48 protein-coding genes and 1 pseudogene are annotated in these 47207 nt (G+C 66.7%); 24 read left to right on the forward strand and 25 right to left on the reverse strand.

Annotated features, from left to right (window positions below; genetic code table 11):
* The 8 genes and pseudogenes from AC1D2E_RS16990 to AC1D2E_RS17025 all read right to left on the reverse strand — a co-directional run.
* Positions 1-174, reverse strand: a pseudogene (locus AC1D2E_RS16990) (alkylphosphonate utilization protein); the annotation flags it as partial.
* A gap of 78 nt (positions 175-252) precedes the next feature.
* Positions 253-2526, reverse strand: a complete 2274-nt coding sequence (locus tag AC1D2E_RS16995) for a xanthine dehydrogenase family protein molybdopterin-binding subunit (protein WP_478198464.1) — start codon at positions 2524-2526, stop codon at positions 253-255.
* A gap of 17 nt (positions 2527-2543) precedes the next feature.
* A complete protein-coding gene (locus tag AC1D2E_RS17000; protein WP_478198465.1) occupies positions 2544-3020 on the reverse strand; it encodes a (2Fe-2S)-binding protein in 477 nt (158 codons plus the stop codon).
* 73 nt (positions 3021-3093) lie between these two features.
* The gene (locus AC1D2E_RS17005) at positions 3094-3666 is read right to left on the reverse strand and encodes a TetR/AcrR family transcriptional regulator (RefSeq protein ID WP_478198466.1); all 573 of its coding nucleotides are present in this window, start codon (positions 3664-3666) and stop codon (positions 3094-3096) included.
* 296 nt (positions 3667-3962) lie between these two features.
* Positions 3963-5498: a DUF1254 domain-containing protein gene (locus AC1D2E_RS17010; protein WP_478198467.1), complete on the reverse strand. Its 1536-nt coding sequence runs from the start codon at positions 5496-5498 to the stop codon at positions 3963-3965.
* A 181-nt stretch (positions 5499-5679) separates the two neighbouring features.
* Positions 5680-6093 carry a carboxymuconolactone decarboxylase family protein gene (locus tag AC1D2E_RS17015; protein WP_478198468.1) on the reverse strand — a complete coding sequence of 138 codons (414 nt, stop codon included), beginning with the start codon at positions 6091-6093 and terminating at the stop codon, positions 5680-5682.
* Positions 6094-6140: 47 nt separating this feature from the next.
* A complete protein-coding gene (locus tag AC1D2E_RS17020; RefSeq protein ID WP_478198469.1) occupies positions 6141-7433 on the reverse strand; it encodes an MFS transporter in 1293 nt (430 codons plus the stop codon).
* Positions 7434-7510: 77 nt separating this feature from the next.
* Entirely contained in the window at positions 7511-8566 is a 1056-nt protein-coding gene (locus tag AC1D2E_RS17025; RefSeq protein WP_478198470.1) for a beta-keto acid cleavage family enzyme, read from the reverse strand.
* 150 nt (positions 8567-8716) lie between these two features.
* Between AC1D2E_RS17025 and AC1D2E_RS17030 the strand changes: the two genes are divergently transcribed.
* Positions 8717-9736: an AraC family transcriptional regulator gene (locus tag AC1D2E_RS17030; RefSeq protein WP_478198471.1), complete on the forward strand. Its 1020-nt coding sequence runs from the start codon at positions 8717-8719 to the stop codon at positions 9734-9736.
* 98 nt (positions 9737-9834) lie between these two features.
* Here the strand turns inward: AC1D2E_RS17030 and radA are convergent, their stop codons facing one another.
* Positions 9835-11226 carry a DNA repair protein RadA gene (radA, locus tag AC1D2E_RS17035; protein WP_478198472.1) on the reverse strand — a complete coding sequence of 464 codons (1392 nt, stop codon included), beginning with the start codon at positions 11224-11226 and terminating at the stop codon, positions 9835-9837.
* A 215-nt stretch (positions 11227-11441) separates the two neighbouring features.
* Here radA and AC1D2E_RS17040 point away from each other — a divergent pair, with 215 nt between their 5' ends.
* The 4 genes from AC1D2E_RS17040 (at position 11442) to AC1D2E_RS17055 (ending at position 12942) form a co-directional block, all read left to right on the forward strand.
* A complete protein-coding gene (locus AC1D2E_RS17040; RefSeq protein ID WP_478198473.1) occupies positions 11442-11711 on the forward strand; it encodes a hypothetical protein in 270 nt (89 codons plus the stop codon).
* A 32-nt stretch (positions 11712-11743) separates the two neighbouring features.
* A complete protein-coding gene (locus AC1D2E_RS17045) occupies positions 11744-12139 on the forward strand; it encodes an MAPEG family protein (protein WP_478198474.1) in 396 nt (131 codons plus the stop codon).
* A gap of 82 nt (positions 12140-12221) precedes the next feature.
* Positions 12222-12389, forward strand: coding sequence for a hypothetical protein (locus tag AC1D2E_RS17050; protein ID WP_478198475.1), 168 nt, complete (start codon positions 12222-12224; stop codon positions 12387-12389).
* 139 nt (positions 12390-12528) lie between these two features.
* Complete coding sequence (locus tag AC1D2E_RS17055) at positions 12529-12942, forward strand: hypothetical protein (RefSeq protein ID WP_478198476.1); 414 nt, start codon at positions 12529-12531, stop codon at positions 12940-12942.
* A gap of 245 nt (positions 12943-13187) precedes the next feature.
* On the opposite strand, the gene AC1D2E_RS17060 is transcribed toward AC1D2E_RS17055, so the two are convergent.
* Both AC1D2E_RS17060 and AC1D2E_RS17065 read right to left on the reverse strand, forming a co-directional pair.
* Entirely contained in the window at positions 13188-14045 is an 858-nt protein-coding gene (locus AC1D2E_RS17060; protein ID WP_478198477.1) for an ABC transporter substrate-binding protein, read from the reverse strand.
* Between the two features lie 474 nt (positions 14046-14519).
* Complete coding sequence (locus AC1D2E_RS17065; RefSeq protein WP_478198478.1) at positions 14520-15179, reverse strand: LysE family translocator; 660 nt, start codon at positions 15177-15179, stop codon at positions 14520-14522.
* 382 nt (positions 15180-15561) lie between these two features.
* On the opposite strand from AC1D2E_RS17065, the gene AC1D2E_RS17070 reads away from it, so the two are divergent.
* Complete coding sequence (locus tag AC1D2E_RS17070; protein WP_478198479.1) at positions 15562-16077, forward strand: Rieske (2Fe-2S) protein; 516 nt, start codon at positions 15562-15564, stop codon at positions 16075-16077.
* Between the two features lie 249 nt (positions 16078-16326).
* Here the strand turns inward: AC1D2E_RS17070 and AC1D2E_RS17075 are convergent, their stop codons facing one another.
* From AC1D2E_RS17075 to AC1D2E_RS17090, 4 genes are all read right to left on the reverse strand, one after another.
* The gene (locus tag AC1D2E_RS17075) at positions 16327-17292 is read right to left on the reverse strand and encodes a Bug family tripartite tricarboxylate transporter substrate binding protein (RefSeq protein ID WP_478198480.1); all 966 of its coding nucleotides are present in this window, start codon (positions 17290-17292) and stop codon (positions 16327-16329) included.
* A 36-nt stretch (positions 17293-17328) separates the two neighbouring features.
* A complete protein-coding gene (locus tag AC1D2E_RS17080) occupies positions 17329-18225 on the reverse strand; it encodes an MBL fold metallo-hydrolase (RefSeq protein WP_478198481.1) in 897 nt (298 codons plus the stop codon).
* Between the two features lie 70 nt (positions 18226-18295).
* Positions 18296-19288 carry a Bug family tripartite tricarboxylate transporter substrate binding protein gene (locus AC1D2E_RS17085; protein WP_478198482.1) on the reverse strand — a complete coding sequence of 331 codons (993 nt, stop codon included), beginning with the start codon at positions 19286-19288 and terminating at the stop codon, positions 18296-18298.
* The gene (locus AC1D2E_RS17090) at positions 19285-19806 is read right to left on the reverse strand and encodes a 2,4'-dihydroxyacetophenone dioxygenase family protein (protein WP_478198483.1); all 522 of its coding nucleotides are present in this window, start codon (positions 19804-19806) and stop codon (positions 19285-19287) included. Before AC1D2E_RS17090 ends, AC1D2E_RS17085 begins: the two co-directional genes overlap by 4 nt.
* 146 nt (positions 19807-19952) lie before the next feature.
* Between AC1D2E_RS17090 and AC1D2E_RS17095 the strand changes: the two genes are divergently transcribed.
* On the forward strand, positions 19953-20960 hold the full coding sequence (locus AC1D2E_RS17095; protein WP_478198484.1) for a LacI family DNA-binding transcriptional regulator: 1008 nt from the start codon (positions 19953-19955) through the stop codon (positions 20958-20960).
* A gap of 21 nt (positions 20961-20981) precedes the next feature.
* On the opposite strand, the gene AC1D2E_RS17100 is transcribed toward AC1D2E_RS17095, so the two are convergent.
* On the reverse strand, positions 20982-21425 hold the full coding sequence (locus AC1D2E_RS17100; protein WP_478198485.1) for a nuclear transport factor 2 family protein: 444 nt from the start codon (positions 21423-21425) through the stop codon (positions 20982-20984).
* A 205-nt stretch (positions 21426-21630) separates the two neighbouring features.
* On the opposite strand from AC1D2E_RS17100, the gene AC1D2E_RS17105 reads away from it, so the two are divergent.
* From AC1D2E_RS17105 to AC1D2E_RS17170, 14 genes are all read left to right on the forward strand, one after another.
* Positions 21631-22425, forward strand: a complete 795-nt coding sequence (locus AC1D2E_RS17105; protein WP_478198486.1) for an SDR family NAD(P)-dependent oxidoreductase — start codon at positions 21631-21633, stop codon at positions 22423-22425.
* 222 nt (positions 22426-22647) lie between these two features.
* Positions 22648-23460 carry a class I SAM-dependent methyltransferase gene (locus AC1D2E_RS17110; protein ID WP_478198487.1) on the forward strand — a complete coding sequence of 271 codons (813 nt, stop codon included), beginning with the start codon at positions 22648-22650 and terminating at the stop codon, positions 23458-23460.
* A gap of 107 nt (positions 23461-23567) precedes the next feature.
* Positions 23568-24002 carry a homoprotocatechuate degradation operon regulator HpaR gene (gene hpaR, locus AC1D2E_RS17115; RefSeq protein ID WP_478198488.1) on the forward strand — a complete coding sequence of 145 codons (435 nt, stop codon included), beginning with the start codon at positions 23568-23570 and terminating at the stop codon, positions 24000-24002.
* A 46-nt stretch (positions 24003-24048) separates the two neighbouring features.
* Positions 24049-24672, forward strand: a complete 624-nt coding sequence (locus tag AC1D2E_RS17120) for a fumarylacetoacetate hydrolase family protein (RefSeq protein WP_478198489.1) — start codon at positions 24049-24051, stop codon at positions 24670-24672.
* Positions 24669-25421 carry a fumarylacetoacetate hydrolase family protein gene (locus AC1D2E_RS17125; protein WP_478198490.1) on the forward strand — a complete coding sequence of 251 codons (753 nt, stop codon included), beginning with the start codon at positions 24669-24671 and terminating at the stop codon, positions 25419-25421. Before AC1D2E_RS17120 ends, AC1D2E_RS17125 begins: the two co-directional genes overlap by 4 nt.
* A 24-nt stretch (positions 25422-25445) precedes the next feature.
* Positions 25446-26423, forward strand: a complete 978-nt coding sequence (locus AC1D2E_RS17130) for a Bug family tripartite tricarboxylate transporter substrate binding protein (RefSeq protein WP_478198491.1) — start codon at positions 25446-25448, stop codon at positions 26421-26423.
* 16 nt (positions 26424-26439) lie between these two features.
* Complete coding sequence (hpaE, locus tag AC1D2E_RS17135) at positions 26440-27897, forward strand: 5-carboxymethyl-2-hydroxymuconate semialdehyde dehydrogenase (protein WP_478198492.1); 1458 nt, start codon at positions 26440-26442, stop codon at positions 27895-27897.
* 2 nt (positions 27898-27899) lie between these two features.
* Positions 27900-28823: a 3,4-dihydroxyphenylacetate 2,3-dioxygenase gene (gene hpaD, locus AC1D2E_RS17140; RefSeq protein WP_478198493.1), complete on the forward strand. Its 924-nt coding sequence runs from the start codon at positions 27900-27902 to the stop codon at positions 28821-28823.
* Between the two features lie 30 nt (positions 28824-28853).
* Entirely contained in the window at positions 28854-29261 is a 408-nt protein-coding gene (locus tag AC1D2E_RS17145; protein ID WP_478198494.1) for a 5-carboxymethyl-2-hydroxymuconate isomerase, read from the forward strand.
* A gap of 3 nt (positions 29262-29264) precedes the next feature.
* Positions 29265-30068 (forward strand): 2-oxo-hept-4-ene-1,7-dioate hydratase, encoded by an 804-nt coding sequence (gene hpaH, locus AC1D2E_RS17150; protein ID WP_478198495.1) that lies wholly within the window; start codon positions 29265-29267, stop codon positions 30066-30068.
* Positions 30069-30165: 97 nt separating this feature from the next.
* Positions 30166-30975 (forward strand): aldolase/citrate lyase family protein, encoded by an 810-nt coding sequence (locus tag AC1D2E_RS17155; RefSeq protein ID WP_478198496.1) that lies wholly within the window; start codon positions 30166-30168, stop codon positions 30973-30975.
* Between the two features lie 199 nt (positions 30976-31174).
* A complete protein-coding gene (locus tag AC1D2E_RS17160) occupies positions 31175-32173 on the forward strand; it encodes a Bug family tripartite tricarboxylate transporter substrate binding protein (protein WP_478198497.1) in 999 nt (332 codons plus the stop codon).
* Positions 32174-32316: 143 nt separating this feature from the next.
* Entirely contained in the window at positions 32317-33108 is a 792-nt protein-coding gene (locus tag AC1D2E_RS17165; protein ID WP_478198498.1) for a class II aldolase/adducin family protein, read from the forward strand.
* Positions 33109-33246: 138 nt separating this feature from the next.
* The gene (locus AC1D2E_RS17170) at positions 33247-34224 is read left to right on the forward strand and encodes a 2-dehydropantoate 2-reductase (protein ID WP_478198499.1); all 978 of its coding nucleotides are present in this window, start codon (positions 33247-33249) and stop codon (positions 34222-34224) included.
* An 18-nt stretch (positions 34225-34242) separates the two neighbouring features.
* Here AC1D2E_RS17170 and AC1D2E_RS17175 read toward each other — a convergent pair whose 3' ends face one another.
* The gene (locus tag AC1D2E_RS17175) at positions 34243-34725 is read right to left on the reverse strand and encodes a hypothetical protein (protein WP_478198500.1); all 483 of its coding nucleotides are present in this window, start codon (positions 34723-34725) and stop codon (positions 34243-34245) included.
* 13 nt (positions 34726-34738) lie between these two features.
* Positions 34739-35827 (reverse strand): alanine racemase, encoded by a 1089-nt coding sequence (gene alr, locus AC1D2E_RS17180; protein ID WP_478198501.1) that lies wholly within the window; start codon positions 35825-35827, stop codon positions 34739-34741.
* 174 nt (positions 35828-36001) lie between these two features.
* On the opposite strand from alr, the gene lplT reads away from it, so the two are divergent.
* The 3 genes from lplT to AC1D2E_RS17195 are packed head-to-tail and all read left to right on the forward strand — an operon-like array spanning position 36002 to position 38715.
* Positions 36002-37306: a lysophospholipid transporter LplT gene (lplT, locus tag AC1D2E_RS17185; RefSeq protein ID WP_478198502.1), complete on the forward strand. Its 1305-nt coding sequence runs from the start codon at positions 36002-36004 to the stop codon at positions 37304-37306.
* Between the two features lie 24 nt (positions 37307-37330).
* A complete protein-coding gene (locus AC1D2E_RS17190; protein WP_478198503.1) occupies positions 37331-38233 on the forward strand; it encodes a DMT family transporter in 903 nt (300 codons plus the stop codon).
* Positions 38230-38715 carry a glutathione peroxidase gene (locus AC1D2E_RS17195; RefSeq protein WP_478198504.1) on the forward strand — a complete coding sequence of 162 codons (486 nt, stop codon included), beginning with the start codon at positions 38230-38232 and terminating at the stop codon, positions 38713-38715. The genes AC1D2E_RS17190 and AC1D2E_RS17195 overlap by 4 nt, the downstream gene beginning before the upstream one ends.
* On the opposite strand, the gene AC1D2E_RS17200 is transcribed toward AC1D2E_RS17195, so the two are convergent.
* The 7 genes from AC1D2E_RS17200 to amt all read right to left on the reverse strand — a co-directional run.
* Positions 38716-39132, reverse strand: a complete 417-nt coding sequence (locus AC1D2E_RS17200) for a carboxypeptidase regulatory-like domain-containing protein (protein ID WP_478198505.1) — start codon at positions 39130-39132, stop codon at positions 38716-38718.
* Between the two features lie 86 nt (positions 39133-39218).
* Positions 39219-40469 carry a glycolate oxidase subunit GlcF gene (gene glcF, locus AC1D2E_RS17205; protein WP_478198506.1) on the reverse strand — a complete coding sequence of 417 codons (1251 nt, stop codon included), beginning with the start codon at positions 40467-40469 and terminating at the stop codon, positions 39219-39221.
* An 8-nt stretch (positions 40470-40477) separates the two neighbouring features.
* Positions 40478-41710, reverse strand: coding sequence for a glycolate oxidase subunit GlcE (glcE, locus tag AC1D2E_RS17210; RefSeq protein ID WP_478198507.1), 1233 nt, complete (start codon positions 41708-41710; stop codon positions 40478-40480).
* Positions 41711-41766: 56 nt separating this feature from the next.
* Positions 41767-43272 carry an FAD-linked oxidase C-terminal domain-containing protein gene (locus AC1D2E_RS17215; RefSeq protein ID WP_478198508.1) on the reverse strand — a complete coding sequence of 502 codons (1506 nt, stop codon included), beginning with the start codon at positions 43270-43272 and terminating at the stop codon, positions 41767-41769.
* Between the two features lie 212 nt (positions 43273-43484).
* A complete protein-coding gene (locus AC1D2E_RS17220; RefSeq protein ID WP_478198509.1) occupies positions 43485-44366 on the reverse strand; it encodes a LysR substrate-binding domain-containing protein in 882 nt (293 codons plus the stop codon).
* Between the two features lie 101 nt (positions 44367-44467).
* Entirely contained in the window at positions 44468-45391 is a 924-nt protein-coding gene (locus AC1D2E_RS17225; protein ID WP_478198510.1) for an SMP-30/gluconolactonase/LRE family protein, read from the reverse strand.
* Positions 45392-45789: 398 nt separating this feature from the next.
* Positions 45790-47207, reverse strand: a 1418-nt coding sequence (gene amt, locus AC1D2E_RS17230) for an ammonium transporter (RefSeq protein ID WP_478198511.1), incomplete at its 5' end; no start/stop codon positions are given.

Raw genomic sequence — 47207 nt, forward strand, 5'->3', positions numbered from 1 at the left:
GTTCAGCACATTGCCGACCGAGTCCTTGATCACTTTTTTGCTGTCATCGGCCGCACCCTCGGCGGCGGCAGCCACCGCGGGCCATTCGTGGCCGCATTCGGGGCAGACCAGGTTCAGGCCGTCCTCGTAGGTGTATTCAGAATTGCATTGGGGACAGGGCGCTAGGGTGCTCACGGCAGAAGGTCTTTTTCGTATCGGGTTGGGGGGCGTGGATCATAGGTTCTTTGATCGCGCCGCCCCCCCGCTATCCCCTCAAGCCAGCTTGAAAGGCAGCTCCCGCACCGGCTTGCCCGTGATCGCCGCCACCGCATTCGCAAACGCCGGCGCGAGCGGCGGCAGCCCCGGCTCGCCCATGCCCGTAGGCGCATCCGCACTGGGCACCGTGTACACCGCAATCTGCGGCATGTCCGTGATGCGGGGCACCACGAAGTCCCCAAAATTGCTCTGCTGCACCACCCCGTCCTTCAGCGTGATCGCCGCGCCGGGCAGGCACATCGACAGGCCCATCACCGCCGCACCCTGCACCTGCGCTTCCACGCTTTTCGGGTTGACCACCAGGTTGCAGTGCACGCCCGCAGTCACGTTGTGCAGCGTGGGCGTGCCGTCCTTCACCGAGGCTTCGACCACATACGCCACCACCGAGTTGAAAGACTCGTGCACCGCCACGCCCCAGGCCCGGCCCGCTTCGAGCTTCTTCTTGCCGTAGCCGGACTTGTCCACGGCGAGCTGCAGCGCCGCCTTGTGCCGCGGGTGCTGGTCGCCAATGAGCTTCATGCGGTAGGCCACCGGGTCCTGCTTGGTCGTACGGGCGATCTCGTCGAGCAGCGTCTCCATGACGAAGGCGGTGTGGGTCGAGCCCACGCTGCGCCACCACAGCACCGGCACGTTGAGCTTGGGGTGGTGCACCGTGAGCCGCATCGGCAGCGCGTACGGCTCCTTCATGCCCTCGACGGCGGTGCCGTCGATGCCGTCCTTGACCATCATCGGCTCGAACATGCTGCCCATCAGCAGCGACTGGCCGACGATGACGTGGTCCCAGCCCGTGACCTTGCCTTGCGCATCGAAGCCGATTTTCGCGGTGTGCAGATGCATTGGACGGTAGTAGCCGCCCTTGATGTCGTCTTCGCGGCTCCACAGCGTGCGGATCGGCGCCTTGATGCCCGCCGCCTGCGCGGCCTTGACGACGGTGCAGGCCTCGACCACGAAGTCGCTGGTCAGCAAGCCGCGACGGCCGAAGCCGCCGCCCGCCATCTGCACGTTGACCTTGACGTTCTCGGGCGGCACGCCCAGCACCTTCGCGGCCGCCATGCCGTCGATGCCCGGCATCTGCGTGCCGGTCCACACTTCGGCCTTGCCGCCGGCCAGGCTCACGGTGCAGTTGAGCGGCTCCATCGGCGCGTGCGCGAGGTAGGGGAAGACGAACTCGGCGTTGATCTTGTGCGGCGCGTCGGCGAGCTTCGAGACATCGGCGTCGTACTTGCGCTTGCCCGGCTGGGTCGCGAGCTCGCGGTACTGCACCAACTGCTTCTCGCTGTCGACCTTCTCGACCGCGCTGGTGTCCCATTCGATCTTGAGCGCATCGCGGCCCTGCTTGGCGGCCCAGTAGCCATCGGCGACCACGGCCACGCCTTCGGCGCCGCGGTCGAGCGGCACGCGCAGCACGGCCTTGACGCCCTTGACCGCCTTCGCCGCGCTGTCGTCCACCGACTTGAGCTTGGCCCCGAACACCGGCGGATGCGACACCACGGCGGTCAGCATGCCGGGCAGCGCCATGTCGATGCCGTAGCTCTGGTGGCCGCTGGACTTGGCCTGCGCATCGAGCCGGCCGGTGGGCTTGCCGATGAGGCGGAAGTCCTTCGGGTCCTTGAGCTTGACCGCGTCGGGCACCGGCAGCTTCATCGCCGCTTCGGCCAGTTCGCCATAGCTGAGCTTCTTGCCGCCGGGGCCGATGACGACGCCGTCGCGCGTCTGCAGCGTCGCGGCATCGACCTTCCACTTGGCGGCCGCCGCGCCGACCAGCATGGCGCGCGTGCGGGCGCCGAGTTCGCGGTACTGCGTGTACGAGTTCTTGATCGAGCCCGAGCCGCCCGTGATGTGCATGCCGAACATGGGATCGACATACGCCGGGTCATTGCTGCCGTGCACGCTCTTGACCTTCGACCAGTCGGCGTCGAGTTCTTCGGCCAGGATCATCGGCAGGCCGGTCTGCACGCCCTGGCCGAAGTCGAGCCGGTTGATGGTGATGGTGGTGGTGCCGTCGCGGTCGATGCGCACGAAGGCCGACGGCTGCTGCAGCGGCTTCAGGCCTGCGGGCTTGGCCGGTGCTGCGCCGGGTGCGGCCGCCGCGCCCTTGTCCTGCGCCAGCACGGCCGCCGGGAAGACGCCGAGCGCGAAGCCGCCCGCCGCCGTGAGCTTGAGGAAGCTGCGGCGCGGGAGGCCTTGGGGTTCGGCGTCTTCATCGTCGCGCGTCGTCATCAGGGCGCGCAGGTTGGCGGGCARCTCGAAAGTGATCGGGTCGAACTTCATGGTGATCCCCTTGTTCTTCAAGCCAGGGCCTTGGCGGCGTCGGCGACGGCGGCGCGGATGCGCGCGTAGGTGCCGCAGCGGCAGATGTTGCCGGCCATGGCCGAATCGATGTCGGCAGCGCTGGGCTGCTTGCCGGGCGCGACCGTCTTGAGGAAAGCGGTGGCCGACATGATCTGCCCGCTCTGACAGTAGCCGCACTGCGCCACGTCATGCTTGACCCAGGCGTCGTGAACGGCCTTGCCGACCTTGTCGCCGCCGTCGGTGACCGCTTCGATGGTGGTGATCTTCTGGCCCGCCGCGGCCGAGATCGGCGTCACGCACGAGCGGATCGGCTGGCCATTGAGATGCACCGTGCAGGCGCCGCACAGCGCCGCGCCGCAGCCGAACTTGGTGCCGGTCATGCCGAGCGTGTCGCGCAGGGCCCAGAGGATCGGGGTGGAGGGATCGGCATCGACCTGCCGGTCCTTGCCGTTGATGTGGAGGGTGGTGGTCATGGTGGGGCTCTCTCTTGGATGAATATTAGTTCGGCCAAACAATAGACCTGTGGCCTTGGCAGGTCAAGCGGTTTCAGGCTTTGATGCCGTCCCAGCAGAGCCCGAAGGCCATCGCCAGGTTGGCGTCGGTGCGCTTGAGCGCACCGGAGCGCAGCAGGTTGGCGGTCTCGCGCACCGAGCCGCCGAAGCTGTTGATCAGCAGCACGGTGGGCACGTCTTTCAATATCTGCTGCGCCTTGGCGCTCTCGATCAGGTCGATCCAACCCTTGATGAGCCGGGCCGAGAGGTTGCGGCTCTCTTCACTGAACCAGGGGGAGTTGTAGTACTGCTCGATGAACACGACCTGCGCATAGTGCGTGAGGCGGTGCTCGAGCCAGTTCATCCACATGTGCTGGAAGCGGCTACGAAACGGCGCCTTCGGGTCGTCGCCCTGCAGGAGGCTGGCGGTGGTCGCCGTCTTGGCCTGCTCGTAGAGCGCGACCATCAGCTCTTCCTTCGACTTGAAGTAGACGTACAGCGTGCCCGTGGCCAGCCCCGCCTCGCGCGCGATGGCCGCCATGGTCAGCCCGCTCAGGCCGGTCTGCTCGACCAGCGTGAAGGTGGCCTCGGCGATGGCGCGGAGCTTTTCTTCGTCCTTGGGTTTCACGGGGCGATCTTAATGCTTCCCGGGATTTTCGTGAACAATTATTCACTCAAAGGTGCCAGGGAGAGGGCGCGCGGCAAGCAGATGTTGCAGTCTGCTGCTTTCCCCCTGCAGCAATTCAGCCGAGAAATTTGAAACTTCGCGGGCCTCCGGATCGCGTGGATCGCAGGCCTCGCCTGGTCCTGGTGGTGGTTGGCGCCCCGATGTGCCAGGGGTTGGCCTGAAGTGCCAATGCCGATCCCAAGCAAGAAGCCATCGACCCCCGAGTCACTTTCGACCGGGGGTGGTTATTCTTGGCGCTACGACACCTCTGCCACCCTCGGAACCTTCCAACTGCCGTCAATGATGGACGGTCGCTGCTCGTTCGGCCAGTACATGCGCAACATCAGGATGAAATTGTCCTTGGGTGCGGGCAGCCAGTTCGATTCTTTGTCGGTGCCCGGGGATTCGTTCTGGATGTAGAGATCGATGGACCCATCGGGGTTGGTCTTGAACTTGCTGCGCTGGCTCACTGTGTAGCGATTGAGCGGATTCACGACGAAAAAGTACTTGTCGTTGTACATCGTCAGCGACCAGAAGCCTTTGACGGGGGGCAACTCTCCCTTGTTGAAGCGCATGACGTACTTCTTGTCGCCGCTGAATTTCTTCAGGATGTCCGGGCCTTCGGAGAACGGATAGATCGCGTCCTGCGGACGGTTCGCACCCAGACCGATCCAGGTGACCAGCGCCCGTTGCCTGTACTGCGTGCCATACAAGCCCGTCTTGGTCGAAAAGAACCAGCCATCCTCGAGCTTGGCATCGCCGGCCAGCAGCCCCTCCTTCTGCCAGGCAATGATCTTGTCCTGCGCCGGCTTGGGCGAGGCCGCGATGCCCTTGACGGCAGCCGGATCGAGCTTGGAAGGGTCGAAGTCCTGGCCGGGGACGATTCCGATGGTGGCGAGCTTCGCGACCATGGGCGCGTCCTCGGCTGTGGGAGGGTTGGTCTTCAGGAGTTGCGCGAAGAGCTTGAAGAAGGCCATCGCGTCCATGGCATTGACCTGCTCGCGCACGGGCGTCTTGGTGTCGATGCTCGGATCGATGACACCCGCGGGCGGCGTGTACGGCTTGCCGTACGAGCTCAACGGCACAGCCGAGACCTTGTCCTGCGCCGCGTGGACCAGCCTGTAGTCCTCCGGCGTGCCGGTGCAGTAGATACGGCCGAGGATCCAGACCAAGCCTGTGGACGACTTGTACTCGGTCACGCCGGGCGGAAGCGTGCCCTTCCAGCCGGGGCCGGTGATCGCGTACTTCTGCGGACCCGTTCCCGTCGTGCGCTTGCCGGGATCCTGAAAGACATTGGTCCAGCCATCGAGCATCGGGAACAGGAAATAGCGGCCCTTCATGTCCGGGACGCTCACGATCCACGGTTCCCTGGAAACATCCAACCACGCAACCGTGTAGAGGGTGTCGGCATTGGGCGCCGTGACCGACGTGAACGACGGATCGGGATACGTGCGCAACCTCGCGAACTGCCCCATCGGCGCACCGCGATGTCCTTCGTCCTTGGTGACGTTGGTGCTCACGCGCCGCGTCAGTTCCATCGTGACCAGCGGATAGGCGTACATGTAGGCGTCGATCGCCGTCTCCCGCGCTTCCCTCTCCTTGAACGGCGCTTCCAGCGCACTCGCGCCTTTATCGGCCGTCTGGGCCAATTTTGCTTCCTGCTGACTCCCGCATGACGCGAGCATCGTTAGGGCAACTGCAGTCGCGGCAATGGACGCAAAAAGACTACGCTTCATTTTCCACCTCCAGATCCGCCGCACCGATAGTGGGCAGTGTTGAGTCAAAACCAGCACCTGCGCGAGTTCGCATCGGTCATGCGACCTACCAGCACGCGAGCAACCTTTATTCTTGATCCGTCAGCATGGCCGGCATATCCCGGGCGCCACGTATCTCCACGTACGTGGAGCCCGCGAAAGCAACCCATGCGAAGCCATCGCTCATGGCGGAAATTTTCTCGTGCGACGGGCACGGCGACTACTGCGCATGGGTTGCCTGAGCGCTGCTTGCCCTGGCCTGTTCGATGGCTGCCAGTTCCTCCAGCAGGATCGGCGCCCCCAGGCTGCTGGTATGGATGCCGAGCACGCTGACCGCCTGCAGCACGGCAGTGATCTCTTGCGGGGTGGCGCCCAGTTCGAGGGCCTTGCGGATGTGACGGCGCGTGCCCGGCGCGTACATATGGGTGCACGACGCATCGACCGCGATGGCGATGAATTCCAGCACCTTCGGCTCGAGCACGCCCGACATGATCGGGTGCATGCCCATTGCCATGAATTTCTCGGTCCACAGCGGATCGAGTTCCGCAAAGGAATCCCAGGCCGGATTCCACTTCCCGGTCGCGCGCAATTGGTCGCAGATCGGGGTGGTGCTGCGGTTTGTCTCGTTGCTCATTTCTTCGTTTCCTTGATGTTGTCGAATCGTCGAATGGGGCGGCGCATTCAGTGCGCCAGCGTCGGGCGCGCCGACAGGTCGAGCTGCGCACGGCCCAGGCGCACCTGGCGCGCGGCGAGCCAGAACAACAGCCCGGCGCCGATGGCCAGGATGTCGGTCCCGAGCAGCACCGAGGTCAATGCATGGGCGCTGCCGGCCTCGACCAGGTGGTCGCTCACCATGCCGACCGCCACCGTCCCGATCGCGAGGGCGAACACATTGATCAGCAGCATCGTGACGCCCGCGACGGTCGAGCGCATCTGCGCCGGCGTCAAGCCCTGGATCATGGTGTTGGCCGGGCCGTAGAGCGCCAGCGGCAGGAAGAAGCCTGCGCACATGCCCGCATAGAACAGCGCCGACCCGGCCGGCGCGAAGCGGTAGGCGATCATCAACGGTGCGCACAGCACGATCAGCAGGGCCATGAAGCTTGCATGACCGCCCGGGAGGCGCTTGGCGAAGCGGTCGCTCAGCACGCCGCCGACCACCGCGCCGAGCACGCCGAACACGATCTGCAACGCGCCGATGGTCTTCGCGATGCCGGCCGCATCGAAGCCGCGCTCGCGCACCATCCACAGTTGGGCGAATGAGAAACCCGCGAACACCATGTGCACCAGCACGAAGCCGACGATGGCGAATTGCAAGGCACGGTTGTGCCCGACAACGCCAAGCACTGCGCGGACCTGGGCAACAAAGGGCTGGCCGCGTTGCGGGACCGAATTCTTTTCGCGCCCTTGTCCACGCTCCTCGCGCAGGAGGGCCAGCGGAACGGCGATCGCCGCCCCGACGATGCCGAGCACCGTGAAGGTCGAGCGCCAGCCGAGGCTCGCCCCCACCGTGCCGGCCAGCAGGAAGCTCAATCCGATGCCCAGCGGGATGCCCACGAAGAAGACGCCCATCGCCGTGCCCCGCCGTTTCTCGGAGAACAGTTCGGCCAGCAGGGCCACCGCGGCCGGCACCAGTGCCGCTTCGCCGCTGGCGACGAAGAAGCGCGCAACGGCCATCTGTTCGAAGCTCTGGGCATGTCCGGAAGCCCAGGTGCAGACGCTCCAGATCAGCACGCCGGCAGCGATGACCCGCGTCCGGCTGAAACGATCGGCCAGCGTGCCCATGAACATGGCCATGAAACCGAAGCTGAGCACCCAGACGGAGCCGACCAGAAATCCGTACTGCGCGTTGTTGAGTGCCAGATCCTTGATGACCTGCGGCGAAAAGCCCAACAGCATGTTGCGGTCGATGTGGGCGAGCACGTGAATGACCAGCAGCGATGCAAGGACCGCGTTGGGGCTTTTCTTCCAGAACATCATGTGTCTCCTTGGGGGATTCCGACTGGTGCAGGGACGGCCGCGATACGCTGCCGCGGCGATCCCTGCGTGTTGACTCAGGCGACCCTGCGCAGCTGCGTGCTGCGCTGTGCCGGCGCCCGGCTGGGCGGCATGCCCAGACGCTCGAGGGTCTCGTCGGCGGAATCCCACTGGGTGCCGATCTGGTAGATGCGGTGTGCGTCTTCGCCCGTCGCGATGTCCCGGTTGAGCTCGCGGGCAATGCGCACCATCTTCTCGATTTGCTGCACCGAGGTTGCGCGTTCGCCGTCGGGTCCGAAGAGCGTGTCCTCGATACCGACGCGCACATGCAGGCCCAGCGCGATGGCCATGGTGTTCATCGGCACCACGTTGCGATTCAGGGTTTCCAGCGTGAGCACGGCACCGTCGGGCGTGCGGCGGGCGAATTCGATCATGTCGGCCGGATTCAGCCCGGCTGCGCCGCCGCCGATGGCCACGTAGTTGAGGATCAGCGGGCCGGTGTAGGCGCCGCGCCGGATCAGGCGTTCAACCGTTTCCAGTTGCGTGAGGTGGCCCAGCATGAAATGCGGCTGGATGCCGTTGGCGACCAGGCGCCTGATGTGTTCGACATGCCAGGACGGATTGGACGGCACGATCATGTCGCGGTAGGCGGCCTGCAATGCCGGGTTGGTGAGCGAGGTTCCGGCGATGTCGGCCTCGGTCATCAATTCCATCACGTTCATCTGGCTCGTGTTGATCGCAACGGTCACCTGGTCGGGCCGCGGATTCAGTTCGGCCAGCATGTGGCGCGTGTCGTCGTTCATCCACTTGGCCGCCTGGCCCTCACCCTCCGGTGCAAAGGAGATCGAGCCGCCGACCTGCAGCACCATCTTCGGCACCGCTTCGCGCAGGCGGGCGATCATCTCGTTGAACTTGGACAGCCGCTTGCTGCCCTTGCCGTCTTCTTCGCGCACATGCACGTGGAGCACCGTGGCGCCGGCGTTGTAGCAATCGACGGCCTTCTGGACCTGCTGGTCCATCGTGACCGGAATATCGTCCGAGTCGCCGGGCACCCATTGCGGACCGTAGGGCGCGACCTGGATCACGAGTTTTTCCTGGTTTTCAGGCAGCAGGGAGTCGTCTAGGAAATGCATGGTTTGTCGTCCTCGGGGGTTGTCGGTTCGGAATGAATTTGCTCGGTGCATGGTTGCTGTGCGGGCCAGGGAAGTATCGAGATCGCATGGATTTCGGTTTGACAAAACGCGACAATGGTTTTGCATATCGCGACATCGCAGGAGCTCAGGATGGCCTACTTGCTTCGCAGCGCGAGCCTGACCAATTACGTCGAAGTCGCGCGATCGGTTGGCCTCGACCCCTACCGACAGTTGAGTGCTGCCGGCATCAACCGGTCGGTGCTGCTGGATCCGGACATCAAGATTCCGGCCGGGGCGGTGGGGCGTCTGCTGGAAGCGTCGGCGCAGGCGGCGGGCATCGATGATTTCGGCCTGCGCATGGCCGAAACCCGCGAACTCTCCAACCTCGGACCCCTTGGCTTCGTGGCGCGCGAAGAGCCGACGCTGCGCAAGACGCTCGAATCGATCGCGCACTACCTTCGACTGCAGAACGAGGCGGTCTTCCTGAGGGTCGAGGAGACGGAGGGCCTGGCCATCATTCGCGAAGACATGCTGGGTGGCTTTCCGGGCTCGGTGCGCCAGGCGACGCAACTCATGCTCGGCGTTCTGCACCGGATGCTGAGGATCATTGTCGGTGCGGACTGGAGGCCGCGCAGGATCTGCTTCACGCACAATGCGCCGGCCAGCCTCGCCGTACACACGCGGGTCTTCGGCTCGGCGATTGCATTCAACCAGGACTTCGACGGCATCGTGTGCCTGGCCTCGGACCTGGACGCCGCGATCCCGTCCTATGACCCGGTCATGGCGCATCAGACGCGCCAATACCTCGACGCGATGCTGGCGCAGTCCAATGCCAGCATGTCCGAAAAGGTCAGTGAACTGATCCTGGCGCTGCTTCCATCAGGCGCGTGCTCGGTGGAGCGGGTGGCGCAGCACCTCGGCGTGGAGCCCAGGACCGTGCAACGCCATCTCGCGCAAGGCGGAGAGAGCTATTCGTCGATCCTCGATGCGGTGCGCTCGGAGCTCGTGACGCGCTATGTGGAAAGCCGCGATCGCCCGCTGTCCGAAGTCGCGACGCTGCTGGGTTTCTCGTCCTCGAGCGCGTTCTCCCGATGGTTCGGGAGCCGCTTCGGCTGTAGCGTTTCGAAGTGGCGTCGCAGACCACCCGAGGGCGACGCGGCCGTTGCATAGGCATCGTCCGCCCGTCGCTCAACGGCTTGGATTCCCCGTTCGGATTTCCCGCTGGATGAGAGAACCGACATGCCGCAGGACAGGGAAAGCCGGGGGGCTTAATGCATCTGCCGCACGATATCCAAGGCCTCCTCGATCCGCTCCACCGCATGGATCGTCAGCCCCTCGATCTCCTTCGTGCCCTTGCGCGGCGCGTTGGCCTTCGGCACCACCGCCACGCTGAAGCCCAGCTTGGCCGCCTCGCGCAGCCGCTCCTGCCCGCGCGGCGCAGGCCGCACCTCGCCGGCCAGCCCCACTTCACCGAAGGCGATGAAGCCCTTGGGCAGCGGCTTGCCGCGCAGGCTCGACGCGATCGCGAGCATCACCGCCAGGTCGGCCGCGGGCTCGCTGATGCGCACCCCGCCCACCGCGTTGACGAACACGTCCTGGTCCATGCAGGCCACGCCCGCATGCCGGTGCAGCACCGCCAGCAGCATCGCCAGGCGATCGCGGTCGAGGCCCACCGACAGCCGCCGCGGGCTGGGGCCGCCGTTGTCGACCAGCGCCTGGATCTCGACCAGCATCGGCCGCGTGCCTTCGAGCGTGACCAGCACCACGCTGCCGGGCACCGGTTCGGCGTGCTGGCTCAAGAAGATGGCGCTCGGGTTGGTCACGCCCTTCAGGCCGCGCTCGGTCATCGCGAAGACGCCGATCTCGTTGACCGCGCCGAAGCGGTTCTTGATGGCCCGGACCAGGCGGAAGCTCGAATGCGTGTCGCCCTCGAAGTACAGCACCGTGTCGACCATGTGCTCCAGCACGCGCGGGCCGGCCAGCGCGCCCTCCTTGGTGACGTGGCCGACCAGCACGATGGCGGTGCCGCTGGCCTTGGCGAAGCGCGTGAGGTGCGCGGCGCACTCGCGCACCTGGGCCACCGAGCCCGGGGCCGAGGTGAGCTGGTCGGAGTACACGGTCTGTATCGAGTCGATGACCGCGATCGCCGGGCGGTGCGCGTCCAGCGTGGCGATGATCTTCTCCAGCTGGATCTCGGCCAGCACCTGCACCTGCGAATGGTCGAGGCCGAGCCGGCGCGAGCGCAAGGCCACCTGGGCGCCGCTTTCCTCGCCCGTGACGTAGAGCGCGTTGCGGCCGGCGTGCTGCAGCGCATCGACCGCCTGCAGCAGCAAGGTCGACTTGCCGATGCCCGGGTCGCCGCCGATCAAGGTCACGCCGCCGTCGACGATGCCGCCGCCCAGCACGCGGTCGAGCTCGTCGATGCCGGTCGGCGCGCGCGCGAAGTCGGTGGCTTCGATTTCGGAAAGGGTCGCGAGCTCGGCCGAGCCGGCCAGCGACGAGAACTGGGTGCCGAAGCGGTTGTTGGCAGCGCCGCCCGCGGGGCCGGCGACCTGTTCGATCAATGTGTTCCAGGCGCCGCAACTCGGGCATTTGCCGAGCCACTTGGGGCTGGTGCCGCCGCATTCGCTGCAGACGTAGAGGGTTTTTTCCTTGGCCATGGGGGGTGAGTGTAGGGAGGCTGGGCGCGCCGGCCGGCAGGTGATAGGTACAAACCCCGACGAGACGCGGACGCCCACGGCGCCTATCGTTCGCCCACGCCGAATCGCCGAGGGAAAGAGGAAGGCCGCTGTGTCACAGCGACGGAACGCGGCTTGGTCAGCGCTGCCGCGACCGGTTGGTTTCCGCTGACACCACTCGATCGAGGAGCATCGTCATGAACGGTTTCATGCTGGTCAGGCACAAGGTCAAGGACTTCACCGTCTGGAAGGCGGGCTACGACGCCCATTCGCCCAAGCGCGACGAGGCCGGGCTCACCGAAAAATACCTGCTGCGCAGCGTCGATGACGCCAACGAGGTCGTGCTGCTGTTCGAGGCGCAGGACGTCGCCCGGGCCAAGGCCTTCGCCGAATCCGCGGAGCTGCGCGAGACGATGCAGAAGGTCGGGGTGATCGACAAGCCGGACATCTACTTTCTCAACCGCTGAGCCGATCCACCCAGCCCCACAAGGACCTCGACATGACCAGCACCCTGACGCTCGTGATCTACATGGCCATCCTGACGTGGCTCACGCTGCTTCTCGCGAGCCTGATCCGGGTCAAGGGCTGGACGCCGTCCGGCACCATGATCGCGCTGAGCAACCGCGACAAGCTGCCCGAGGCCACGCCCTTCGCAGGACGCGCCGAGCGCGCCGCCCGCAACACGTTCGAGAACTTCGTGCTGTTCGCCGCGATCGCGCTGGTGGCGCACGCGTCGGGCGCCACCAGCCCGAGGATCGCCATGGGCGCGCAGATCTTCTTCTGGGCTCGGGTGCTGTACGTCCCGGTCTACTGCGCCGGCATCACCTATCTGCGCACGACGATCTGGGTGGTGAGCATCGTGGGGCTGGGGATGATGATCTCCGGCATCTTGTAGCCGGATCGAATTCCGCCACGGGTTCCACGGCGCGGGCAGCGCCCGTTGCCCCGCCCTGCGCATCGTCATCAAGGCGGGGGAGTTGGACGGACTGAAGCTCGGCTTCACGCGCGGCTATACCCAGTCGCAGGCCTTCAGCAATCACTTCGGGCTGAAGGCACTGATCCGCCCGGCCGGCAAGGAGCTTCGGTTCGATTGTCATCAGGCGGCTGCGGTGGGTGAGACAGGCGATTTGCGGTCCCGAAGGTGATCCCGAATGCATCGGTCTCGTTGTCCTACGGCCCCTCGGCCTGCAGGAGGACGCTACCGGTCAGGCACGGGCCGTATAAGAGTTTGTGGCTCGATCGAGCTTCGTCCTCGTTGATCGTCAACTTCCCGAGGAAACCCATATGAACGCGTCCACCACTCATTCGTCGCACTCCGCACCTCACGACGAGGACCTTGCCGAGCAGGCCCGTCCCGGCCACGGTGTTCCGTCGCAGGACCCGAACCCGGCGGCACAGATGCCGATGGAGCCCGCGGAAGCCGAGCGCGAGGCCAAGTCGGTGTTGACGGGTGGCGGCGTGGTGGGCGGTGCGGCCATCGGCGCCACCATCGGCGTCGTGGTGGGCGGCCCGGTGGGTGTGGTGGTAGGTGGCGCGCTGGGTGCCGTTGCCGGCGCATTGAGTGGCGTCGCCGCTGGCACCATGATGAGCGCGGAAGATTCGAGCAGCGCCGACCCAGCGCTCGAGGACAGTGCGCCTGCCATGGAATCTTCAGGAGTGATCACTCCAGGTCCCCAGCCGCCAAATAGCCAAACCTAGGCCCGAGAGGTGGACGTCAGCTTCGCGGCGGCGTTATGGGGTTGCTCGACTTCTGCCGCACGCGCGCCGGCGTCAGTGGGCCCGAAGGCGCCGTTCAGCACGTGGAATTTAGAGGCGCAAAGCCACATTGCGGGAGGCAGCTCACCTGGTCAGCGGGCTGGGCTGGCCCGGCCGCGGTCTCGGGCTGCGCGTCGAGGGCCAGAGCGACGCTGCATCAGCACAGCGCAGGAACATTCGACGCCTTGTTAATCGATGAGTTCGTCGGCGMCCATCAGCACGTTTTGCGGGATCGTGAGTCCTAGAGCCTTTGCAGCCTTCCGGTTGACGACTAGATTGAGCTTGGTCGCCTGCTCGAAGGCGATGTCGCCCGGCTTCGTACCCTTAAGGATCTTGTCCACCAGCGTCGCCGAGCGCCTGAACATCGCTGCAAAGTCACCTTGGTACGAGACCAGCCCACCGACGTCGAGATAGCTCTTGTGCCCCCAGACCGACGGCAGACGGTGCTTCAAACACAGCTCAGCCAGCCTGGCACGGTGCGTCCAGAAGGTGGCATCCGCGAGGATCGCGACGGCATCGACCCGGTCCCTTGCGATCGATGCGAACGCAGCGTCGAAGTCGTCCGGGCCGCGGGCTTCGAGGAGCACGACCGGCACCCCGAGCGTGTGTTCGTAGCTCGCGATGTCGTTGGCGATGGTCGTTCGCTGCGCCGTGTGCGGGTTGTAGAGCACGGCGAACTGGCGCGCGGAGGGCACGAAGTCCTTCAGCAGCTGAAGGCGCTTGGCAAGGATGCCGGAGAATGCCGCCGACACCCCGGTGAAATTGCGACCAGGACGGGCGAAGCTGGCGGCAAGTCCCATCTGAACCGGATCGTCCACCGCCACGGCAACGACGGGGAGGGAACTCGTGGCGTCCTTGGCCACCAACGCGGGGCCCGGGCCGGACGTGACGAGGACGTCGGGATCGAGTCGGATCAGCTCGGCCAGCAGCGCCGGCAGGCGTACCGGTTGCCCCTCGGCCCAGCGGAACTCGATGGTGAGGTTCAGGCCCTCGACATAGCCCAACTCGCGCATGCCGAGGCGGAACGGGTCGACCAAGTTGGTCATGGTGCCGGAGTCGGGAGCGGTGCCGCCCAGGAAGGCCAACCGGACCTTACGCGTCACGGGTTGCGCCAGCACAGCCTGTGGCGCCGCCGCGAGCGCAGCTGCCGTGCCTATGAGAGTTCGCCGTACGGGGTCGAACCGAGTTGTTGTCCAATGATGGGTCCGCATCGTGCAACTCCATTGACCATGACCGTGCTGGCCGGACGGCGTCCGCGGGAAGCCACGGTCAGGCCGCCCGGGGGCCACTCCAGTGGATGACACTACACCGATTTCGTGCTCACGGGGAGCATGTCAGCGCGCTGTCGAAAGCAGAGCTTCTCTTGGGAATGATCGTCGGAGGAGACGCCGAATGCCACCTGTACGACATGACCGATGAAAAGACTCCGCCGTCACGGTCGGGTGAATGCGGATGCGGAAAGCGGACTGTCGCAACTGACAGCTTTTGGCCGACACACGTCGTCGAACTTCGGATTGACCCTAGCTGGCGCTTCGGCGGTAGAACGCCAGCGAGCCMGCCARSGCCARCARCGCGSCGCCGCAGGAGCGGTCCAGCCAAAGGACTGCTCGCTGATGCAGCAGCCTTACGGCGCGCGCTCCGACCACCGCGTAGCCCAGCATGACAGCGAAGTCCAGCCCTGCGAACACCAGGCCAATCACGACGTACTGCGGCCATTGTGGCGTAGCTGCGTCGATGAACTGCGGCAGCAATGCCGAACAGAACAGGTACCCTTTTGGGTTGGTGACTGCGACCAGAAAGGACTTCGCGAAGACGCGTCCCGCTGCAGCATCGCTGATTTCCGCTTCCGATTGCGAAAGGTCCAGAGCTCCGTTTGAGCGCAACAGCCTGAGGCCAATCCACGCGAGGTAAGCCGCGCCGAACCATTTCAYGACGGAAAACCAGAACTCCGATGCAGCAAGCAAGGCGCCGAGACCCAGTGCGACGGCGCCGACCAGCACGAAGTCAGACATGACTGCGCCGAACATTCCGGGAAGGGACCGGCGCACGCCATAGCGTGACCCATTGGCCAGCGCCAGCAACACGGTCGGCCCTGGTGTTGCGATGGCCACCAAGGCGACCAACGCAAAGACCGAGAGGGTCGTGAGCTTCGTTGCGTGTGCGAGCAGTGGAACTTCCATACATCACCAGATTGTTCTTCGACCGCGAGGACCGTCAGCGGCCGCGGTTCGGGGCGGGGGGCAGTCCCGTGGAACGCACCATAGCTGAATGAGGCGTAGTCGGGAAGGGCCGGTTCTGGCCGGCCGATTGCGCAAGCCCATGCCGGATCGCACGAAACGCCGAGCTCGCTGCGAGCCAGGCGCGTTTGATCGTCACAGTTGCGCACTATATTTGATGGTGCCTGAGCGCTCGCAAAGACGATCAGTGCCGATGGCGGGCGAACAGAAAGGCGAGTAGTGTGGGACCATTCCTTTCATGGACGCGGACCCAGATCCAGTCCGAAAGTCTTCGTCTTGTCGCTGACTTCCTCGATACGAAGTGACCCCACGTCGCGTTCTGCTTGTGATCGCCTTCCTGGTCGCCACGGGCGCCTGGGTTGCCTTCGTGTACTGGATGACTGGGCAGGAAAGCAAGGAGGCGGTCTACCTGGACATCGACCTTGCGGAGATTCCGAAGGGCAGCCCAAGGTTTTACACCTTCCAACGTACACCTCTGGCCGTCGTGCGAACCACCGATGCGATGCTCGATGACCTTCAGGCGCAAACCACCTACACCTGGAACCAGCGTCCAATTGCGGCCGAGCGTCCATCGTTCTTCGTCTACTCCCTGGTGGGCCCGGCCRACGGATGCGAGGTCGAACACGTGCCCAAGGGCGCGGACCGCTACGCGCCGGTGCGCCCGTGGCAAGGCGGCTATCGCGACCCTTGCCGCTTTGGTGAATGGGACTACGCTGGCCGCTCGATCAAGCAGTACGCGGACCAGGACGCGCAGCTGCTGCGGATGGCCGATCTGGATGTTCCGGACTTCGAATTCAGGGAACACCACATCCTGCGCATTACCCGTGCCCCGAAGCGATAGGCGAGACCAGGGCTAAACATGCCTTCATGTCCCGGTCCTTCTTATCCGCCGCGCTGCTTCTCGCAGGCAGCGCGGGCCATGCCGACGGCACAGCTGCGAATGAGGCGCGTCGAACGTGGGTGCCTTTCAATGGCGCCAGAAGTGGCGGCGCTCCTTCGCTGCTCGCAACGACTCGCCCGCGGACATGGCTGCAATGCATTCAGGCTCCAGCTTCCGCTGCTGGAGTCGCCGAGCCTGTTCGTGGAGCGTCTACTCCGGCTTCACGTTGGCCGTTTCCGCCACCTTTTTCCATATCGCGATGTCTTCGCGCATGAGCTTGCGCAGCTCGTCGGGCGGGAGGTAGGCCGGCTGGACACCCAGGTCCAACAGGCGGTCGGCAGTTGCCTTTTCTTCGAGGGTGTCGCGAAGTGCAGCGGTCAGCTTGTTCACGATGGTTGGCGAGACGCCAGCAGGGGCGAGCAGCGTCCAGCTGAGCTCACTGCGAAAGTCAATGCCTTGTTCCGGATAGGTGCCCACTTCCGGCATGCTCGGCGAGCGGCTGCCACAAATTCCCAAGGCGCGAATCTTCCCGGACTTGACCAACGGAGATGCGGTTCCCATGTCCAGCACACCCACTCGGATGTGCCCTCCGAGCAGACCCGTCACGAGGTCACCTGAGGACTTGAATGGGATATGGTCCAGTCGCGCGCCCGCCTTTTGGACAAGCACCTCACCACAGAGATGACCCGTTGAGCCGTGACCCCATGTGCCGTACTGCAGGGGCTTGTCCTGACCCTTGGAGTTGGCGATGAGGTCCTTGAGGTTCTTCGCTGGAAAGTCAATGCTGGAGACGACCACGACCCCAGCTGTCCCGATTCTGCCAATTTGGCTGAAGTCGGTGACGGGGTCGTACGGAAGTTTTGCGTACACCGCCGGCGCAATGATGTGGGACGTCATTCCTCCCATGGTGATGGTGTACCCGTCGTTCGGCGACCTTGCCGCTTGAGCTGCGCCAATGGTGCCGCCTGCTCCGACGCGGTTGTCGACAAAGATTGAGCCGTTCAACTTCTTTGCCATGGACTCGGCAAGCATGCGGCCGATAGTGTCGCCGCCGCTACCGGCCGACAACGGCAGCAACAGTTTGATGGGCCTTGTTGGATAGTCGCTGGATTGCGCGCACGCGTGCCCGGCGTACGCCAGACCCAGCCCGAGAACGAGTGTGTACAGAGCCTTCAAGATATGTCTCCCGATGATTGGAACAGCACCAGGCGCCTAGCGCAGGTACTTGAACGTGAACCCGTGGTTGCACGAGTGGATGCGGCCGGCCGTAGGGGCCGGGAAGTGCATGGTGAGCAGCAGCGTGTCCGTGTCGGCAAACTGCTCTGCCAGCGTCTGGCGCGTGGCTCTCGCCAGCTCCGGATTCCAGTCTCCGGTGTTGATGAGCCCAGGCTCCAGGAAGATGATGGGGTGATGAAAGATGTCGCCAGTCATTACCCCGTGCTGGCCACCCTCCTTGACATTCACGGTGACATGCCCCGGCGTGTGTCCCTTCGCATCCTCAAGCCAGACGCCCTTTGCCAAGTCGCCTTCAACCAGGTGATTTGAGTCGACGAGCAACGCTTGGCCGGCCTCGACGACCGGCAAGACGCTGTCGACGAAGGAGCCTTGGTTGACGGGGAATTCGGGCTTCTTCTCGTGAAGGCGCAAGTAGTGTTCGAACTCCTGCTTCGCGAAGATGTACTTCGCATTGGGGAAGGTTGGCACCCATCTCCCATTGCTGAGCATCGTGTTCCATCCGACGTGGTCCGTATGAAGATGCGTGCATAGCACCATGTCGATGTCACCGGGGGTCAGACCCAGCCTGGCCAGATTGCTCAGGTACTCGTTCGACTTGAACATGTGCTGCCATTTGGCACGTGGTCGGTCCTTGTGATTGCCGTTGCACGCGTCCACCAGAATGTTCGCGGTTCCGGTGCGAATGAGGTAGCTGTGGAAGCTCAAGTTGAGCTTGAAGTCGCCCGAACTGATCAGGTTGGCCCCGAGCTCGGCCTGATGTCGCGCCGCGACTCCCGGCTCGATGTTGGGGTAGAGCCATGCTGGGTCGACCCAGAAGTTGTCGATTTCTACGACCCTGTCGACGCGGGTGTTTCCAAACTTGAGTTGCTTCATATCCGGCCTCTCACTGCAGCGCCATGGCTCGGTCAGCAACCTTGTCGGAGCTGACCGAGCCTGCGCTCTTCTAGACGTCCTGCTGCTTGACGCCAGCGTCACGCGTGATTTGGGCCCACTGTGCGGATTCCTTCTTGATGACCTGCCTGAAATCGTTGGGGCCGACGAACTGTGGAATGGCACCAAGCTCTTCGATGCGAGTCTTCACTGCGGGTGTTGCCATCGCTTTCTGAATCTCGGCAGAGATTGCGTTGACTGTGTCATCCGGGGTGCCCGGCGGCGCAACGATGCCCACCCAGAACTCCTTGGTCTCGTTGATGACCAGCCCCGACTCTTCGAATGTCGGGATGTCCTTCAGTGCGGGCGAACGGCTTCTCGACATCACGGCCAGCGGCTTGAGTTGGCCTCGCGCCGAGGAAATCAATGGAATCGCGCCCATCATGGCGTCGACCTGCCCGGCCATAAGCGCCTGAATGGCTGGCGCACTGCCGGTGTACGGGACGTGCAGCATTTCTTGGACACCGGACGCTCGCATGAACAGCATCGTTGCCGCGTGCCCGGTTGTTCCCACGCCCCACGTGGAGTACGACATCTGCTTGTCTTTTGCTAGCGCGATGAACTCCTTGAGATTCTTGACCTCGAGGTCCTTGCGCACTGCAAGGGCGAACGGCACGAAGGAGATGACCGCCACCGGCACGTGACCTTCCGGGTGGAAGTTCTTGTTGTTGAAGAAGTGCGGATAGACCGTGTGGGTGTCGCTGCTGGCGGCGAGCAGCGTCTGGCCGTCGCCCGGCGATTTGGTAAGAAGGGCCGAGGCGAGCGTCCCAGAAGCGCCCGGCTTGTTGTCGACGACGATGGGTTGGCCAAGGGAGGTGCCCATGGCGGTAGAAACCAAGCGAGCCAAGATGTCCGAGTTACCCCCCGCTTGGCCGGGTACAAGCAAGGTAATCGGCTTCTTCGCAGTCCACTTGGCTTGAGACCACGCCGAGGATGCGAAGGTCCCGAGGGTGATGGCGGCGCTTTGTGCGAGGAAATGTCTCCGAGTATTCATGGTGTCGCTCACTTGTTTGCGTGTGTTTGACGGTTCTTGAAGTCGGCGCCCTTGGGCGTGATGTAACCCGGAACCGGCAGTCCCTTGCTCTTCACGTAGCTGAGAATCCCGTCTTCGATGGCACCTGCGTCGCGGATGTCGAGAAAGGCCTCCCCATCGAAATTGATGTTGGCGCCGTACACCACCATGAAGCCCTCGGCAGCCTCCTTTGCGTCGTCGGGCACCGAGAAGGTGTGGATTGAACCTCCTGGTTCGTAGAGGTAGCTACCGGCGGCCTGGGGGTTTTGCGGGTACTCCACGTAGTTCCATTGCCCCTTCGTAGTGAAGAAGTGGACGGTGCCCGTGTGGAAGTGCTTGGGCAGCTTCGTGCCAGGCGCGAACTTCCCATACAAGACCCAAATGCCGTTCTCGCGGTCAAGGAACAGCGGAATGATTTCCGAACCGGGCGCAGCGCCGGGTACGTAGGTCGTGTCGTGGATGTTGACCGTCAACAGTTCTTCCTGCTTCGTGATGGATGTGGGGGTTGTCATTTGTGCTCCTGTTACTTAAGCTTCGCCTGGTGCAGAAACGTTTCCGCATCGTAGGTAGTAGGGGGTGTTGGATTCATTGGGGCTAACCCGAGGAGTCGAGCAGGCCGCTGGTTCTTGTAGAGTTTTGGGGTTGCAGAAAGGTTGAGATGTCAGCAGTCGGTATCCATGACGTCGCTCGATTGGCAGGCGTGTCTATCAGCACGGCGTCGCGAGCCCTCAATAAGACGGGTCGCGTCAGCGAGGAGACCATCAAGAAGGTCGGGGACGTGGCGGCGAAGCTGGGCTATCAACCCAATGCCATCGCGCGCACCATGCGGTCCAAGCAGAGTCATGCGGTCGGCATCATCGTTAGCGACATTTCGAATCCGTTCTATGGACGCCTGGTCAAGTCGCTCGAGCGGCGACTTTCCGAGCAGGGCTACGCACTGTTCGTTGCCAGTTCGAACAACGACATTGCCACCGAGGTCCAGCTGATTCGCTTTTTCAAGAGTCGCAAGGTCGACGGCATCATCCTTGGCCCTTGTCAAACGGATTCGGTGGCGCACGTCATCAATGAGGTCCGAGACATCTCGACAGTGCTCTTCGACCGTGATGGCGGGCGGCAACTGGGCGCAGTCAAGGTCGACCACTATCGAGGCACCACCGAAGCACTCGAGTACCTGATCGGGCTCGGGCACAAGCGCATCGCTTTGATGACCCCTGGTAGCCAGATTCAGCCCATCAGGGACCGGGTGCAGGCTTACCAGGACTGCTTGACTGCAGCTGGCCTGGCCTATGACCCAACCCTGATTTGCTTTGCCGATTCGTCGATGAACTTTCCGCCCGACCAAGCGGCTCGCATGATGACGCGCAAGGACCGGCCAACTGCGTTTCTGTGCCTCGGTACCCGAATCCTCGCCGGCGTGCTCGCCGCCATCAGGTCGGCCAAGTTGAGCATCCCCGGGAATGTGAGCATTGTCTCCATCGGCGACACAGAGTTCTCCGAGCTCCACAGTCCATCGATCACTGCGCTTGCATGGGACATCCGTTTGCTCTCGGATGAGATTTCGTCGATGCTGCTGAAAAGGATGCACAACGAGGCTCCAGAGGTTCACTCGGCGGTGGTCGACATGCGGCTGATCGAACGAGAATCGTGTGCGGCGCCCGCGGCTTGAAGAACCGGCCCGTCGCCGGAACTACAGCAACCCCAGGGCGATGAGCTTCAGGTCGGGCGACGTGTAGGGGCGCTCGCAAATAATCTTCGCGGAGCCGGTCCCGAACAGGAACGTTGCCGCCATTCGCACCTTGAACGACCTGCCGGTCGGCGGATAGGTCTTGTCGCGAACCTTGAACTCGCCCAAATGCGTGCCGATGAGGAAGAACTCCACGAGAACAGTGTTGCGCTCGTCGTCGGCGGCAATCGAAATGATTTCGTTGGCCTGGTCCGGAAAGGCCTGCCGCGAAGACTGGAAGTAGGCGCGAACCTGCGCCTCTCCGTCGTAGACATTGCCGTTCCCGTACATCTCGTAGCGCGGATGCTCGAACGTGTTGATGACGCCGTCCCAATCTTGGGTGCACTCGAGCGCCATGTGGTCACGCACCGTTTTCAGGCGCGCTTGTCGAAGTTCGTCTTTCGTCATGGGTATTTTTTCAGCGTTTGCGGAAACGTTTTCGCAATTCTGCGCTTCACACAAATTCTCGAAACTGGGGTTTACCCTTGATGCCGAGGTGCGTTCGTTTCTACTCGAAGCCATCGTCGCAGCGGATTGACGCTAGGGGTTAACCCGTTCTTCCGCGTTGCCCCAAGAGCGTACGATTGCGGAATCGTTTGCGCAATAGAAAGCCATGAAGCTCAAGGACAAGGTGGCCATCGTGACCGGGGCCGGGACATTCAAGAAGGAATTCACAGGCGTCGACCAGGTCGGAAACGGCACTGCATGTGCTTTGACCTTCGCCCGCGAAGGCGCGCTGGTTGTTTGCACTGACCGCTCTTTGGAAGCAGCTGAGCTCGCGGCGCGGCTCATCGAGGACGAGGGCGGAAAAGCCATCGCGATGGAGATGGACGTCACGGACTCCAAGCAGGTCGACGCAGTGGTCGCCGAAGTGGTGTCAATGCATCGGCGCGTCGACGTGCTGCACAACAACGTCGGCATCGAGATTCTGGGCGAGCTCGTGGACGTAAAGGACGAGGACTGGGACAAGGTGATGGACATCAACTTGCGCGGTGCGATGGCCACTGCAAGAGCCGTCATGCCGATCATGCGTGTTCAAAGGTCCGGCTCCATCATCAACGTATCGTCGACCGCCAGCCTGAAGTGGAGCCCGATGCAGTTCCTGTCATACAGCACTTCGAAAGCTGGACTGAACCACATGACCCGTGTCATCGCCAGGCAGTATGCATCCGACCAAGTCCGATGCAACTGCATCGTGCCAGGGATGATTCGGACTCCGCACGCGGATGCGCTCTACAAGACGGTGGATGAGGCAGCGGCAGGACACAAGTTCCGCGACTCGCGCTGTCCTATGGGTAGGCAGGGCACGCCATGGGAAATTGCAAAGGCAGCCCTGTTCTTGGCATCTGATGACTCGTCATACATCACAGGCATCCAACTCGTGGTAGACGGAGGCTCTAGCCTCTAGCCGAACGTGTACCGGCAACGGGTGACCTGCGCTCGACCGTCACGCAGGCGCCGATGGTCGCCCAGTATCAGGAACACGTGCCGGTGATCTCGCAGCGTCGAAACGATGGTCGGCGGGGCAGGACACGGCCATTCGGCCACGTTGACTTCGCGGTCCACGGCGCCCTAGCATCCGCCACGCACCGTCCATCGATGCGCACTGCCGCGCCAAAGGGGACTGCCGATGAACACCGCTTCTTCAACCTTCGTCGCCAGCGACGGCGATGCCTACGAAAAGCTCATGGGCCGCTGGAGCCGCCAGCTCGCCCTGCCCTTCCTGGACTTCGTCGACACCGCGGACGGCGACCGCGTGCTCGATGTCGGMTGCGGCACCGGCCACCTGGCCTTTGCGGTGACCCACCGCACCGGCGCCGGCGAAGTGCGCGGCGTCGACCTCGCCGAGCCCTACATCGCGCATGCCAGGCGCCACAACCAGGATCCGCGCATCGTCTTCGAAGTGGCCGACGCCTGTGCGCTGCCCTTCCCCGACCGGAGCTTCGACCGCGTGCTCTCGCTGCTGCTGCTGCACTTCGTTCCCGACGCGGACAAGGCGATTGCCGAGATGCGGCGGGTCGCGAAGCCCGGGAGCGTGGTCGGCGCAGCCGTGTGGGACGTGCGTGGCGGCTTCGTCTCCAACCGCATGTTCTTCGACACGGCTGCCGCGCTCGACCCGGCAGCGAGGGAGCGCCGCGCCCGCAACTTCACGCGGCCGATGACGCGGCCCGGCGAACTGGCCAAGGCGTGGCGCGCCGCCGGCTTCAAGGGCGTCGACGAGACGACGCTCGCCATCCGGATGGAGTTCGCTTCGTTCGCGGACTACTGGACGCCCTTCGAAGGCAAGGACGGGCCCGGTGCGGAATACATCGCCACGCTGAGCGAGGAAGCGCACGCCCGGCTGCGTGAAGCCGTCGAGTCCGCTTACCTCGACGGCGAGGCGGACGGCCCGCGCTCCTATGCCGCGCTGGCCTGGGCGGTCAAGGGCAAGGCGCCTGCGTAGCGTCTCTGGATCGCGCCCCGACATTCACCGCCCGCAAGGGTTTACCCGCAGCATTGCCTGCTTGACCCGACTATTTAATATATTAAATAATCCGGGCCAACATGGACATGCGCAGCACCGCCTTTTCCCACCGCAACCTGCCGCGCCTGCTGCTGCAGGCGCGCGAGGCCGTCATGGGCCACACGCGGCCGAGCCTGCGCGAGCATGCGCTGTCCGACCAGCAGTGGCGCGTGCTGCGCGTGCTCGGCGAGCACGGCGCGGTCGAGACCGGCCGCGTGGCGCGCGAGGCTTTCATCCTTGGCCCGAGCCTGACCGGCGTGCTGGCGCGCATGGAGCGCGACGGCCTCATCGCGCGCAGCCGCGACCCCGAAGACCAGCGCCGCACCGTGGTCGAGGCCACGGCGCGCGGGCGCAAGCTGGTGAAGCAGCTCTCGACCAGCATCGAGGCGCACTACGCGTGGATGGAAGAGGCGATGGGCAAGGAGAAGCTGGCCCAGCTCTACCAACTGCTCGACGAACTCATCGCACTGGAACAACCATGACCCCCACGCTACGCACTTCGTGTCTCCGCTGCCCGGCGGCGAAACCATGAGCTACCTCCCCACAGGCACCGTCTACGGCGTGCTGCTGAACTTCCGCGCGGAGTTCGACGCCCTGGCGCCGCAGATGAACCAGCCGCCCTACAAGGCACCGCCGAAAGCCCCCGTGCTGTACGTCAAGACCGCCAACACCTGGAGCCCGCACGGCAGCGCGATCACCGTGCCGGCGCAGGTCGATGCGGTCGAGGTCGGGGCCACCATCGCGATGGTGATCGGCGTCGACAACGACGTCGAGGGCTTCGTGCTGATGAACGACCTGTCGATCCCGCACGCCAGCTTCTTCCGCCCGCCGGTCAAGTTCAAGTGCGTCGACGGCTTCCTGGGCATCGGCGCGGCGATGCGCGATGCGCAGGAGGTGGCCGACCCGGCGCAGTTCACGCTCGAGGTCCGCATCAACGGCGAGCTGAAGCAGTCGGTCGATTTCTCGCAGACGGTGCGCAGCGCCTCGCAACTGCTGGCCGATGTCGGCGAATTCATGACGCTCTCGCACGGCGAGGTGCTGATGCTCGGCTGCGACGCCGGCCGCCCGCTGGCACGCCCCGGCGACCGCATCGAGATCAGCGCGCCAGGCTTCGAGACCCTGGTCAACACGCTGGTGAAGGAGCAAGCATGAAGCACGCGCGCATCCTGTTCGAAGGCGCGGTGCACGACGCCGTCGAGGCCGATGGCCAACTGCGCCTGGCCGACGGCCGCCTGCTGAAGGCCGATGCGGCGTCGTGGCTGCCGCCGCTGAAGCCGGTGCCGCGCCCGCGCACCATCCTCGCGCTGGGGCTCAACTACGCCGACCACGCGAAGGAGCTGGCGTTCAAGGCGCCCGAGGAGCCGCTGGTCTTCGTCAAGGGCGAGAGCACGCTGACCGGCCATCGCCAGCGCACCTACCGGCCGGCCGACGTGCAGTTCATGCACTACGAATGCGAGCTGGTGATCGTGGTCGGCAAGACCGCGAAGAAGGTCAGGCGCGACGACGCCTACGACTTCATCGGGGGCTACACGGTGGCCAACGACTACGCGATCCGCGACTACCTCGAGAACTGGTACCGCCCCAACCTGCGCGTGAAGAACCGCGACACCTGCACGCCGATCGGCCCCTGGCGGGTGGACGCGAAAGACGTGGCCGACCCGATGGCGCTGGCGCTCAGCACCACCGTGAACGGCAAGCTCACGCAGTCGGGCAACACGAAGGACATGATCTTCGACGCGCCCTTCCTGATCGAGTACTTCAGCAGCTTCATGACCTTGTCGCCCGGCGACCTGATCCTGACCGGCACGCCCGACGGCGTGGTCGACTGCCGCCCCGGCGACGTCGTCGTGACCGAGATCGCGCAGATCGGCGCGCTGGTCAACACCATTGCCGCGGCCTGAGCAAACAAGCAAGAGGAGACAAAGATGAAGAAGATGATCAAGCTCGCGACCGCCATGGTCGCTCTGGCCGCATCGGTGGTGGCGTTCGACGCACCCGCGCAAGGCTATCCGGCCAAGCCGGTGCGCTGGGTGGTCGGCTATCCGGCCGGCGGCGGCACCGACTTCCTGGCGCGCACCGCGGGGGCGCAGCTGTCGCAGCAGATCGGCCAGCCGGTGCTGGTCGACAACCGGCCCGGGGCCAGCGCCATCATCGCCTCCGAGAACGTGGCGCGTTCGCCGGGCGACGGCTACACGGTGTTCTCGGCCGACAACGGCGTGCTGGTCTACAACCCGGTGCTCTACCGCAAGCTGCCCTACGACGCCGAGAAGGACTTCGTCGCGCTCGGCATGATGGGCCGCTCGCCGCTGATCCTCACGGCGGCGCCGGGCGCGGGCTTTGCCGATGCCAAGGCGCTGATCGCCGCGCTCAAGGCGGCGCCGGGCAAGTACAGCATCGCGACGCCGGGTGCCGGCAGCCCGCACCACCTGGCGCTCGAACTGTTCCAGCGCGAGGCCGGCGTGCAGCTGCTGCACGTGCCCTACAAGGGCGGCGCCCCGGCGCTGCAAGACCTCATGGGCGGCCAGGTGCCGCTGATGATGCTCGATCTGCCAAGCGGCATCAGCGCGGTCAAGGCCGGCAAGGTGGTGCCGCTGCTCGCGATGTCGGGCGAGCGCGTGCCGCAGCTGCCCCAGGTGCCGACCGCGAAGGAACTCGGCTTCGCCGGGGTCGAGGCCTATACCTGGCAAGGCCTGGTGGCGCCCGCCGCCACGCCCAAGGACATCCAGCTGAAGCTCGGCGCCGATCTGCTGAAGGCCATGAACGATGCCGGCGTGCGCCAGAAGCTGTTCGACGCCGGTTGGGAAGCCCGCCCCACCGACGCCGCCGAAATGAACCGCTATGTGCAGTCGGAGCGCAAGAAGTGGCAGGCGCTGATCGCCTCGCGCGACATCCGAATCGACTGAAGCCCGAAAGACACCCATGCAGATCGACCACCTCATCAACGGCAAGGCCGTCGCCGGCCGCGACTGCTTCCAGACCGTCAACCCCGCCACGCAGGAAGTGCTGGCCGAGGTCGCCTCGGGCGGCGAGGCCGAAGTGAACGCGGCCGTGGCCGCCGCCAAGGAAGCCTTCCCGAAGTGGGCCGGCCTGCCCGCGCCCGAGCGCGCCAGGCTGATCCGCAAGCTCGGCGACCTGATCGCGAAGAATGTGCCCGAGATCGCGCAGACCGAGACCAACGACTGCGGCCAGGTCATCTCGCAAACGGGCAAGCAGCTGGTGCCGCGCGCGGCCGACAACTTCTACTACTTCGCCGAGATGTGCACGCGGGTCGACGGCCACACCTACCCGACGCCGACGCACCTGAACTACACGCTGTTCCACCCGGTGGGCGTGTGCGCGCTGATCTCGCCGTGGAACGTGCCCTTCATGACCGCCACCTGGAAGGTCGCGCCCTGCCTGGCCTTCGGCAACACCGCGGTGCTGAAGATGAGCGAGCTGTCGCCGCTGACCGCCGCGCGGCTGGGCGAACTGGCGCTCGAGGCCGGCATTCCGGCCGGCGTGCTGAACCTGGTGCACGGCTACGGCAAGGAAGCCGGCGAGCCCCTGGTGGCGCACCCCGACGTGCGCGCGATCTCGTTCACCGGATCGACCGCCACGGGCAACCGCATCGTGAAGAGCGCGGGGCTCAAGAAGTTCAGCATGGAGCTCGGCGGCAAGAGCCCGTTCGTGATCTTCGAGGACGCCGACCTCGACCGCGCGCTCGACGCCGCGGTCTTCATGATCTTCAGCAACAACGGCGAGCGCTGCACCGCGGGCTCGCGCATCCTGGTGCAGCAGTCGATCTATGCCGACTTCGCGGCCAGGTTCGCCGAGCGCGCGAAGCGCATCACGGTGGGTGACCCGCTCGACGAGAAGACCATCGTCGGGCCGATGATCTCGCAGGCCCACCTGGCCAAGGTGCGCAGCTACATCGAGCTGGGCCCGAAGGAAGGCGCAACCCTGTTGTGCGGCGGGCTCGGCGCGCCCGAGTTGCCGGACCGCGTGAAGAAGGGCAACTACGTGCTGCCGACCGTGTTCGCCGACGTCGACAACCGCATGAAGATCGCGCAGGAAGAGATCTTCGGGCCGGTGGCCTGCCTGATTCCGTTCAAGGACGAAGCCGATGCGATCCGCCTGGCCAACGACATCGCCTACGGCCTGTCGAGCTATGTGTGGACCGAGAACATCGGCCGCGCGCACCGCGTCGCGGCAGCGGTCGAGGCCGGCATGTGCTTCGTCAACAGCCAGAACGTGCGCGACCTGCGCCAACCCTTCGGCGGCACCAAGGCCTCGGGCACGGGACGCGAAGGCGGCACCTGGAGCTATGAAGTTTTTTGCGAGCCGAAGAATGTCGCGGTGAGCCTGGGCAGCCATCACATTCCTCATTGGGGGGTCTGACCATGGGAAAACTCGCCCTCGCCGCCAAGATCACGCACGTGCCCTCGCTCTACCTGAGCGAACTCGACGGCCCGCGCAAGGGCAGTCGGCAGGCTGCCATCGACGGCCTGAAGGAAATCGGCCGCCGCTGCCGCGCACTGGGCGTCGACACCATCGTGGTGTTCGACACCCACTGGCTGGTCAACGCCAGCTACCACCTGAACTGCGCGCCGCATTTCAAGGGCGTGTACACCAGCAACGAGCTGCCGCACTTCATCAGCAACATGCCCTACGAGGTTCCGGGCAACCCGGAACTCGGCAAGCTGCTGGCGGCAACGTGCAATGAATGGGGCGTGGAGACGCTGGCGCACGACGCCACCACGCTCGGGCCCGAATACGGCACGCTGGTCCCGATGCGCTACATGAACGACGACCTGCACTTCAAGGCGATCTGTGTCTCGGCCCTGTGCACCAGCCACTACCTGAACGACAGCGCCCGCCTGGGCTGGGCCATGCGCCGTGCAGTGGAGGACCACTACGACGGCACCGTGGCCTTCTTCGCCAGCGGATCGCTGTCGCATCGCTTCGCGCAGAACGGCCTGGCGCCGCAGTTCGCCGACCGCGTCTGGAGCCCGCTGCTGGAGCGCATGGACCATGAGGTGGTGCGGATGTGGCAGAACGGCGAGTGGACCGACTTCTGCGCGATGCTGCCGGAGTACGCGGCCAAGGGCCACGGCGAAGGCTTCATGCACGACACGGCCATGGTGCTCGGCGCCCTGGGCTGGTCGGCCTACGACGGCCAGGCGGAGGTGATCACGCCCTACTTCGGATCTTCCGCCACCGGCCAGATCAATGCCGTCTTCCCCGTCACGCCGCAGGACGGCCACGCGATCCCGAAGGCGCAGGCCTCCAGTGCCGAGGGATTCCAGAGCGTTTCACGCCTCTGAGCCGTTGAACGCATCGCCTCGGAGAACCGCATGCCGCATCTCGTGATCCTCTACACGCCCAACATCGAGCGCGAGACCGACATGTCGGCGCTCTGCCGCGCGCTGGCCGACTGCATGCTCGCGCAGCGCGACGACGAGGGCAGGCAGGTCTACCCGACCGGCGGCACGCGCGTGCTGGCCTACCCGGCCGCGCACTACGCGGTGGCCGACGGCCGCGCCGACTACGCCTTCGTGTACCTCAACGTGCGCATGGCCTCGGGGCGTTCGGCCTCTGTGCAGAAGCGCATCGGCGATGCGCTGCTGGCAGCGACCAAGGCGCACTTCGCGCCGATCTTCGATGCGCGCCACATCGGCATCACGCTGCAGATCGACGAGAGCCCGGGCCAGGTCTACGACGGCAAGCACAGCAACCTGCATCCTCTCTTCAACAAGGCCTGAACCATGCTCGATCCGAAACTCATCCGGCAGCTGGCCGCCGAACTCCACGAGAGCGAACGGTCGCGCGTGCAGGTGGAGCACTTCTCCAAGCGCCATCCCGAGATGACCATCGAGGACGGCTATGCGATCTCGCGCGAATGGGTCAAGACCAAGATCGCCGAGGGGCGCATCGTCAAGGGCCACAAGATCGGCCTGACCTCGCGCGCGATGCAGCAGGCCAGCCAGATCGCCGAGCCCGACTACGGCACGCTGCTCGACGACATGTTCTTCGACCAGGGCGGCGACATCCCGTTCACGCGATTCATCGCGCCGCGGGTCGAGGTCGAGCTGGCCTTCGTGCTCGGCAAGAAGCTGCAGGGCCCGAACGTGACGATCTTCGACGTGCTCGCGGCCACCGACTACGTGGTGCCGGCGATCGAGATCATCGATTCGCGCATCGAGCAGTTCGACCGCCACACCCAGCAGATCCGCAAGGTGTTCGACACCATCTCCGACAACGCGGCCAACGCCGGCATCGTGACCGGCGGCCGGCCCGTGAAGCCCGATGCGGTCGACCTGCGCTGGGTCAGCGCCCTGCTGTACAAGAACGGCGTGATCGAAGAGTCCGGCGTCGCGGCCGCGGTGCTCAACCATCCCGCCACCGGCGTGGCCTGGCTCGCCAACAAGCTGGCGCCGTGGGACGAGTGCCTGGAAGCCGGCGAGGTGGTGCTCGGCGGCTCTTTCACGCGGCCCACCGCCGCCCTGCCGGGCGACACCTTCCACGCCGACTACGGCCCGCTCGGCGCGATCTCCTTCCGCTTCGTTTGACCATGGCCCCCACGCTTGCCACTTCGTGTGCTGCGCTGCCCCCCGAGGGGGCCGCAGTCGCCTTGGGCGGCCCGGCGCCGACTGAAAGACTCCTGACATGACCACACCCACGAACCCCTTCAAGCAGGCCCTGATCGACAAGCGCGCACAGATCGGCCTCTGGCTCGGCCTGGCCGATGCCAACAGCGCCGAGATCTGTGCCGGCGCCGGCTTCGACTGGCTGCTGATCGACGGCGAGCATTCGCCCAACGGCCTGCAGAGCATCCTGCAGCAGGCGCAGGCGATCGCCGCCTATCCGGGCGTGAACGCGATCGCGCGCGTGCCGCTGGGCCACGGCGACGCCGGCGCGGCGCTGATCAAGCAGTACCTCGACCTCGGCCTGCAGACGCTGCTGGTGCCGATGGTCGACACACCCGAGCAGGCCCGCGCGATCGTGCGCGCGATGCGCTATCCGCCCGAGGGCATCCGCGGCATGGGCGGGGCGCGCGCCTCGCGCTGGGGCCGCTACCCGAGCTATGCCAAGGACGCCAACGACCGCGTCTGCCTGCTGGTGCAGGCCGAGTCGCGCGAGGCGCTGGCCAACCTGGAAACGATCGCGGCGATCGACGGCGTCGACGGCGTCTTCATCGGGCCGGCCGACCTGTCGGCCTCGATGGGGCACGTGGGCAACTCCGACCACCCCGAGGTGCAGGCCGCGATCGAGGACGCCATCGCGCGCATCCAGCGCGCCGGCAAGGCCGCGGGCATCCTGACGCCGAACGAGACGCTGGCGCGCAAGTACCTGGCGCTGGGCGCGAGCTTCGTCGCCGTCGGGCTGGACACCAACCTGCTGGTGCGCAGCACCAGCGCGCTGGCGGCGAGCTTCAAGGGCGTCGCCAAGCCCGCGGCGGCCGGGGGCACCTACTGAGCGACGGACGATCGATGCGAGGACCTTCGGTTGAAGACGTGAGGTAAACGCGGGTGTCGGGCGGCGCGGCTTGCAGGAAGAATATGCCCTCAGCGCGCGGCCTGGCCACCAGGGCGCCGTGACCCTCTGCGGCGGCACCCTTCGGCTGCGCGACGAGTTCCAACCAAGCATCCATCCATCCATCCCGAGGAGACATCGAATGACCATCACCCGCCGCCATCTGCTGCAGACCACCAGCGCCTCCGCGCTGCTGGCCAGCCTGGGCCAGCAAGTCTTTGCGCAGTCGCAAGCCTTTCCGTTCGAGACCGCGCGGCTGATCACCGGCTTCGCGGCCGGCGGCACCTCCGACACCACCTGCCGTCGCGTCGCGACCCGGCTGCAGCCCGACTACGGCCGCGCCGTGGTGGTCGAGAACCGCACCGGCGCGGGCGGCCAGATCGCCGTGACCTACGTCAAGAGCCAGCCGGCCGACGGCGCGACGATCCTGCAGACGCCGACCTCGATCCTCACGATCTATCCGCACATCTACAAGAAGCTGCCCTACGACCCGCTGGTCGACCTGTCGCCGGTGACCATCGCCTGCGTGTTCGACTTCGGCTTCGCGGTCGGGCCGGCGGTGCCGATGTCGGTCAAGACGGTGCCCGAGTTCCTGGCCTGGGCCAAGACCCATCCCGAGGGCGCCAACTTCGGCTCGCCGGCGGCCGGCTCGACGCCGCACTTCATCGGCGCGCTGCTCGGCAAGAGCGCCGGCGTGGAACTGAAGCATGCGGCCTACCGCGGCACGCAGCCGGCGATGCTCGACCTGCTGGGCGGCAACATCGCCGCGGTGTCGGGCCCGATCGGCGACATCACGCAGCACCTGCCCACGGGCAAGGTGCGCATCCTCGGCGTCTCTGGCGCCAAGCGCAGCCGCTTCGCGCCCGACGTGCCGACCTTCGAGGAACAGGGCATCAAGGACATGACGCACAGCGAGTGGTTCGCCTTCCTGCTGCCGGCCAAGGCTTCGCCCGAAGTGGTGAATCGCGCCAACGCCGCCTTCAAGGTGGCACTGGCGCAAAAGGACGTGATCGACGGCCTGGCGAACTTCGGCCTGGAGGCGATGTCCTCCACGCCGGCCGAGCTGACGGAACTGCTCAAGAAAGACACGGCCAAGTGGGCGCCGATCGTCAAGCAAGTCGGCTTCACCGCCGAAGGCTAGAACATTGACTCACCCCCAGGTTGGCTCACTTCGTGTAGCCGCCCACCCCCTCGCCGGGGGCAATACCAGCGGCCCGGCAAAGCCGGTTCCGCGGTATTCCTGGAAGGGGACTGGGGCGTACTGAATGACTTGAAGGACATGCCATGAACACACTCTCCACCCCATCGCCCTCGGCGCTGGTGCATCCCGCCCTCCACCCCGACGAGCGCGCCGCCCGGCTGCAGCTCGCCGCCTGCTACCGCGTGTTCGCGATGCTGGGCTGGACCGAGATGATCTACAACCACATCACGGTGCGGCTGCCCGACAGCGTGAGCGGTGGCGAGAAGCAGTTCCTGATCAATCCCTTCGGCCTGCACTACAGCGAGGTCACGGCCGGCAACCTGGTCAAGATCGACCTGCAGGGCCGGGTGCTCGACGGCTCGACCTACCCGGTGAACCCGGCCGGCTTCACGGTGCATGCCGCGATCCACGACGGCTTGCCCGGCGCGCACTGCGTGATGCACACCCATACCACCGCCGGCGTGGCGGTGGCCTGCGTGCAGGGCGGCCTGCAGCAGACCAATTTCTATACCGCGCAGCTGCACGGCATGGTCGCGTACCACGACTTCGAGGGCATCACGATCCATGCCGAAGAGGGCCCGCGCCYGCTGAAGAGCATCGGCGACCGGCAGGCGGTGATCCTGCGCAACCACGGCCTCTTGGCCTGGGGCCAGACGCTGCCGCAGACCTTTGCCATCCTGTGGACCTTGCAGCGCGCCTGCGAGATCCAGATGGCGACCTTCTCGATGGGGCCGGCGATTCCGGTCAGCGAGGAGATCGCGCAACGCTGCACGCGCGACGCGCTGCAGTTCAATCCGGCGCACGGCGCCGGGCAGGATGTGTTCGACGCGCTGGTGCGCCAGGTCGACCGCATCGATTCAACGTACAAGCAATAACCCCCAGGTTGGCCCACTTCGTGTGGCCGCCCACCCCCTTGCAGGGGGCAATACCAGCGGCCCGGCGAAGCCGGTTCCGCGGTATTCCTGGAATGGGGCAAGGTGTGTCCCGACCGAAGATCAAAGGAGCATCCCTCAATGAAAGTGTGCATCTACGGCGCCGGCGCGATCGGCKGCTGGATCGGCTCGAAGCTCGCGCAGGCGGGCTCGGCCATCGACGTGGTGGCGCGCGGCGCCACGCTCGAAGCGCTGAAGCGCGACGGCCTCATCCTGGCGAGCGGCGACACGCGCGTGGCGGTGCCGGTCAACGCCAGCGCAGACCCGAAGGCACTCGGCGTGCAAGACCTGGTGATCGTCGCCGTGAAGGCGCCGGCGCTGCCCGCGGTGGCGCAGCGGATCGCGCCGCTGCTGGGCCCCGACACGATCGTGATGACGGCCATGAACGGCGTGCCCTGGTGGTTCCTGCAGGGCGGCTTCGGCGGCCCGCTGGCCGGTGCGCAGCTGGACGCGATCGACCCGGGCGGCCGCATCGACGCCGCGATTCCCGCCAAGCATGTCGTCGGCTGCGTGGTGCACGCCAGCTGCGCGCTCGACGCGCCCGGCGTGGTGCGCCACGTCTTCGGCAACGGCCTGATCATCGGCGAGCCCTCGGGCGAGGCGACACCGCGCGCCAAGGCGCTGCGCGACCTGCTGACCGGCGCCGGCATCGACACCCAGCTCTCGCCGCAGATCCAGAAGGACGTCTGGTACAAGCTCTGGGGCAACATGACGGTCAACCCGATCAGCGCGCTGACCGGTGCCACCACCGATGTCATCCTCAACGACGACCTGGTGCGCGGCTTCATCTCGACGATCATGCTGGAGGCCAAGGAGATCGGCGCGCGCATCGGCGTGCCGATCGCCGACAGCCCCGAAGACCGGCATGCCGTCACCCGCAAGCTGGGCGCCTTCAAAACCTCAATGCTGCAGGACGTGGAAGCCGGCCGCGCCGTGGAGCTCGACGCGCTGGTCACGGCGGTGCGCGAGCTGGGGCAGCGCGCCGGCGTCGCGACGCCGTTCACCGATGCGCTGCTGGGGCTGGCGCGATTGCGGACGCGACAGCTCGGGTTGTATTGAAGCGGCCGGAGGCCGAACTCAGCGCCCCAGCAGCACCCGCACCGCCGCCGGCAGCGCGTTCGCCTGCGGCATGAAGCGGTCGATCACCACGACCACCGCGCCCTCGTCGGCGCCGCCCACCAGGTCGAGCGCGCCGCCGCCCACGTCCGGCAGGCCGCCGGCGTCGAGCTTGGCCGCCGATCCGTGCGCCGACGGCCAGTCGACCATGCCGGGGTCGGCCAGGTCGGGATCGAAGCCCGTGTTGCGCTGCACCAATCGCGCCGCCCACCAGCGCAGCAGCAACAGGTAGGCGCCGTAGCCGGCGCCCAGCGTCAGCGCATAGCGCAGGGCCAGGGTGTCGACGCCCAGGCGCATCTGCAGGTGCGACACCCCCCACATCAAGACCAGGATCACGGTGCCGATCACAAAGCCGTGCAGCCGCAGGTCGTGGCTGCGGTGCAGCGCCTGCCCGACGCGCGATTCCCAGAGCCGGACCGAGCGCCAGTCGGAGAGGATCTTCAAACTGCGGCGGCCTTCAGTCCGCCGTGATGGGGACACGAGGCGCCACGGCGCACATCAGCTCGTAGCCGATGGTGCCGCCGGCCTTCGCCACCTCGTCGATCGGCAGCAGGGCGCCCTTCGGCGACCGGCCCCACAGCGTGACCTCGGAGCCGAAGCCGGCGTCGGGCACCGGCGTCAGGTCGACCGTGATCATGTCCATGCTGACGCGCCCGACCATGCGCGTGCGCACGCCGTCGACCAGCACCGGCGTGCCGGTGCTGCAATGGCGCGGGTAGCCGTCGGCATAGCCGACCGCGGCGACGCCGATGCGCAGCGGCTCTTCGGCCCGGAAGCTGGAGCCGTAGCCGATGGTGTCGCCGGCCTTCAGCGTCTGCACCCCGATCAGCCGGGTGGCGAGCGTCATGGCCGGCTGCAACTGCCAGTGCTCGGCGTCGTGCTCGGGGAAGTCGGGGGCGCTGCCGTACAGCAAGATGCCCGGGCGCACCCAGTCGGCCCGGGTCAGGGCCGCGTGGCGCAAGGTGGCGGCGCTGTTGGCGATCGAGCGCTCGCCCGGCAGGTCTTGCGTGGCGTGGTCGAAGACCTCGACCTGGTGCCCGATGCCGCGCGCGCCGTCGGCGTCGCTGAGGTGCGTCATCAGCGAGATCTCGTCGACCTGGGGCAGCGCGTTGAGTCGCGTCCAGGCCGAGCGGAAGCGCTCGGGCGCGAAGCCCAGGCGGTTCATGCCGGAGTTCATCTTGAGGAAGACGCGCTGCGGCACCTGGGTCTTGTGGGCCGCCAGCATGTCGATCTGGGCGTCGCAGTGCACCGTGTGCCAGAGGTCGAGGCGGGAGCACAGCTCGAGGTCGCGCGGCTCGAACACCCCCTCGAGCAGCAGGATCGGGCCGCGCCAGCCCAGCGCGCGCACCCGCTCGGCCTCGGCCAGGTCGAGCAGCGCGAAGCCGTCGGCGGCGCGGAAGGCGTCGAAAACCCGCTCGATCCCATGGCCGTAGGCGTTGGCCTTGACCACCGCCCAGACACGGGAATCGAGCGCCGCGCGGCGCGCCCGGTCGAGGTTGTGGCGCAAGGCGGCGGCATGAACAGTGGCAAGGATCGGACGCGGCACTTCAAATTCCTGGTGAAAAGCTGAAATCACTCACACAACAAGGCCCGGCGTAGGGGCCGGAAAGCGCCATTCTGACATCGCGTACCCCATGCTATAACCGCGCACCCGCCTCTTGAAGCGGAACCTTTTTCCACTACCGCCAGCTCTCCCACCCCCTGGCCAGCCAGCTCATCGATGAAGCGCGGTTTCTACACCATCATGTCGGCCCAGTTCTTTTCGTCACTGGCCGACAACGCGCTTTTCGTGGCCGCGGTGGAGCTGATGCGAACCAGCGGCGCACCGGAATGGCAGCGCGCCGCGCTGGTGCCGATCTTCACCGTCTTCTATGTGGCGCTGGCGCCGCTGGTGGGCGCCTTCGCCGACGCCCTGCCCAAAGGCCAGGTGATGTTCATCAGCAACGCGATCAAGGTGGTCGGCTGCGTGATGATGCTGTTCGGCTCGCATCCGCTGATGGCCTACGCGGTCGTCGGGCTCGGCGCTGCGGCCTATTCGCCGGCCAAGTACGGCATCCTCACCGAGCTGCTGCCGGCCTCCCAGCTGGTCAAGGCCAACGGCTGGATCGAGGGACTGACCATCGCCTCGATCATCCTGGGCATCGTGCTCGGCGGGCAGCTGGTCGGCCATGCGCTGTCGAGCCACCTGCTGGCGATCGACTTCCCGCTGATCGACACCGGCGTCAACACGCCGCCCGAGGCCGCGATCTCGGCGCTGATCCTGGTCTACATCGTGGCCGCCTGGTTCAACACCCGCATCCCCCACACCGGCGTCGAGATGCGGCCGCTGCGCGCCAATCGGCAGCACGGCATCGTGCGCAACGTGTTCGCCCTGCTGCCCGACTTCTGGCAGTGCAATTCGCGCCTGTGGCGCGACAAGCTGGGCCAGATCTCGCTCGCCACGACCACCCTGTTCTGGGGTGCCGGCGGCAACCTCAAGTACATCGTGCTGGCCTGGGCCTCGCTGGCGCTGGGCTACAACACGGCGCAGGCGTCCTCGCTGACCGGCGTGGTGGCGATCGGCACGGCGGTCGGCGCCATCGTGGCGTCGATGCGGATGCGGCTGGACATGGCCACGCGCGTGATCCCGATGGGCATCGGCATGGGCCTGCTGGTGATCGGCATGAACTTCATCGGCAGCATCTGGCTGGCGGTGCCCTTCCTGATCCTGCTCGGCGGCTTGGGCGGTTTCCTGGTGGTGCCGATGAACGCGCTGCTGCAGCACCGCGGCCACAACCTGATGGGCGCCGGGCGCTCGATCGCGGTGCAGAACTTCAACGAGCAGTCGTGCATCCTGGTCCTGGGCGCGTTCTACAGCGCCTGCACCGGCATCGGCCTGTCGGCCTACTCGGCGATCACCGCCTTCGGCGTCGTGGTGGCCGGCTTCATGTGGCTCATCAAGCGCTGGCACGGGAACAACCTGAAGCGCTATCCCGAAGAGGTCGAGCACCTGCTGGCCATCGCGCGCAGCGACAAGCACCACTAGGACCTGCCCACAGGCCCGAATCCGTTGCCCGCTCTCGCGCTGATCCTCAACGCCTTCGTCTGGGGCGTCTCCTGGTTTCCCTTCCGTCAGATCGAAGCCCACGGCCTGCATCCGGTGTGGGCCACCTGCGTGGTCTACGTCGCCATCACGCTCGCGATGACGCTGCGGCGGTGGCGCGTCTGGCCCCTGTTCGCGCGGCAGCCGGCGCTGGTGCTGCTGGGTCTGGCGGCGGGCTTCACCAACGTCGGCTTCAACTGGGCCGTGACGCAGGGCGACGTGGTACGCGTGGTGCTGCTGTTCTACCTGATGCCGCTGTGGAGCGTGCTGCTGGCCTGGGCCTTCCTGGGCGAGCGGCCGAGCGCGGCGGCGCTGGCCCGGGTGGCGCTGGCGCTGGCCGGCGTGGCGGTGGTGCTGAAGTCGCCCGACGCCGACTGGCCGGTGCCGGCCAGCCTGGCGGACTGGCTCGGCGTGGCCGCCGGCTTCGGCTTCGCGGTGACCAACATCCTGCTGCGCCGGCTGCGCAGCGCCCCCGGCGAGGCCCGGGCGCTGGCGATGTTCGGCGGCTGCGCGGCAATGGCCGGCGCGACCGCGCTGGCCGGCACCGCGCTCGGCGCGATGGCGCCGCCGCCGCTGGCCGACAGCGGCTGGTGGGGCTGGGCGCTGCTGCTGGGCACCGGCTTCGCCTTCGCCAACGTCTGCCTGCAGTACGGCGCCGCGCGGCTGACGGCCAGCGCGACCGCGGTGATCATGCTGTCGGAAGTGCTGTTCGCGAGCCTTTCCTCCGTGGCGCTCGGCGCCGCCACGATGGAGGCGCGGATCTGGATCGGCGGCGCGCTGATCGTGGCGGCGGCGCTGTGGTCGTCGTTTGCGCGCGCGCCCGCGGGGGACGATGATCGACGATCGGTTTCCGCCAAGGACATGCCATGACCAGCATCTACGATTTCGAAGCCCGCCGCATCGACGGCCGGCCGGCCCCGCTTTCAGACTTCCGCGGCAAGGTGCTGCTGATCGTCAACACGGCCAGCAAATGCGGCTTCACGCCGCAGTTCGAGGGGCTGGAGGCGCTGTACAAGAAGTACGCGGACCAGGGCCTCGCGGTGCTGGGCTTCCCGTCGAACCAGTTCATGAGCCAGGACCCGGGAACCAACGCGGAGATCGTCGCCTTCTGCACCGAGAACTACGGCGTCAGCTTCCCGATGATGGAAAAGATCGACGTCAACGGCGCCGACGCGGCGCCGCTCTACAAGTGGCTGGTCAAGGAGGCGCCGGGCCTGCTGGGCAGCACCGCGATCAAGTGGAACTTCACCAAGTTCCTGGTCGGCAAGGACGGGCGGGTACTGAAGCGCTATGCGCCGGTCGACAAGCCCGAGTCGATCGCCGGCGACATCGAAACCGCGCTGAAAGCCTGATCAGAACCTGAAGTCGGCGGTCTTCGAGCCGGATCCCAGCGTCACGACCTGGCTCTTGACGACGCCCTCGCTGGCGGCCTCGACCGTGTAGCGGCCGGCCGGCAGGTCGATCAGGCAGATCGGGCCGCTGGCGCGCATCGCCAGCGCGATGCCGCCCTTCGCATCCTTCACCATGACGTCGACATCGGCCAGGTAGTCGCCGGCGGCGCGCGCGAACAGCAGCGACAGCGGGTGGTCCTTCATGGCCGCGCGCAGGGCGGCGGATTCCTCGGCACCGATGCCGCCGCAGACGTAGCGGCCGGCATCCTGGACTTTCATTGCCGGCATCGCGGCGATCTGGGCCTGGGCGGCCCAGGGGGCGGCGGCACAGGCGCAGAGGGCCGCGCCGCGCAGGAGGGATCGGAAAGAGGCACGCATCAGGAGTCTCCCGTCGGGAACACCCCGGCATCCTCGCGCGCCGCCGTCGCGCCGGGGGTCGGACCAGACCCCTTGCGCCTGTGCGATCAGGCCGCCGTTTCAGCCGCCGTTTCGGCCGCCAGCGCGGCGTCCAGCAGCTCGACCCAGTGCCGCACGGGCGTCTCGGTGCCGCTTTGCAGGTGCGTGATGCAGCCGATGTTGGCCGACACGATGGCCGTAGGCTGCAGCTGGTTCAGGTGGCCCAGCTTGCGGTCGCGCAGCGGGTACGCCAGCTCGGGCTGCAGCACCGAATAGGTGCCGGCCGAGCCGCAGCACAGGTGCGACTCGCTGCCCGCCACCTGGATGTCGAAGCCGAGCGCGCGCAGGTTGACTTCGACACCGCCGCGCAGCTGCTGGCCGTGCTGCAGCGTGCAGGGCGGGTGGTAGGCGACGACGCCGGCCGGCGCCGTGACGCGGCCCTTCAGCGCCGGCACCAGCTCGGGCAGCAGCTCGCTCAGGTCGCGGGTCAGGGCGCTGATGCGCGCGGCCTTGGCCGCATAGGCCGGGTCGTCCTTCAGGATGTGGCCGTACTCGCGCACCGTGACGCCGCAGCCCGAGGCGTTCATGACGATCGCCTCGACCGCGCCGACCGCCACCTGCGGCCACCAGGCATCGATGTTGGCGCGCATTTGCGCCTTGGCGCCGTCCTGGTCGTTGAGGTGGAACTTGAGCGCGCCGCAGCAGCCGGCGTTGCTGGCGATCACGGCCTCGATGCCGGCGGCGTCGAGCACGCGGGCGGTCGCGCTGTTGATGTTGGGCGCCATCGACGGCTGCACGCAGCCGGCCAGCATCAGCATCTTGCGGGCGTGCGAGCGGGCCGGCCACGCGCCCGCGGGCCGCGGCGCCGGCACCTTGGCCTTGAGCCCGGCCGGCAGCAGGCCGCGCACCGACTGGCCCAGCTTCATCGCGGGGCCGAAGAGCGGCGACGGCAGCGCCTCCTTGAGGGTCCAGCGCACGGCGCTTTCGAGCGCCGGCCGCGGCACCTTCCGGTCGACGATCTTGCGGCCGATGTCGACCAGGTGGCCGTACTGCACGCCGCTCGGGCAGGTGCTCTCGCAGTTGCGGCAGGTCAGGCAGCGGTCGAGGTGCAGCTGGGTGCTGCGCGTCGGCGCCTTGCCTTCGAGCACCTGCTTGATCAGGTAGATGCGCCCGCGCGGGCCGTCGAGCTCGTCGCCGAGCAGCTGGTAGGTCGGGCAGGTGGCGGTGCAGAAGCCGCAGTGCACGCACTTGCGCAGGATCGCCTCGGCCTCGCGGCCGTCGGCGGTGCCCTGGAATTCGGGAGCGAGTTCGGTTTGCATGCGGTGCTTCAGTGCGCGGGTGGGGCGGGAAGGAGCCGTTCGCGATCGAAGACGGCGTGGGGATCGAACTCGTTCATGAGCGCGCGGTGGATGCGCTCGATGGGGGCGCTCAGGGTGTCGAAGCGGGCTTCGTACCGGGCACCGGCCGCGGGCCTGAAGAGCGTGGCATGGCCGCCGGCGGCGCGGGCCGCGGCACGCACGCGCTGCGACTCGCCGGGCGCGGCCAGAACCCAGCGCTGCCCGCCATGCCACTCGACCAGCGGCGCTCCGCCGAGGTCGAGCACCGGCGCGGTCTGCGGCACCGACAGCCGCCACAGCGCGCGCGCGCCCTCGCCGGCGGCGAACCACGGATGCTGCTGGTCGCGCAGCGACTGCCAGCCGGCCGCCGCGCGCGCGTTGTCCTGGCGCTCGCCGCCCAGCTGCGCACAGGCGGCCTCGACCGCCGCCACCGCACCGCGCAGGCGCAGCGACAGCACGCCCGTGCCGTCGCGCTCGCGCCAGACGCTGGCGTTGAGCGGCAGCGGCCGGCCGCCCCATTCGTTGAGCAGCCGCAGCGCATCGGCCTGGCTGCAAGCGAAGTCGAGCGTGGCTTCGGCCGGCGCCACCGGCAGCACCTTGAGGCTGGCCTCGGCAACCAGCCCGAGCGCGCCCATCGATCCGGCCAGCACCCGCGAGACGTCGTAGCCGGCCACGTTCTTCATCACCTGGCCGCCGAAGACCAGCACCTCGCCACGGCCGTTGACCAATGTGATGCCGAGCAGGTAGTCGCGCACGGAACCGACGCTGGCCCGGGCCGGGCCGCTCAACCCGGCCGCGATCATGCCGCCTACGGTCGCTGCGCTCCCTGCGGCGGTGCCGCCGTCCAGGACGCGCTCGCCCAAGGGCTCGGCGCGGGTCGCTGCCCTCCCTGCGGCGGTGCCGCCGTCCAGGACGCGCTCGCCCAAGGGCTCGGCGCGGGCTCCGCCGGGCGCGAAGCGCGGCGGCTCGAAAGGCAGGCACTGGCCCTTCTCGGCCAGCAGCGCCTCGAGTTCGGCCAGCGGCGTGCCGGCACGCACCGTGACGACCAGCTCGCTGGGCTCGTAGCTGGTGATGCCGGCGAGCGTGGCGGTTTCCAGCGGAATGCCGCGCGCGGGCTCGCCGTAGAAAGCCTTGGTGTTGCCGCCCCGGATGCTCAAGGTCGTCCGGTCGGCGGCGGCGGCGCGGATGCGCTCGGCGATCTCGCTGAGGGCTGGGGATTCCATCGTGGTGTCTCTTAGCAAAAACTGCTGCGCAGTTTCTTGGTCTGTCCCGCAAGGTCTCAGTAACGCGGCAGCTCCGCGAACGGCATCGGCTGCCCGGCGCGGAAAACCTGCTTGCCGTACTCGGCGCAGCGCGACAGCGTCGGGATCACCTTGCCGGGGTTCAGCCCACCGGCCGGATCGAAGGCCCGCTTGACGCCGAACATCAGCTCGTTCTCGGCCGCGGTGAACTGCACGCACATGCTGTTGAGCTTCTCGACGCCGACGCCGTGCTCGCCCGACACCGTGCCGCCCATCGCGACGCTGGTCTCGAGGATGTCGGCGCCGAAAAGCTCGCAGCGGTGCAGCTCGTCGGGGTCGTTGGCGTCGAACAGCACCAGCGGATGCAGGTTGCCGTCGCCGGCGTGGAACACGTTGCAGCAGCGCAGGCCGTACTTCTTCTCCATCTGCTGGATGGCGAGCAGGATGTCGGCCAGCCGCTTGCGCGGGATGGTCGAGTCGAGGCACATGTAGTCGGGGCTGATGCGGCCCGAGGCCGGGAAGGCGTTCTTGCGGCCGCTCCAGAACCTGAGGCGCTCGTCCTCGTTCTCGCTGCAGGCGATCGCGGTGGCGCCGCACTGGCGCAGCACCTCGGTCATGCGGCCGATCTCTTCCTCGACCTCTTCGGGCGTGCCGTCGGATTCGCACAGCAGGATGGCGGCGGCGTCGAGGTCGTAGCCGGCGTGCACGAAGTCCTCGACCGCGGCGGTCATGGGCTTGTCCATCATCTCGAGCCCGGCCGGGATGATGCCGGCCGCGATCACCGCGGCGACCGCATCGCCGGCCTTGCGCACGTCATCGAAGCTGGCCATGATGCAGCGCGCCAGCTGCGGCTTGGGCACCAGCTTGACCGTGACCTCGGTCGTGACGGCCAGCATGCCCTCGCTGCCGATCACCAGCGCCAGCAGGTCGAGGCCGGCGCAGTCGAGCGCCTCGCCGCCGAATTCGACGCCCAAGCCCTCGGCCGTGAAGCCGCGCACCCGCAGCACGTTGTGCAAGGTGAGCCCGTACTTGAGGCAGTGCACGCCGCCCGAGTTCTCGGCCACGTTGCCGCCGATGGTGCAGGCGATCTGGCTCGAGGGGTCGGGCGCGTAGTACAGGTTGAAGGGCGCCGCCGCCTCGCTGATCGCGAGGTTGCGCACGCCGCACTGGACGACCGCGGTGCGGCTGACCGGGTCGATCTTGACGATCCGGTTGAACTTGGCGAGCGACATCGTCACGCCCATCGCGTGCGGCATCGCGCCGCCCGACAGCCCGGTGCCGGCACCGCGCGCCACCACCGGCACGCCGAGCCCGTGGCAGGTCTTGAGCACCGCCGCCACCTGCGCCTCGGTTTCGGGCAGGGCCACCACCAGTGGGCGCTGGCGGTAGGCGGTCAGGCCGTCGCACTCGTAGGGCACGGTGTCCTCGTCGTGCCAGATCAGCGCATGGGCGGGCAGGTGCTGCCGAAGCGCCTGCACCACCTGCGACTGGCGAGCCGATGCCGACAGCGAAGCCTGTTCGGAGGAAGTGAGCGGCGCATTCATTTCAAGACCTCATCGGATGACCATCCGCGCAAAGGGCCGGACGTCGGCCTGCATCGTGACGAACAGGCCGACCCGGCAAGCCAGCGCGATCGAGTGGAAGAACACGTAGCGCAGGATATCGCTTTCATGGTTGAACCTCTGGACCGGACTTTAGGGACCCCGAGGCCCGCCGAGTTGAAGGTTTTTCGCGGCGGCTTTGAAATTTGGTGGATCTAGCTCAGGGTTTCCACCAACCACTCGGCAAAGGCCTCGCACTCCCAGCGTTCGAGCGTGCCGGGCTGCCAGCAGATGTAGTGGCGGTGCGGCGAGGGCACGGGGCGGTCGGACAGCGGCACCAGCCGCCCGGACTCTAGCCATTGCGCGCCCAGCTTCTGCCGCACCAGCGCGACCCCGAAGCCGCTGGCCGCGGCGTCGTACACCAGCCCGAGGTCGTTGAACTGCGAGCCCACGTGGGGCTCGGGGTGGTCCAGCCCGCAGCTGGCGAACCAGGTGCTCCAGGGCTCCAGCGGGCTGCGGATCAGCCGCGCATTGGCGATCTCGGCCTCGGTGCGGAAGCCCGTGAAGGGGCCGAACTCGTTCAGGTAGCTCGGGCTGCAGGCCGGCACCACCCATTCTTCGAGCAGCAGCCGGCTCTCGCAGTCGGCATAGGCGCCGGTGCCGTAGCGCACCTCGAGGTCGGCCTGCTCGGCCGTGACGTCGAGCAGCGGGATCGAGACCTGCAGCACCAGGTCGACGTCCGGGTAGAGGTTGCGGAACAGTTCGAGGCGCGGCATCAGGAACTGGCGGCTGAAGGTCGGCGTGACCGCCAGGCGCAGGCGGGTCGTTCGCGGTGCGGCATCGCCACGGGGCACCGCCTGCAGCGCCGCCAGGCCGATGCGCACGTTCGCGAGGTAGGCCGCACCGTCGGCCGTCAGGTTGAAGTCGCTGCGGCCGAAGAGCTTGAGGCCCACGTGCGATTCGAGCTGCCGGATGCGGTGGCTCACCGCGCTGGGCGTGACGCACAGCGCGTCCGCCGCGCGGCCCGCGTGGCGCAGCCGGGCCACCGCCTCGAAGGTCAGCAGGCACTGGATCGGCGGGATGTGCTGGACGGCCATGGACGGAATGGTAGACCCAGGCCGGCGCCGGGCCGCCCCAAGGCGGCCTGCGGCCCCCTCGGGGGGCAGCGACCCACACGCAGTGGGGGAGCGTGGGGGCCCTACTCCTCGAAGAAGGCGACCGGGAGGCCGGGCGTGGTGACCCGCATCCTGATCACGCAGCCCGAGGCCGGCCGCTCCTCGAGCTCGGCCGCGGGCCGGCCGCGGCGGGCGCTGGTGACGAACAGCGTCTTCAGGTCGTCGCCGCCGAAGCAGGGCATGGTCGGGCACTGGACCGGCGTCGGCAGCGCCGCCACGCGCTCGCCCGAGGGGGCGAAGCGCAGCAGCTGGCCGCCCTCGAACATCGCTGCCCAGTAGTGGCCGTCGGCGTCGATGGTGGCGCCGTCGGGGCGGCCTTCGTAGCGCTGCGGCGAGGCCGGCGTCCAGCCCGCGGGCTTGTCGTCGAACTGCTGGAACACGCGCTCGCGCGACAGGGTGTTGACGGCCGCGGCCCAGTGCCAGGCGCGCACCCGGTGGGCCGCGGTGTCGGACCAGTAGACGGTGGCATCGTCGGGCGCGAAGGCCAGTCCGTTGGCGGTGGTGACCTGGTTGGCCATCGGCACCAGGGCCGGCGCGCGGCCGCCGCGGGCATCGAGGCAGTAGAGCACCGCGTTGGCCCGGTCCTTCGCTTCGTTGATGGTGCCGGCCCAGAAGCGACCCAGCGAATCGCACTTGCCGTCGTTGAAGCGCATGGTGCGGATGTCGTGGTCGACCGTCGCCAGGGGCTTCAGCACCCCGCCCCATTCGGCCGCGCGGTAGACGCCGTCGCGCAGCGCGATCACCAGTCCGCCGCGCCGCGCCGGCGCCATGCAGCCGGGTTCGGTCGGCAGGCTCCAGCGCTCGACCGTCGGCGTGCCGTCGATGTCGCCGCGCGTGCGCAGCACCGCGCGGCCGGGAATGTCGAGCCAATAGAGCGAGCGCTCGACCGGATGCCAGAACGGCGACTCGCCGAGCTGGCTCAGGCTGTCATTGAGAGTGGTCCACATAAAGAAAATTATGCTCGCCCCCAGGTTGGGCTCACTTCGTGTAGCCCGCCCACCCCCTACCGGGGGCGCAGCCAGCGGCCCGGCAAAGCCGGTTCCGCGGCTGCCCACGAACAGGCGGGCTGCGCGCAGCCGCCAAAGCCAGGACGAATCTATGCGGGTTTTCGGCCGGCGAAGCCAGGCCCGTTGGTGAAACACCGCGGATCCGGCTTTGCCGGGCCGCTGGTGTTGCCCCCGGTAGGGGGTGGGCGCCCCGACACGCAGTGCGGGGCAACCTGGGGGCGAGCAAAAAAAGAGCCCGCTGGCGCCGGGGCGCTGCGGGCTCAACATCCAAAGGAGACTCTCGCTGACAAACCAATTCTTGTCCGCGGAAGCGGGCCGCCCGAGGCGGCCCCGAGGCTTCAGCGGTTGTAGGCGGTTTCGCCGTGGGAGGAGATGTCGAGGCCTTCGCGCTCTTCCTCTTCCGACACGCGCAGACCGATGGTCAGGTCGGCGATCTTGAAGGCGATGAACGCCACCACGCCCGACCAGACGATCGTCAGCACCACGGCCTTGAGCTGGATCCAGACCTGGGCGCCGATGCCGTTGGAGATCACGCCTGCCGTGACCCAGTCGCCGACCAGGCCGGGGCCGCCGAGCGCCTGGGTGTTGAACACGCCGGTCAACAGCGCACCGACGATACCGCCGACGCCGTGGACGCCGAAGACGTCCAGCGAGTCGTCCGCGCCGAGGATCTTCTTGAGGCCGTTGACGCCCCAGAGGCAGGCGAAGCCGGCGACGAAGCCGATGATGATCGCGCCCATCAGGCCGACATTGCCGGCGGCCGGGGTGATCGCCAMCAGGCCGGCGACCGCGCCGGACGCAGCACCCAGCATCGAGGCCTTGCCGCGCATCAGCGCTTCACCGATGGACCATGCGAGCACGGCAGCGGCGGTGGCCGAGAAGGTGTTCATGAAGGCCAGCACGGCGCTGGTGCTCGATTCGAGGGCGGAGCCGGCGTTGAAGCCGAACCAGCCGACCCACAGCAGCGAGGCGCCGACCATGGTGAGCGTCAGCGAATGCGGCGTGAACGACTCCTTGCCGTAGCCGATGCGCTTGCCGATGAGGTAGGCACCCACGAGGCCGGCGACGGCTGCGTTGATGTGGACCACGGTGCCGCCTGCGAAGTCGAGCGCGCCCCACTGCCAGATCAGGCCGGCCTTGTCGTTCATGGCGTCGACCACTTCCTTGCTGGCGTAGGCGTCGGGGCCCATCCAGAACCAGACCATGTGCGCGATCGGCGCATAGCTGAAGGTGAACCAGATCACCATGAACAGCAGCACGGCCGAGAACTTGATGCGCTCGGCGAAGGCGCCGACGATCAGGCAGCAGGTGATGCCGGCGAAGGTGGCCTGGAAGGCGGCGAACAGCAGCTCGGGGATGTAGACGCCCTTGCTGAAGGTCGCGCCGGGTGCGAACACGCCGGTGGCCGGATCGAAGATCCCCTTCATGAAGAGCCGGTCGAAGCCGCCTATGAAGGCGTTCCCCTCGGTGAAGGCCAGGCTGTAGCCGTAGATCAGCCACAGCACGACGATCATCGAGAAGGTGACCATCACCTGCATCAGCACCGACAGCATGTTCTTGCTGCGCACCAGGCCGCCGTAGAACAGCGCCAGGCCGGGAACGGTCATCATGATCACGAGCAGGGTCGAGACCATCATCCAGGCGGTGTCGCCCTTGTTGAAAGAGGGGGCCGGGGCGGCAGCGGCCGCATCGGCAGGGGCTGCGGCTGCGGCTGCGGCGGGCGCGGCAGCGGCGGGGGCCGCCGCAGGTGCGGCCG

This window comes from Variovorax sp. P1_H2 (genome assembly GCF_056405295.1).

Bases quoted from the DNA above. Each gene is read 5' to 3' on its own strand.
- AC1D2E_RS17000 (WP_478198465.1), bottom strand. From the start codon at position 3,020: ATGACCACCACCCTCCACATCAACGGCAAGGACCGGCAGGTCGATGCC.
- AC1D2E_RS17015 (WP_478198468.1), bottom strand. From the start codon at position 6,093: ATGAGCAACGAGACAAACCGCAGCACCACCCCGATCTGCGACCAATTG.
- AC1D2E_RS17020 (WP_478198469.1), bottom strand. From the start codon at position 7,433: ATGTTCTGGAAGAAAAGCCCCAACGCGGTCCTTGCATCGCTGCTGGTC.
- AC1D2E_RS17025 (WP_478198470.1), bottom strand. From the start codon at position 8,566: ATGCATTTCCTAGACGACTCCCTGCTGCCTGAAAACCAGGAAAAACTC.
- AC1D2E_RS17030 (WP_478198471.1), top strand. From the start codon at position 8,717: ATGGCCTACTTGCTTCGCAGCGCGAGCCTGACCAATTACGTCGAAGTC.
- radA (WP_478198472.1), bottom strand. From the start codon at position 11,226: ATGGCCAAGGAAAAAACCCTCTACGTCTGCAGCGAATGCGGCGGCACC.
- AC1D2E_RS17040 (WP_478198473.1), top strand. From the start codon at position 11,442: ATGAACGGTTTCATGCTGGTCAGGCACAAGGTCAAGGACTTCACCGTC.
- AC1D2E_RS17045 (WP_478198474.1), top strand. From the start codon at position 11,744: ATGACCAGCACCCTGACGCTCGTGATCTACATGGCCATCCTGACGTGG.
- AC1D2E_RS17055 (WP_478198476.1), top strand. From the start codon at position 12,529: ATGAACGCGTCCACCACTCATTCGTCGCACTCCGCACCTCACGACGAG.
- AC1D2E_RS17080 (WP_478198481.1), bottom strand. From the start codon at position 18,225: ATGAAGCAACTCAAGTTTGGAAACACCCGCGTCGACAGGGTCGTAGAA.
- AC1D2E_RS17090 (WP_478198483.1), bottom strand. From the start codon at position 19,806: ATGACAACCCCCACATCCATCACGAAGCAGGAAGAACTGTTGACGGTC.
- AC1D2E_RS17095 (WP_478198484.1), top strand. From the start codon at position 19,953: ATGTCAGCAGTCGGTATCCATGACGTCGCTCGATTGGCAGGCGTGTCT.
- AC1D2E_RS17100 (WP_478198485.1), bottom strand. From the start codon at position 21,425: ATGACGAAAGACGAACTTCGACAAGCGCGCCTGAAAACGGTGCGTGAC.
- AC1D2E_RS17105 (WP_478198486.1), top strand. From the start codon at position 21,631: ATGAAGCTCAAGGACAAGGTGGCCATCGTGACCGGGGCCGGGACATTC.
- hpaR (WP_478198488.1), top strand. From the start codon at position 23,568: ATGCGCAGCACCGCCTTTTCCCACCGCAACCTGCCGCGCCTGCTGCTG.
- AC1D2E_RS17120 (WP_478198489.1), top strand. From the start codon at position 24,049: ATGAGCTACCTCCCCACAGGCACCGTCTACGGCGTGCTGCTGAACTTC.
- AC1D2E_RS17125 (WP_478198490.1), top strand. From the start codon at position 24,669: ATGAAGCACGCGCGCATCCTGTTCGAAGGCGCGGTGCACGACGCCGTC.
- AC1D2E_RS17130 (WP_478198491.1), top strand. From the start codon at position 25,446: ATGAAGAAGATGATCAAGCTCGCGACCGCCATGGTCGCTCTGGCCGCA.
- hpaE (WP_478198492.1), top strand. From the start codon at position 26,440: ATGCAGATCGACCACCTCATCAACGGCAAGGCCGTCGCCGGCCGCGAC.
- hpaD (WP_478198493.1), top strand. From the start codon at position 27,900: ATGGGAAAACTCGCCCTCGCCGCCAAGATCACGCACGTGCCCTCGCTC.
- AC1D2E_RS17145 (WP_478198494.1), top strand. From the start codon at position 28,854: ATGCCGCATCTCGTGATCCTCTACACGCCCAACATCGAGCGCGAGACC.
- hpaH (WP_478198495.1), top strand. From the start codon at position 29,265: ATGCTCGATCCGAAACTCATCCGGCAGCTGGCCGCCGAACTCCACGAG.
- AC1D2E_RS17155 (WP_478198496.1), top strand. From the start codon at position 30,166: ATGACCACACCCACGAACCCCTTCAAGCAGGCCCTGATCGACAAGCGC.
- AC1D2E_RS17160 (WP_478198497.1), top strand. From the start codon at position 31,175: ATGACCATCACCCGCCGCCATCTGCTGCAGACCACCAGCGCCTCCGCG.
- lplT (WP_478198502.1), top strand. From the start codon at position 36,002: ATGAAGCGCGGTTTCTACACCATCATGTCGGCCCAGTTCTTTTCGTCA.
- AC1D2E_RS17195 (WP_478198504.1), top strand. From the start codon at position 38,230: ATGACCAGCATCTACGATTTCGAAGCCCGCCGCATCGACGGCCGGCCG.
- AC1D2E_RS17200 (WP_478198505.1), bottom strand. From the start codon at position 39,132: ATGCGTGCCTCTTTCCGATCCCTCCTGCGCGGCGCGGCCCTCTGCGCC.
- glcF (WP_478198506.1), bottom strand. From the start codon at position 40,469: ATGCAAACCGAACTCGCTCCCGAATTCCAGGGCACCGCCGACGGCCGC.
- glcE (WP_478198507.1), bottom strand. From the start codon at position 41,710: ATGGAATCCCCAGCCCTCAGCGAGATCGCCGAGCGCATCCGCGCCGCC.
- AC1D2E_RS17215 (WP_478198508.1), bottom strand. From the start codon at position 43,272: ATGAATGCGCCGCTCACTTCCTCCGAACAGGCTTCGCTGTCGGCATCG.
- AC1D2E_RS17220 (WP_478198509.1), bottom strand. From the start codon at position 44,366: ATGGCCGTCCAGCACATCCCGCCGATCCAGTGCCTGCTGACCTTCGAG.
- AC1D2E_RS17225 (WP_478198510.1), bottom strand. From the start codon at position 45,391: ATGTGGACCACTCTCAATGACAGCCTGAGCCAGCTCGGCGAGTCGCCG.